40 protein-coding genes and 4 pseudogenes (1 of these 44 running past the window's edge) are annotated in these 48,176 nt (G+C 49.5%); 19 read left to right on the top strand and 25 right to left on the bottom strand.

Features of this window, described 5'->3' with window-relative positions; all coding sequences use genetic code 11:
- Window positions 1–127 precede the first annotated feature (127 nt).
- The 7 genes from fimA (at window position 128) to fimH (ending at window position 6,724) form a co-directional block, all read left to right on the top strand.
- Window positions 128–676: a type 1 fimbrial major subunit FimA gene (gene fimA / locus A7098_RS09520; protein ID WP_000695568.1), complete on the top strand. Its 549-nt coding sequence runs from the start codon at window positions 128–130 to the stop codon at window positions 674–676.
- A gap of 65 nt (window positions 677–741) precedes the next feature.
- The gene (locus A7098_RS09515; protein WP_105280712.1) at window positions 742–1,281 is read left to right on the top strand and encodes a fimbrial protein; all 540 of its coding nucleotides are present in this window, start codon (window positions 742–744) and stop codon (window positions 1,279–1,281) included.
- 36 nt (window positions 1,282–1,317) lie between these two features.
- Window positions 1,318–2,043, top strand: a complete 726-nt coding sequence (gene fimC, locus A7098_RS09510) for a type 1 fimbria chaperone FimC (RefSeq protein WP_105280709.1) — start codon at window positions 1,318–1,320, stop codon at window positions 2,041–2,043.
- Window positions 2,044–2,109: 66 nt separating this feature from the next.
- Window positions 2,110–4,746 (top strand): fimbrial usher FimD, encoded by a 2,637-nt coding sequence (gene fimD / locus A7098_RS09505; protein ID WP_105280708.1) that lies wholly within the window; start codon window positions 2,110–2,112, stop codon window positions 4,744–4,746.
- A 9-nt stretch (window positions 4,747–4,755) separates the two neighbouring features.
- Window positions 4,756–5,286, top strand: coding sequence for a type 1 fimbria minor subunit FimF (gene fimF / locus A7098_RS09500; protein ID WP_105280707.1), 531 nt, complete (start codon window positions 4,756–4,758; stop codon window positions 5,284–5,286).
- 72 nt (window positions 5,287–5,358) lie between these two features.
- Window positions 5,359–5,802 (top strand): fimbrial protein, encoded by a 444-nt coding sequence (locus tag A7098_RS09495; protein ID WP_309245664.1) that lies wholly within the window; start codon window positions 5,359–5,361, stop codon window positions 5,800–5,802.
- Between the two features lie 19 nt (window positions 5,803–5,821).
- Window positions 5,822–6,724 (top strand): type 1 fimbria D-mannose specific adhesin FimH, encoded by a 903-nt coding sequence (gene fimH, locus A7098_RS09490; RefSeq protein ID WP_085460274.1) that lies wholly within the window; start codon window positions 5,822–5,824, stop codon window positions 6,722–6,724.
- Between the two features lie 253 nt (window positions 6,725–6,977).
- Here fimH and gntP read toward each other — a convergent pair whose 3' ends face one another.
- Window positions 6,978–8,321, bottom strand: a complete 1,344-nt coding sequence (gene gntP / locus A7098_RS09480; RefSeq protein ID WP_000558243.1) for a gluconate permease GntP — start codon at window positions 8,319–8,321, stop codon at window positions 6,978–6,980.
- A 338-nt stretch (window positions 8,322–8,659) separates the two neighbouring features.
- Here gntP and uxuA point away from each other — a divergent pair, with 338 nt between their 5' ends.
- From uxuA to iraD, 4 genes are all read left to right on the top strand, one after another.
- Window positions 8,660–9,844, top strand: a complete 1,185-nt coding sequence (uxuA, locus tag A7098_RS09470; RefSeq protein ID WP_000438582.1) for a mannonate dehydratase — start codon at window positions 8,660–8,662, stop codon at window positions 9,842–9,844.
- An 80-nt stretch (window positions 9,845–9,924) separates the two neighbouring features.
- On the top strand, window positions 9,925–11,385 hold the full coding sequence (locus A7098_RS09465; protein WP_000208206.1) for a fructuronate reductase: 1,461 nt from the start codon (window positions 9,925–9,927) through the stop codon (window positions 11,383–11,385).
- Between the two features lie 269 nt (window positions 11,386–11,654).
- A complete protein-coding gene (gene uxuR, locus A7098_RS09460) occupies window positions 11,655–12,428 on the top strand; it encodes a Uxu operon transcriptional regulator (protein WP_000833697.1) in 774 nt (257 codons plus the stop codon).
- A 406-nt stretch (window positions 12,429–12,834) separates the two neighbouring features.
- Entirely contained in the window at window positions 12,835–13,227 is a 393-nt protein-coding gene (gene iraD / locus A7098_RS09455) for an anti-adapter protein IraD (protein WP_032227041.1), read from the top strand.
- A 74-nt stretch (window positions 13,228–13,301) separates the two neighbouring features.
- Here iraD and iadA read toward each other — a convergent pair whose 3' ends face one another.
- The 6 genes and pseudogenes from iadA to A7098_RS09430 all read right to left on the bottom strand — a co-directional run bounded on the left by iadA (window position 13,302) and on the right by A7098_RS09430 (window position 18,572).
- The gene (gene iadA, locus A7098_RS09450) at window positions 13,302–14,474 is read right to left on the bottom strand and encodes a beta-aspartyl-peptidase (RefSeq protein WP_085460278.1); all 1,173 of its coding nucleotides are present in this window, start codon (window positions 14,472–14,474) and stop codon (window positions 13,302–13,304) included.
- Window positions 14,475–14,486: 12 nt separating this feature from the next.
- A pseudogene (locus A7098_RS24205) lies at window positions 14,487–14,648 on the bottom strand (hypothetical protein); the annotation flags it as partial.
- 118 nt (window positions 14,649–14,766) lie between these two features.
- Window positions 14,767–15,945, bottom strand: a complete 1,179-nt coding sequence (locus tag A7098_RS09440; RefSeq protein ID WP_000075229.1) for an MFS transporter — start codon at window positions 15,943–15,945, stop codon at window positions 14,767–14,769.
- Between the two features lie 66 nt (window positions 15,946–16,011).
- Window positions 16,012–16,869 carry an SdiA-regulated domain-containing protein gene (locus tag A7098_RS09435; RefSeq protein ID WP_105280705.1) on the bottom strand — a complete coding sequence of 286 codons (858 nt, stop codon included), beginning with the start codon at window positions 16,867–16,869 and terminating at the stop codon, window positions 16,012–16,014.
- Window positions 16,870–17,038: 169 nt separating this feature from the next.
- Window positions 17,039–17,164: pseudogene (locus A7098_RS23930) on the bottom strand (2-hydroxyacyl-CoA dehydratase); the annotation flags it as partial.
- Window positions 17,165–17,291: 127 nt separating this feature from the next.
- Entirely contained in the window at window positions 17,292–18,572 is a 1,281-nt protein-coding gene (locus tag A7098_RS09430; protein WP_105280704.1) for a DUF445 domain-containing protein, read from the bottom strand.
- Window positions 18,573–18,756: 184 nt separating this feature from the next.
- Here A7098_RS09430 and A7098_RS09425 point away from each other — a divergent pair, with 184 nt between their 5' ends.
- Entirely contained in the window at window positions 18,757–19,722 is a 966-nt protein-coding gene (locus A7098_RS09425; protein WP_000181187.1) for an Rpn family recombination-promoting nuclease/putative transposase, read from the top strand.
- A 246-nt stretch (window positions 19,723–19,968) separates the two neighbouring features.
- Here the strand turns inward: A7098_RS09425 and A7098_RS09420 are convergent, their stop codons facing one another.
- Complete coding sequence (locus A7098_RS09420) at window positions 19,969–21,381, bottom strand: PLP-dependent aminotransferase family protein (protein ID WP_105280703.1); 1,413 nt, start codon at window positions 21,379–21,381, stop codon at window positions 19,969–19,971.
- Window positions 21,382–21,557: 176 nt separating this feature from the next.
- On the opposite strand from A7098_RS09420, the gene A7098_RS09415 reads away from it, so the two are divergent.
- Window positions 21,558–21,722: a DUF1127 domain-containing protein gene (locus A7098_RS09415; protein ID WP_085460283.1), complete on the top strand. Its 165-nt coding sequence runs from the start codon at window positions 21,558–21,560 to the stop codon at window positions 21,720–21,722.
- A gap of 42 nt (window positions 21,723–21,764) precedes the next feature.
- On the opposite strand, the gene symE is transcribed toward A7098_RS09415, so the two are convergent.
- The 5 genes and pseudogenes from symE to A7098_RS09390 all read right to left on the bottom strand — a co-directional run bounded on the left by symE (window position 21,765) and on the right by A7098_RS09390 (window position 29,818).
- Window positions 21,765–22,103, bottom strand: a complete 339-nt coding sequence (symE, locus tag A7098_RS09410; RefSeq protein WP_000132616.1) for an endoribonuclease SymE — start codon at window positions 22,101–22,103, stop codon at window positions 21,765–21,767.
- A gap of 214 nt (window positions 22,104–22,317) precedes the next feature.
- Window positions 22,318–25,581 carry an HsdR family type I site-specific deoxyribonuclease gene (locus A7098_RS09405; RefSeq protein ID WP_105280702.1) on the bottom strand — a complete coding sequence of 1,088 codons (3,264 nt, stop codon included), beginning with the start codon at window positions 25,579–25,581 and terminating at the stop codon, window positions 22,318–22,320.
- 94 nt (window positions 25,582–25,675) lie between these two features.
- Entirely contained in the window at window positions 25,676–26,980 is a 1,305-nt protein-coding gene (locus tag A7098_RS09400; RefSeq protein WP_105280701.1) for a restriction endonuclease subunit S, read from the bottom strand.
- A pseudogene (locus tag A7098_RS09395) lies at window positions 26,970–28,588 on the bottom strand (N-6 DNA methylase). The gene A7098_RS09400 and the pseudogene A7098_RS09395 overlap by 11 nt, the downstream one beginning before the upstream one ends.
- 63 nt (window positions 28,589–28,651) lie before the next feature.
- Window positions 28,652–29,818, bottom strand: a complete 1,167-nt coding sequence (locus tag A7098_RS09390) for a restriction endonuclease (protein WP_105280700.1) — start codon at window positions 29,816–29,818, stop codon at window positions 28,652–28,654.
- A gap of 196 nt (window positions 29,819–30,014) precedes the next feature.
- On the opposite strand from A7098_RS09390, the gene A7098_RS09385 reads away from it, so the two are divergent.
- Window positions 30,015–30,302, top strand: coding sequence for a BrnT family toxin (locus A7098_RS09385; protein WP_001295743.1), 288 nt, complete (start codon window positions 30,015–30,017; stop codon window positions 30,300–30,302).
- On the top strand, window positions 30,289–30,591 hold the full coding sequence (locus tag A7098_RS09380) for a BrnA antitoxin family protein (protein WP_000063150.1): 303 nt from the start codon (window positions 30,289–30,291) through the stop codon (window positions 30,589–30,591). Before A7098_RS09385 ends, A7098_RS09380 begins: the two co-directional genes overlap by 14 nt.
- A gap of 33 nt (window positions 30,592–30,624) precedes the next feature.
- Here the strand turns inward: A7098_RS09380 and yjiA are convergent, their stop codons facing one another.
- The 3 genes from yjiA to btsT all read right to left on the bottom strand — a co-directional run bounded on the left by yjiA (window position 30,625) and on the right by btsT (window position 34,200).
- Window positions 30,625–31,581 (bottom strand): GTPase, encoded by a 957-nt coding sequence (gene yjiA, locus A7098_RS09375; RefSeq protein ID WP_001297640.1) that lies wholly within the window; start codon window positions 31,579–31,581, stop codon window positions 30,625–30,627.
- 10 nt (window positions 31,582–31,591) lie between these two features.
- Window positions 31,592–31,795: a YbdD/YjiX family protein gene (locus A7098_RS09370; protein ID WP_000467859.1), complete on the bottom strand. Its 204-nt coding sequence runs from the start codon at window positions 31,793–31,795 to the stop codon at window positions 31,592–31,594.
- Between the two features lie 254 nt (window positions 31,796–32,049).
- Window positions 32,050–34,200 (bottom strand): pyruvate/proton symporter BtsT, encoded by a 2,151-nt coding sequence (gene btsT / locus A7098_RS09365; protein WP_105280699.1) that lies wholly within the window; start codon window positions 34,198–34,200, stop codon window positions 32,050–32,052.
- Window positions 34,201–34,745: 545 nt separating this feature from the next.
- On the opposite strand from btsT, the gene tsr reads away from it, so the two are divergent.
- Window positions 34,746–36,407, top strand: coding sequence for a methyl-accepting chemotaxis protein (gene tsr / locus A7098_RS09355; protein ID WP_105280698.1), 1,662 nt, complete (start codon window positions 34,746–34,748; stop codon window positions 36,405–36,407).
- Window positions 36,408–36,456: 49 nt separating this feature from the next.
- Here tsr and A7098_RS09350 read toward each other — a convergent pair whose 3' ends face one another.
- Window positions 36,457–37,818 carry an MFS transporter gene (locus tag A7098_RS09350; RefSeq protein ID WP_085460289.1) on the bottom strand — a complete coding sequence of 454 codons (1,362 nt, stop codon included), beginning with the start codon at window positions 37,816–37,818 and terminating at the stop codon, window positions 36,457–36,459.
- A 217-nt stretch (window positions 37,819–38,035) separates the two neighbouring features.
- Window positions 38,036–38,951: pseudogene (locus tag A7098_RS09345) on the bottom strand (FCD domain-containing protein).
- 138 nt (window positions 38,952–39,089) lie between these two features.
- Between A7098_RS09345 and A7098_RS09340 the strand changes: the two are divergent.
- Window positions 39,090–40,118 (top strand): zinc-binding alcohol dehydrogenase family protein, encoded by a 1,029-nt coding sequence (locus A7098_RS09340; protein WP_105280697.1) that lies wholly within the window; start codon window positions 39,090–39,092, stop codon window positions 40,116–40,118.
- 113 nt (window positions 40,119–40,231) lie between these two features.
- Here the strand turns inward: A7098_RS09340 and opgB are convergent, their stop codons facing one another.
- The 6 genes from opgB to A7098_RS09310 all read right to left on the bottom strand — a co-directional run bounded on the left by opgB (window position 40,232) and on the right by A7098_RS09310 (window position 45,941).
- The gene (opgB, locus tag A7098_RS09335; RefSeq protein WP_105280711.1) at window positions 40,232–42,523 is read right to left on the bottom strand and encodes a phosphatidylglycerol--membrane-oligosaccharide glycerophosphotransferase; all 2,292 of its coding nucleotides are present in this window, start codon (window positions 42,521–42,523) and stop codon (window positions 40,232–40,234) included.
- A gap of 254 nt (window positions 42,524–42,777) precedes the next feature.
- Window positions 42,778–43,272 (bottom strand): DUF2501 domain-containing protein YjjA, encoded by a 495-nt coding sequence (gene yjjA / locus A7098_RS09330; RefSeq protein ID WP_077629660.1) that lies wholly within the window; start codon window positions 43,270–43,272, stop codon window positions 42,778–42,780.
- A gap of 48 nt (window positions 43,273–43,320) precedes the next feature.
- Window positions 43,321–44,058, bottom strand: coding sequence for a DNA replication protein DnaC (gene dnaC, locus A7098_RS09325; RefSeq protein WP_000799918.1), 738 nt, complete (start codon window positions 44,056–44,058; stop codon window positions 43,321–43,323).
- A 2-nt stretch (window positions 44,059–44,060) separates the two neighbouring features.
- On the bottom strand, window positions 44,061–44,600 hold the full coding sequence (gene dnaT / locus A7098_RS09320; protein WP_010346632.1) for a primosomal protein DnaT: 540 nt from the start codon (window positions 44,598–44,600) through the stop codon (window positions 44,061–44,063).
- 106 nt (window positions 44,601–44,706) lie between these two features.
- Window positions 44,707–45,180, bottom strand: a complete 474-nt coding sequence (locus A7098_RS09315; RefSeq protein ID WP_105280696.1) for a threonine/serine exporter — start codon at window positions 45,178–45,180, stop codon at window positions 44,707–44,709.
- A complete protein-coding gene (locus tag A7098_RS09310) occupies window positions 45,171–45,941 on the bottom strand; it encodes a threonine/serine exporter ThrE family protein (protein ID WP_024212502.1) in 771 nt (256 codons plus the stop codon). Before A7098_RS09310 ends, A7098_RS09315 begins: the two co-directional genes overlap by 10 nt.
- A 617-nt stretch (window positions 45,942–46,558) precedes the next feature.
- On the opposite strand from A7098_RS09310, the gene A7098_RS09305 reads away from it, so the two are divergent.
- Complete coding sequence (locus tag A7098_RS09305) at window positions 46,559–47,284, top strand: response regulator transcription factor (protein WP_000936647.1); 726 nt, start codon at window positions 46,559–46,561, stop codon at window positions 47,282–47,284.
- Window positions 47,242–47,919 carry a DNA-binding transcriptional activator BglJ gene (gene bglJ, locus A7098_RS09300; RefSeq protein ID WP_105280695.1) on the top strand — a complete coding sequence of 226 codons (678 nt, stop codon included), beginning with the start codon at window positions 47,242–47,244 and terminating at the stop codon, window positions 47,917–47,919. The genes A7098_RS09305 and bglJ overlap by 43 nt, the downstream gene beginning before the upstream one ends.
- A 36-nt stretch (window positions 47,920–47,955) precedes the next feature.
- Here the strand turns inward: bglJ and fhuF are convergent, their stop codons facing one another.
- Window positions 47,956–48,176, bottom strand: the 3' portion of a protein-coding gene (fhuF, locus tag A7098_RS09295) for a siderophore-iron reductase FhuF (RefSeq protein ID WP_032227059.1). The gene runs 568 nt beyond the window's last position; 221 of the gene's 789 nt are visible here — the last part of the coding sequence; the start codon falls outside the window, past its right edge; it ends in the stop codon at window positions 47,956–47,958.

Below are 48,176 nucleotides of genomic sequence, written 5' to 3'. Positions count from 1 at the left end.
TGGCCCCAAATGTTTCATTTTTGGGGGGGAAACTGTGCAGTGTTGGCAGTCAAACTCGTTTCCAAAACAAAGTGTACAGAACGACTGCCCATATTGATTTATACGTAGATTTAAAAAGGAAAGCAGCATGAAAATTAAAACTCTGGCAATCGTTGTTCTGTCGGCTCTGTCCCTCAGTTCCACAGCGGCTTTGGCCGCTGCTACGACGGTAAATGGTGGGACAGTTCACTTTAAAGGGGAAGTTGTTAACGCCGCTTGTGCGGTTGATGCAGGCTCTGTTGATCAAACTGTTCAGTTAGGTCAAGTGCGTACCGCTTCGTTGGCACAAGAAGGTGCAACCAGTTCTGCTGTCGGTTTTAACATTCAGCTGAATGATTGCGATACCACTGTTGCAGACAAAGCAGCCATTGCCTTCCTTGGCACAGCAATTGATGGAAATCATACCAACGTACTGGCTCTGCAGAGTTCAGCTGCGGGCAGCGCAACAAATGTTGGTGTGCAGATCCTGGACAGAACGGGTACTGCGCTGGCGCTGGACGGTGCGACATTTAGCGCACAAACAACCCTGAACAACGGAACCAACATCATTCCGTTCCAGGCACGTTATTTTGCAACCGGTGCTGCAACCCCTGGTGCTGCTAATGCGGATGCGACCTTCAAGGTTCAGTATCAATAACCTACTCAGGTTTAGGGACGTCATTATGGGCAAGGATGCCCACTCCTTGTGCGATAAGAATAATGATGAAAAGGACGAGATTATTTCTAGTAGCGTTGTTGCTGCCGATGTTTGCTCTGGCCGGAAATAAATGGAACACCACGTTGCCCGGCGGAAATATGCAATTTCAGGGCGTCATTATTGCGGAAACTTGCCGGATTGAAGCCGGTGATAAACAAATGACGGTCAATATGGGGCAAATCAGCAGTAACCGGTTTCATGCGGTAGGGGAAGATAGCGCACCGGTGCCTTTTGTTATTCATTTACGGGAATGTAGCACGGTGGTGAGTGAACGTGTGGGCGTGGCTTTTCACGGTGTCGCGGATGGTAAAAATCCGGATGTGCTTTCTGTGGGAGAGGGGCCAGGGATAGCAACCAATATTGGTGTAGCGTTGTTTGATGATGAAGGAAACCTCGTACCGATTAATCGTCCTCCTGTGAACTGGAAGCGGCTTTACTCTGGCTCTACTTCGCTAAATTTCATCGCCAAATATCGTGCTACCGGGCGTCGGGTTACTGGCGGCATCGCCAATGCCCAGGCCTGGTTCTCTTTAACCTATCAGTAATTGTTCAGCAGACAATGTGATAACAGGAACAGGACAGTGAGTAATAAAAACGTCAATGTAAGGAAATCGCAGGAAATAACATTCTGCTTACTGGCAGGTATCCTGTTGATCATGGCAATGATGGTTGCCGGACGCGCTGAAGCGGGAGTGGCCTTAGGTGCGACACGCGTAATTTATCCTGCAGGGCAAAAACAAGTGCAACTTGCCGTGACAAATAATGATGAGAATAGCACCTATTTAATTCAATCATGGGTAGAAAATGCCGATGGTGTAAAGGATGGTCGTTTTATCGTGACGCCACCTCTGTTTGCGATGAAGGGAAAAAAAGAGAATACCTTGCGTATTCTTGATGCCACAAATAACCAATTGCCACAGGATCGGGAAAGTTTGTTCTGGATGAATGTCAAAGCGATTCCGTCAATGGATAAATCAAAATTGACCGAGAATACGCTACAGCTCGCGATTATCAGCCGCATTAAACTGTACTATCGCCCGGTTAAATTAGCATTGCCACCCGATCAGGCCGCAGAAAAATTAAGATTCCGTCGTAGCGCGAATTCTCTGATGCTGATTAACCCGACACCCTATTACCTGACGGTAACAGAGTTGAATGCCGGAACCCGGGTTCTTGAAAATGCATTGGTGCCTCCAATGGGCGAAAGCACGGTTAAATTGCCTTCTGATGCAGGAAGCAATATTACTTACCGAACAATAAATGATTATGGCGCACTTACCCCCAAAATGACGGGCGTAATGGAATAACGCAGGGGGAATTTTTCGCCTGAATAAAAAGAATTGACTGCCGGGTAATTTTAAACCGGAGGAATAATGTCATATCTGAATTTAAGACTTTACCAGCGAAACACACAATGCTTACATATTCGTAAGCCTCGTCTGGCTGGTTTTCTTGTCCGACTCTCTGTTGCCTGTGCTTTTGTCGCACAGGCACCTTTGTCATCTGCCGAACTCTATTTTAATCCGCGTTTTTTAGCGGATGATCCCCAGGCTGTGGCTGATTTATCGCGTTTTGAAAATGGGCAAGAATTACCGCCGGGGACGTATCGCGTCGATATCTATTTGAATAATGGTTATATGGCGACGCGTGACGTCACGTTTAATACGGGTGACAGTGAACAAGGGATTGTCCCTTGCCTGACTCGCGCTCAACTCGCCAGTATGGGGCTGAATACAGCTTCTGTCTCCGGTATGAATCTGCTGGCGGATGATGCCTGCGTGCCATTAACCACAATGATCCATGACGCTACTGCGCATTTAGATGTTGGTCAGCAGCGACTCAACCTGACGATCCCTCAGGCATTTATGAGTAATCGCGCGCGTGGTTATATTCCTCCTGAGTTATGGGATCCCGGTATTAATGCCGGATTGCTCAATTATAACTTCAGTGGAAATAGTGTGCAGAATCGGGTTGGGGGTAACAGCCATTATACATATTTAAACCTACAGAGTGGGTTAAATATTGGTGCATGGCGTTTACGCGACAATACCACCTGGAGTTATAACAGTAGCGACAGTTCATCAGGTAGCAAAAATAAATGGCAGCATATCAATACCTGGCTTGAGCGAGACATCATTCCGTTACGTTCCCGACTGACGCTGGGCGATGGTTATACCCAGGGCGATATTTTCGATGGTATTAACTTTCGCGGCGCACAATTGGCCTCAGATGACAATATGTTACCCGATAGCCAAAGAGGATTTGCCCCGGTGATCCACGGTATTGCGCGTGGTACTGCACAGGTCACTATTAAACAAAATGGGTATGACATTTATAATAGTACGGTGCCACCGGGGCCTTTTACCATCAACGATATCTATGCCGCAGGTAATAGTGGTGACTTGCAGGTAACGATTAAAGAGGCTGACGGTAGCACGCAGATCTTTACCGTACCCTATTCGTCAGTCCCGCTTTTGCAACGTGAAGGGCATACACGTTATTCCATTACGGCAGGAGAATACCGTAGTGGAAATGCGCAACAGGAAAAACCCCGCTTTTTCCAGAGTACATTACTCCACGGCCTTCCGGCTGGCTGGACAATATATGGTGGAACGCAACTGGCGGATCGTTATCGTGCTTTTAATTTCGGTATCGGGAAAAACATGGGGGCACTGGGCGCTCTGTCGGTGGATATGACGCAGGCTAATGCCACACTTCCCGATGACAGTCAGCATGACGGGCAATCGGTGCGTTTTCTTTATAACAAATCGCTCAATGAGTCAGGCACGAATATTCAGTTAGTAGGTTACCGTTATTCGACCAGCGGATATTTTAATTTCGCTGATACAACATACAGTCGAATGAATGGCTACAACATCGAAACACAGGATGGTGTTATTCAGGTTAAGCCGAAATTCACCGACTATTACAACCTCGCTTATAACAAACGCGGGAAATTACAGCTCACTGTTACTCAGCAACTCGGGCGCACATCAACACTGTATTTGAGTGGTAGCCATCAAACTTATTGGGGAACAAGTAATGTCGATGAGCAATTCCAGGCTGGATTAAATACTGCGTTCGAAGATATCAACTGGACGCTCAGCTATAGCCTGACGAAAAACGCCTGGCAAAAAGGACGGGATCAGATGTTAGCTCTTAACGTCAACATTCCTTTCAGCCACTGGCTGCGTTCTGACAGTAAATCTCAGTGGCGACATGCCAGTGCCAGCTACAGCATGTCGCACGATCTCAACGGTCGGATGACCAATCTGGCTGGTGTATACGGTACGTTGCTGGAAGACAACAACCTCAGCTATAGCGTGCAAACCGGCTATGCCGGGGGAGGCGATGGTAATAGCGGAAGTACAGGCTACGCCACGCTGAATTATCGCAGTGGCTACGGCAATGCCAACATCGGTTACAGCCATAACGATGATATTAAGCAGTTCTATTACGGAGTCAGCGGTGGGGTATTGGCTCATGCCAATGGCATAACGCTGGGGCAGCCGTTAAACGATACGGTGGTGCTTGTTAAAGCGCCTGGCGCAAAAGATGCAAAAGTCGAAAACCAGACGGGGGTGCGTACCGACTGGCGCGGTTATGCCGTGCTGCCTTATGCCACTGAATATCGCGAAAATAGAGTGGCGCTGGATACCAATACCCTGGCTGATAACGTCGATTTAGATAACGCGGTCGCTAACGTTGTTCCCACCCGTGGGGCAATTGTGCGAGCAGAGTTTAAAGCGCGCGTTGGAATAAAACTGCTCATGACGCTAACCCACAATAATAAGCCGCTGCCGTTTGGGGCGATGGTCACATCAGAGAGCAGCCAGAGTAGCGGCATTGTTGCGGATAATGGCCAGGTTTATCTCAGCGGAATGCCTTTAGCGGGAAAAGTTCAGGTGAAATGGGGAGAAGGGGAGAATGCTCACTGTGTCGCCAATTATCAACTGCCACCAGAGAGTCAGCAGCAGTTATTAACTCAGCTATCAGCTGAATGTCGTTAAGGGGGCGTGATGAAAAGCAAACCTTTTTATCTTCTCTGCGTTTTTTTGTGGCTGGTTGTCAGTCACGCCAGAGCCGCAGATAGCACGATTACTATTCGCGGCTATGTCAGGGATAACGGCTGTAGTGTGGCCGCTGAATCAACCAATTTTACCGTTGATCTGATGGAAAACGCGGCGAAGCAATTTAACAACATTGGGGCGACGACTCCGGTCGTTCCTTTTCGTATTTTGCTGTCACCCTGTGGTAATGCCGTTTCCGCCGTAAAGGTTGGGTTTACCGGTGTTTCAGATAGCCACAATGCCAACCTGCTTGCACTTGATAATACGGTGTCAGCGGCCGCAGGGCTGGGAATACAGCTTCTGAATGAGCAACAAAATCAGATACCCCTTAATGCCCCATCGTCCGCGATTTCGTGGACGACCCTGACGCCAGGTAAACCAAATACGCTGAATTTTTACGCCCGGCTAATGGCGACACAGGTGCCTGTCACTGCGGGGCATATCAATGCCACGGCAACCTTTACTCTTGAATATCAGTAACTGGAGATGCTCATGAAATGGCGCAAACGTGGGTATTTATTGGCGGCAATGTTGGCGTTCGCAAGTGCGACGATACAGGCAGCCGATGTCACCATCACGGTGAACGGTAAGGTCGTCGCCAAACCGTGCACAGTTTCCACCACCAATGCCACGGTAGATCTCGGCGATCTTTATTCTTTTAGCCTGATATCTGCCGGAGCGGCATCGGCCTGGCATGATGTTGCGCTTGAGTTGACTAATTGTCCGGTGGGAACGTCCAGGGTCACCGCCAGCTTCAGCGGGGCAGCCGACAGCACCGGATATTATAAAAACAAGGGAACCGCGCAAAATATCCAGTTAGAGCTACAGGATGACAGCGGCAACACATTGAACACTGGCGCAACCAAAACTGTTCATGTGGATGATTCCTCACAATCAGCGCACTTCCCGTTACAAGTCAGAGCATTGACGGTAAATGGCGGTGCCACTCAGGGAACCATTCAGGCAGTGATTAGCATCACCTATACCTACAGCTGAACCCGAAGAGATGATTGTAATGAAACGAGTTATTACCTTGTTTGCTGTACTGCTGATGGGCTGGTCGGTAAATGCCTGGTCATTCGCCTGTAAAACCGCCAATGGCACAGCTATCCCAATTGGCGGTGGCAGCGCCAATGTCTATGTCAGCCTTGCGCCCGCCGTGAATGTGGGGCAAAACCTGGTCGTGGATCTTTCGACGCAGATCTTTTGCCATAACGATTACCCGGAAACCATTACAGACTATGTCACACTGCAACGAGGTTCAGCTTATGGCGGTGTGTTATCTAATTTTTCCGGAACCGTAAAATATAATGGTAGTAGCTATCCTTTCCCGACCACCAGCGAAACGCCGCGCATTGTTTATAATTCGAGAACGGATAAGCCGTGGCCGGTGGCGCTTTATCTGACGCCGGTCAGCAGTGCGGGTGGCGTTGCGATTAAGGCAGGCTCATTAATTGCCGTGCTTATTTTGCGACAAACCAACAACTATAACAGCGATGATTTCCAGTTCGTCTGGAATATTTACGCCAATAATGATGTGGTGGTGCCCACTGGCGGCTGTGATGTTTCCGCTCGTGATGTCACCGTTACACTGCCGGACTATCCCGGTTCGGTGCCGATTCCTCTTACCGTTTATTGTGCGAAAAGCCAAAACCTGGGGTATTACCTTTCAGGCACAACCGCAGATGCGGGCAACTCGATTTTCACCAATACCGCGTCGTTTTCGCCAGCACAGGGAGTCGGCGTACAGTTGACGCGCAACGGAACGATTATTCCAGCGAATAGCACTGTGTCATTAGGGGCAGTAGGGACTTCGGCGGTAAGTCTGGGATTAACGGCAAATTACGCACGTACTGGAGGGCAGGTGACTGCAGGTAATGTGCAGTCGATTATTGGTGTTACTTTTGTTTATCAATAAAGAAATCACAGGGCTTGCTAATGCTGGTACGTAATATTACGTGATGCGCCAGGCTACCTACAAAACCTGCATGTTAGCCCTTTGTAGGCCAGATAAGACGCGCCAGCGTCGCATCTGGCATACACAAAGCGCACTTTGCTGGTCTGTTCCCCTCACCCTAACCCTCTCCCCGGAGGGGCGAGGGGACTGTCTGGGCACATTTTTAGACTTTGTCATCAGTCAGAGCCTGCCATTGGCAGGCTCTGGTGTTCCTTTACGCTACCATGCTGATAATCAACACAATAATCAGCCCAACCACGGAGTTGACCAGTTCCAGCAGACCCCAGGTTTTTAACGTGTCTTTTACCGACAGGTCAAAATAACCCTTAAACAACCAGAAAGATGCATCGTTAATGTGGGTGAGGGTGTTGGAACCTGCAGCCGTCGCCAGCACCAGCAGCGCCGGATTCACGCCAACCAGTTGACCGGTTGCCGGATCAAGGATTGCAGCACTGATAATCCCGGCGGCAGTCATCGCCGAAACCACACCCTGACCGGTCGCCAGACGAATCAGTACGGTGATCAGCCACGCCATGATGTAGGGCGAAATATTGCCATGCGACATCAACATGCCGATGGTGTCACCAATGCCGGTGTCGATGATGGTCTGCTTCAGTACGCCGCCAGCACCGATGATCAGAATCACCATCGCAATGCTTTTTACCGCGCTTTCAAAGGCGTTCATTACCCACTGCATATCGTGCCCGCGCGCGGTGCCAAAGAGTACGAATGCAACCACCATCGCAATAAACATTGCAATCGGCGAGGAACCGATAAAGTTAACCACTTCCCAGGCAGGGGTATCTTTTACCAGCCAGATATTGGCGATGGTGGTGGAGATCATAATGATCGCTGGGATCAGCGGCACCAGAATCGAAACGCCGAAAGAAGGCAGATTGTTCATATCTACCGGTTGATCTGCTTTCAGAAATGACGGCGTTGGGCGTTCCAGATTACCGAGGAACTTCGGCAGGATCAGGCCAGCGCAGATTACACTTGGGATCGTCACCAGTACGCCATAGATATAAACCATCCCCATATCCGCGCCATAAGCATTTACCAGCGCCACCGGGCCCGGCTGCGGCGGGAACAGTGAATGTGCGGTAGTGGCAGCTGCTACTGCCGGAATAGCCAGTTTCAGGAACGGGATTTTGGCTTCGGCTGCAATCACGATCACCAGCGGTGCCAACATGATAAAGGCCACTTCATAGAACATCGCCAGACCGAAAATCAGGCCGATGATAATCACCGATATCTGAACATAGCGCAGACCGAGACGCGCCAGCAGCGTGTGCGCTATCTGGTGAGCCGCGCCAGAGTCGACCATCAATTTACCGATGACCGCACCGAATACCACGATGATCGCCAGTTCCCCCAGCGTGTTGCCGAAGCCCGCTTTCATGGTGTGAAGCAGCGACATCAAATCCATGCCCGCCAGCATCCCGACGGACAGCGCCGCCACTAGCAAAGCCACCATTGAATTGATTTTGAACTTCAAATTCAGTACCAGCATCAGGCCAATGCCGAATACCACCCAGAGAATGTTAAGCACATGCATAACGTTTTACCTTACCTGGTTGAACCGTTGTTATTTTGGGCGACATGTTATGTAAATTGGTCAACCATTGTTGCGATGAATATCACATACCCTGATCAATAACCGTTGTTTACCCTTGCTGTAATTTGCAACAACCGGCAGGAGAGTAGATTTCTTGTGATGTGGTTAACCAATTTTAGAATCCGGGTTGACATGTCTTACCAAAAGGTAGAACTTATACGCCATCTCATCCGGTGCGACGCCACGGCTGTGGTCTGGTTGTTCATCCGGATACCTAAACAACTCCGGGGTTCCGCGTCTCTTCGCTGTGGAACCCACTATGTGAAAGAGGAAAAATCATGGAACAGACCTGGCGCTGGTACGGCCCAAACGATCCGGTTTCTTTAGCTGATGTCCGTCAGGCGGGCGCAACTGGCGTGGTTACCGCGCTGCACCATATCCCGAACGGCGAAGTATGGTCCGTAGAAGAGATCCTCAAACGCAAGGCTATCGTTGAAGATGCTGGCCTGGTGTGGTCTGTCGTAGAAAGCGTGCCAATTCACGAAGATATCAAAACCCATACCGGCAACTATGAGCAGTGGATCGCTAACTATCAGCAGACCCTGCGCAACCTTGCGCAGTGTGGTATTCGCACCGTGTGCTACAACTTCATGCCAGTGCTCGACTGGACCCGTACTGACCTCGAATACGTGCTGCCGGACGGCTCCAAAGCCCTGCGTTTCGACCAGATCGAATTTGCTGCGTTTGAAATGCACATCCTGAAGCGTCCAGGCGCGGAAGCGGATTACACCGAAGAAGAAATTGCTCAGGCTGCTGAACGCTTCGCCACTATGAGCGACGAAGACAAAGCGCGTCTGACTCGTAACATCATTGCTGGTCTGCCGGGCGCGGAAGAAGGCTACACCCTCGACCAGTTCCGTAAGCACCTGGAGCTGTACAAAGATATCGACAAAGCGAAGCTGCGCGAAAACTTTGCGGTCTTCCTGAAAGCCATTATTCCGGTTGCCGAAGAAGTTGGCGTGCGTATGGCTGTTCACCCGGACGATCCGCCGCGCCCGATCCTCGGCCTGCCGCGCATTGTTTCCACCATTGAAGATATGCAGTGGATGGTTGATACCGTAAACAGCATGGCGAACGGTTTCACCATGTGCACCGGTTCTTACGGCGTGCGTGCTGACAACGATCTGGTTGATATGATCAAGCAGTTCGGTCCGCGTATTTACTTCACCCATCTGCGTTCCACCATGCGTGAAGATAACCCGAAAACCTTCCACGAAGCGGCGCACCTGAACGGTGACGTTGATATGTACGAAGTGGTGAAAGCGATTGTTGAAGAAGAACACCGTCGTAAAGCGGAAGGCAAAGAAGACCTGATCCCGATGCGTCCGGACCACGGTCATCAGATGCTGGACGACCTGAAGAAGAAAACCAACCCAGGTTACTCCGCGATTGGTCGTCTGAAAGGCCTGGCCGAAGTTCGCGGTGTCGAACTGGCGATCCAGCGCGCTTTCTTTAGCCGTTAATATCCACCGGCATGGCTGCGCGCCGTGCCGGTTCCTTCTTCCTTGCCGTCACTCTCTGAAGACGGATTCTGGAGTTTACGATGACTACTATTGTTGACAGCAATCTGCCGGTTGCCCGCCCGTCATGGGATCATTCTCGTCTGGAATCACGCATTGTGCATCTCGGTTGCGGGGCGTTTCACCGCGCGCACCAGGCGCTGTACACCCATCATCTGCTGGAAAGCACCGACAGCGACTGGGGTATCTGCGAAGTTAACCTGATGCCAGGCAACGACCGCGTGCTGATCGAAAACCTGAAAAAACAGCAACTGCTGTACACCGTGGCGGAAAAAGGTGCAGAAAGCACCGAGCTGAAAATTATCGGTTCGATGAAAGAAGCTCTGCATCCGGAAATCGACGGTTGCGAAGGTATTCTCAACGCAATGGCGCGTCCGCAAACAGCGATTGTCTCCCTGACTGTCACGGAAAAAGGTTACTGCGCCGATGCGGCAAGCGGTCAGTTGGATCTCAATAACCCGCTGATCAAGCACGACCTGGAAAATCCGACCGCGCCGAAGTCCGCGATTGGTTACATCGTTGAAGCTCTGCGCCTGCGTCGTGAAAAAGGGCTGAAAGCGTTTACCGTAATGTCCTGCGACAACGTGCGTGAAAACGGTCATGTGGCGAAAGTTGCCGTTCTGGGGCTGGCTCAGGCGCGTGACCCGCAGCTGGCGGCATGGATTGAAGAGAACGTCACCTTTCCGTGCACCATGGTTGACCGCATTGTTCCGGCGGCGACGCCAGAAACCTTACAGGAAATTGCTGATCAACTGGGTGTTTACGATCCGTGCGCGATTGCCTGTGAACCGTTCCGTCAGTGGGTGATTGAAGATAACTTCGTTAATGGTCGCCCGGACTGGGATAAAGTGGGCGCACAGTTCGTTTCGGACGTTGTACCATTCGAAATGATGAAACTGCGTATGCTCAACGGCAGCCACTCTTTCCTTGCGTACCTTGGTTACCTCGGTGGCTATGAAACCATTGCTGATACCATGACTAACCCGGATTATCGCAAAGCCGCCTTTGCCCTGATGATGCAGGAACAAGCGCCAACGCTGTCGATGCCGGAAGGGACTGACCTGAACGCCTATGCGACGCTGCTGATCGAGCGTTTCAGCAACCCGTCTCTGCGTCACCGTACCTGGCAGATTGCGATGGACGGTAGCCAGAAGTTACCGCAGCGTCTGCTGGACCCGGTGCGTCTGCACCTGCAAAACGGCGGTAGCTGGCGTCACCTGGCGCTCGGCGTGGCGGGCTGGATGCGCTACACCCAGGGTGTGGATGAGCAAGGCAACGCCATTGACGTAGTTGATCCGATGCTGGCTGAATTCCAGAAGATCAACGCGCAATATCAGGGAGCAGAACGCGTAAAAGCCCTGTTGAGCCTGAGCGGTATTTTTGCAGATGATCTGCCGCAGAATGCCGACTTTGTTGGTGCAGTGACAGCGGCATATCAGCAACTGTGCGAGCGCGGCGCGCGCGAATGCGTGGCTGCACTGTAACTGACTGATTACCATACAGACTTACTGGTCAATCAAACCAATATTTGGTTGACCAGTTTTCGTTTTTTTGCCTACCTGTACGTGCCAACTTCCAGTGCTAATGGTATAGTTTGTCATTGACGATCAACGTAAGATCGCCCGATGCGCACGCTTATCGAGCCAGGGTATCAATCACAACTTATTAAATACGCACTCTTTGTCGGTCGGATAAGGTGTTCACGCCGCATCCGGCAATAATTTGATTAACCGCACCTAACGGACACAACATCATGAAATCTGCCACCTCTGCGCAAAGACCTTACCAGGAAGTCGGGGCGATGATCCGCGATCTGATCATCAAAACACCGTACAATCCTGGTGAACGACTGCCGCCGGAGCGTGAAATCGCAGAAATGCTCGAGGTCACGCGCACTGTGGTGCGTGAGGCGTTGATCATGCTGGAGATCAAAGGACTGGTAGAAGTGCGTCGGGGCGCCGGTATTTATGTTCTCGACAGTTCAACCAGCCACACTGCCGACAACGCAGATGCCAACGTCTGCAATGACGCCGGTCCTTTTGAGCTGTTACAGGCGCGTCAGTTACTGGAAAGTAACATCGCGGAATTTGCCGCTTTGCAGGCCACCCGCGAAGATATCGTCAAAATGCGCCAGGCATTGCAGCTTGAAGAACGCGAACTGGCCTCCAGCGCACCGGGCAGCAGTGAAAGCGGCGATATGCAGTTTCACCTTGCCATCGCGGAAGCGACGCATAACAGTATGCTGGTGGAGCTGTTCCGTCAGTCCTGGCAGTGGCGTGAAAACAATCCGATGTGGATCCAGTTGCACAGCCATCTGGATGACAGCTTGTACCGCAAAGAGTGGCTGGGCGATCACAAACAGATCCTCGCCGCGTTAATCAAAAAAGACGCCCGTGCGGCGAAGCTGGCAATGTGGCAGCATCTGGAAAATGTGAAACAGCGCCTGCTGGAATTTTCCAATGTTGATGATATCTATTTTGACGGCTATCTCTTCGACTCCTGGCCGTTGGATAAAGTTGACGCCTGATCCTTATTTCTGGTGCCAAGTTGAGCAGCTTTGCACCAGGCCTTTTAGCCACGTAATAACCGATATTATTAATAAACGATGAGTAATTTAATAATTACTTATTACATGTCTTTTATAAGCATTTTATATCTATTTAAATCTGAGTGATTATTCGGAATAATCAAAATATATTGATTTGTTTCTGTCTGGTTTAGTGACTTTTATCAAATTATATCTTTTTAAATAAAAAGTAAGTGGATCTTCATTTCGGTTCAGGGTCTTATACTTTGCGGGCGAGAATCAAGCCTGTTATCAGGCACGGATGCAATGAGCAAAAAGGAATGACTATGGAAAATGAGCATCAACCCAGTGGTGTCAAGCCGTCAGGGCAAGATATCGATGCCGCTAAACGTCAGGAGTGCGCAAAATGATGCGCCAATTACTTCAGACCGTATTACCTGAAAACACAGGCAGCAATACATCATCGCTGCGTGATTCCGTATGTCGGGATCTCTTTCAACTTTTCAATTCTCCTCATTCACCGCTACCTGCATTACTTATTTCAGGTATGCCAGAGTGGCAAGGGGATAATCAGAGCGACAAACATCTCCAGAGCTGGTATTGCCGCCAGCTGCGTTCCGCTCTTTTATTTCATGAACCACGTATTGCTGCATTGCAGGTGAGTCTGAAAGAAGCATATTGCCACGATCTGACGATCAGTCTGGAGATGATGCTGTACCACGACGATGAACCTCTGACGTTTGAGTTGGTCTGGCAGCATGGCGGTTGGTACAGTGCGACGGTGGGAAAAGTCAGCTAAATACCATCTTCTGCGTTTTACTTTGTCAGCCGTCCGAACGGGCTTCTACGTCCATTCGGGCGGCAGACAACCGCTTATGCAGTTTCAAACGTTCCTTTCACACACGCCTTGCCGTCTTTGACCATCAGTTTGCCGTGAGCGTACACCTGCTCAATGCGCAGTTCCGGTGTCATAACCAGCAAATCCGCGTCATTGCCGGGCAGAATTTCACCTTTCCCTGTCAGGTTGAGGAAACCGGCGACGCTGCTGGTGAGTGGACGCACGGCATCGCTGATACTGAAACCGAAGTCTTTGACCAGCACCTGTACGGTTTCCAGCAAAGTCTCAAAACCGGCAACGCCGATATGCGTTAAATTCCCCTCGTCGTCAAAGAACGGCTGGCTACCGTTGCCGTCGGAGCTGAGGGTGATGCGAGCCAGCGGAATACCCGCCTGAACGGCGCGGGCAATCCCTTCTGCAGGGGCAACCGGCTCGTCAATGCTGCTGGTGATGTCGATGGTGCCGCCTTTCAGGGCGAACTCCAGCGCCTGTTCAAACAAAGGAACGTTACGGTTAACGTGCGTCGGCAGTAACTTGCTGATTGGCACATCGCAGTTTTCCAGGAGGTCATAGATTGGCTGTAACGCCTTTTTGCTGTCGCCCATGTGGAACACGGTGACGCCAGGTTTACCGCCGAGCAAGCCACCAACGCGGGATTCCGCCGCCATATTGGCCAGATGATAAACATCCGGTGCGGCAGAGCGGTGATCAGAAATGGCACATTTCACACCAATCACCCGATCGATAATCGCCACATCTTTTTCCACGGAACCCGTAATGGTGCGGGAAGGTACATGATACGCACCGGTCAGCATCCAGGCGCTGATACCTTCTTCATTGAGCGCACGGGTCTTGGCAAGGAGGGATTCCGGGTGGCGAGAGATAGAGTCGGTGCCAAGCAGGCCAACCACTGATGTGACGCCCGCTTCCGTCAGGCGGCTTAACGCCACTTCCGGCGTGCGTGTCGTGGGACCAGCTTCGCCGCCGCCGCCAATCAAATGAACGTGTTGATCAATAAAGCCTGGGCAGAGGATCTGCCCACTGAGATCGACAACCGTGCAGTCCGGTACGATGTCAGAAGGGATATTGCTGGCAACGGCGATAATCTTGCCGTTAGCGACGAGGACATCGCAAACTCCCCGATCTTCCGGCGCATACAAATGCGCTCCCTGCAGCAGGATGAAACCGGCTGCGGAATAATCAATCATGTAAACTCCTTGTTAAACAATAAACTGCATAACCCAGATCGACAGAAAAGCGTTAATCACGCAGACCGTAATGATATGCAGATGGTATTTAGCATTCACTTCGGCTGTCTCCAGGCTGCGACCGACATTTTGCACCGTGCTGGCCATTAAATACATTGCGGGCAGTAAAACGGTGTTAATGGTCAGGCTGACAGCAACTGTTGCGGTTGAGTTTCTTGACTGGCAAGGGAAATGCCCCAAAGGAAAATACCAGGGCGCTCTTCTCTGGTATGGCGGGGAGAAAAATCCCCCCTTATGAAGTCGCCGTTTGCAGCTTAAATAATTGCACTGTGCTGATGAGCGCGGCAATAAACAGCGCCGCTGCGCCACAAAGCGTGGAGTTGGCGAGCGCCGACGTTCCGTTGCCGAGCATACTGGTCAGTGCCGGGCCGAGAATTTGCCCAATGCCATAAATAAGCGTCACAAAGCCTAACAGGTTGAGATTTCCCGGCACACTAAGCTGGCGGGCGATGGTCATCACCAGCGAGGTCGTGCCCATAAAGGTGCCGCCAAAGCCAATACTGCTGATGATGAGTAATAAAGGAGAACTGCTGGCGAGGGTTAACAGTACGCAGATAGCCTGTACCAGCAAATTCACCGTCAGGCAGGGTAACGCCCCCCAATGTTTTGCTGCCCACAACCAGCCAAAGCAGCCTGGCACAATCGACAAGCCGACCAGCGTCCAGAGATGGGCGGTCAGTAACGGCAGGCCGGCGTCTTTCGCCATGAGCGGCAGATAAGTGGCAACGATGATATAACCAAAACCCGCCAGACCGTACAGAATAGCCAGCAACCACCAGCTCATAGGTTGTTGATTGGTTTTTGCTAACGGCGCAGGCGTGATGGTGTTTTTTTTCGAGGGGATCAAAAGCGCCAGTACAATCAATATCATGCCAGAAAGCGCCCCGGCACCTTGCCATAGCGTTTGCGAGGAGAGGGCAAAATGCAGCCCAGCCAGCACATATTCATTGCCTAGTGCGATGCCAACACCAACGCCAGAAAACAGTGCCGCAAGTACAAAAGGATGGCGGGTATGTTGCATGATGAGCGTCGAGCCGAAAATCAACATCCCGGCGCTGGCGATACCCGCCAGAAAGCGAACCAACAACACCAGAATAAACGACGGCAACCACGCCATCGCGAGGATCAACAAGCCGGTTGCCAGGGCGCAAGCCAATAAAAACGGGCGCAGACGTGAGGGTAAATGAAATGCGCCGAATGAAAACAACAGGCTTCCAGCCAGATACCCAGCGTAGTTGCCGCTGGCAATCCACGATAGTTCGTTAAATGAAAACTGCCCCTCCGCCAGCATAACTGGCAGCATCGGCGTATAAAGAAAGCGACCTAACCCCATACCTAAGGTCAGAACCAGCATCCCGAAAAGCGCGGTGCTGAAGGAAAAGCGTTCTACGGGATGCGATGACGGGGACATGTTTTACCTTGCTTGTCTTTTTGTTGTTAACAAGTTAATAACAAAAAGATGAAACATGCCAGTCTGTTAATGTGATGATGTAGGGGGAAAGCGATAAAAACGATTCGGTTCGCCAACGATATAAATATTGCCAGAGGCATCCATCGCAATCCCTTCAGGCTGTTTGATGTTATGTGACAAACCCCGGCTGCCTTTGGTAAGCGACATCTCACCGATAACCTCGCCAGCCAGCGTTACTTCCTGCAGTACGCGTGACTCATGAGACAGTACCAGCAGCGTATTTTTTTGAGGGTTAAATTCTGCGCCAGACACATCGTCTAAAGTAAACTGGTTTTGTAATGTCTGGTCTTTGCTAATATGTAGCTCATCGCTGCGTAATAACCCGGTAACTTTGTAGACTTCGATAGGATCTTTCTCTTTAAAAAACCAGAAGGTATGATCCTGGCGAGAATAAGCCAGCCCTTCAAAACCACTATTGGTTGGCGTTTCCTGCAACGGAATTTTTATTTTTTTGAGGATTTTTACTTCTGACTTTTCATTAAGTGAAATCACATAAATGGCATAATCGCGTTCATCACTGATGACGAATTTATTATCACCAATATATTCGATAGTCTCGAGATCTTTCACAAAATCCAGAGGAATGGTGCGGAGCAGATCCCCATTCGTGGTCATTTCAACAATCGCCGCAGGTTTATTGATAGTGCTAAACAGGGTATTACTCTGCGCAGACCAGGTCAGTGAGGAGATATTATTCGTTACACCTGCAATCTCTTTGCCATCAATAGTCACGTGGTAATTTTGAAACCCTGCGGGATAACTGCTTTTGCGAGCGCAAGATTGCACGAAGAAAGCACACACTGCCACAATGGCAAAAAGAATAATAATGCTGATACGTTTACTTAACGAAAACCTTTTTGTCATGGCATATCCATCCAACAAAATCAATAAGATATCGATAAGTATACGTAGTGATCTTAATGAATCCTTAACGCGGAGCCAGATCGTAATGCGCAATGCATTTCCTGTCGCTGTCTTTCTTCCTGTTACTGACGAATGCAGGCAGATATCGCATTCAGCTCGTTGCGCAATGACAAAGATTGCGCAGGCTCTTTCTCTGCTTCTTCGAGAGTTTCAGTTGAGGTGGAGCAACCGCATCGCAGGCCGTTAGCATCTTCTGCGGCATAAACGTGCAGTAAGTGCCGACCAGCGGAATGCCGCATTTCGGAGAACTGCTCGAAAATGGCGACAAATGGAATGATTTTCCTTCCCCGTACACGGGAGACAATGAAAAAGGCCGCATTATTACCATGATTTGAGTTTGCTTTATTTGTTCTCTCTCGCGGTTAAAAATTGCCGAGGGGTAACAAAGTCGGGATTTGCGATAAAAGATACAGTATCAATCCAATACAACCACCAACCAGCGTACCGTTGACGCGGATAAACTGGAGATCTTTGCCAATATTTAACTCGATTTGCCGCGACATATCCCGCGCATCCCAGCTTTTCACCGTGTCAGTAATGTGGCGTGTCAGGAATGCCGAAAACTCTGGTGCGACGCGGTGCGCAGCCTGTTCGAGATGACCATTTAACGACGCCCGCAAGGCATCATCGGCAATTAACGTCTCGCCAAACCATTGACCCGCCCGCGCGATACGTTCCTTCACGCGAGAATCTTCGCTATTGATATCGGCCTTCAACCATTCCCGCAAATCCCCCCACAATTCACCGAGATAGCGGTTAAACGCTTCATCTTCTTTCAGATACGCTTTGATATTGTCGGCGCGCGCCGCCATTTCCGGATCGTTTTTCAGCTTATCGATCAGCGCAAAGGTAGCGCGATCAAACGCATGGCGGATCTGATGCGCGCGATCGCGGCTGATATCATCAAGCAAAGAATTAACTGCGTCAGAAACCAGTTCTGCACTGTGTTCACCCAGCCATTCAGTCGGCAAAATTTTCGCTTTCAGCGGATGCTCGCTCTCCAGCCAGCGGACGATCTGTTGGGCGATAAATTTGCGTGATTTATCGCGCTGGAGCAGGGCGATCAGTTGTGCGATCAGAGAATCCAGCAGCACCTGATGACGATCGTTTTTGGTCATGCTTTCCAGCATTAACGCACTGGTGCCGGAAAGATCCACTTTATCAATCGCCCGATGCACCGCGCGCTTAAGCAGACGCTGAATACGCGCATCATCAGTAAGTTCGAGAAAACCACTCATGATCTGCAAAAGATGCTGCCCAACGCGGCGGGCGTTTTCTGGCTGACTAAACCAGTTACCGATTAACAACGCCGGTTCATGACGACGAATTAACGCCACCAGGGATTGGGTATCGAGAAATTTTTCCTGTACGAACTGACCGAGATTTTCGCCAATCCGGTCTTTATTACGCGGGATAATCGCCGTATGGCGAGAAATAATCGGAATCGGCACGCGGCGAAACAGCGCCACCACCGCAAACCAGTCAGCCAGAGCGCCGACCATTGCCGCCTCCGCAATCGCCTTCACGCCGCTCACCCAAAAATTGGGGGGCAAAAAAAGCGTAACGATAAAAGTCGCGGCAGCAACGAGCAGTAAAGAGAGCGCCAGCATTTTGGCGCGTCGGAGTTCAATGATTTTATTCATATCGTAAGAATAGAGCCTGACGGCAGGTTCACGCAAAAATCGAGATGCCTTCCAGAAAAATGTATCGCTTGCAGGAGAACAAAAATAGCCTGGAAAGCGCCTCGGGGAATGAGATATTGCCGGGTGTGAGCGGAATTAGGAATCGCTAAAGTCGGACTATCTCTTCAACAGGTGACGGATCGCCATGACAAACTTCACGACCAGTACGCCGCATGACGCATTATTTAAATCCTTCCTCACGCATCCTGACACCGCGCGGGATTTTATGGAGATCCACTTACCAAAAGGTTTACGTGAACTGTGCGATCTCGACACCTTAAAACTGGAATCAGCCAGCTTTGTCGATGAAAAATTGCGGGCGCTGCACTCCGATATTTTATGGTCGGTAAAGACCCGCGAAGGCGATGGTTATATCTATGTGGTGATTGAACATCAGAGCCGCGAGGATATTCATATGGCCTTTCGCCTGATGCGATATTCCATGGCGGTGATGCAGCGTCATATAGAGCATGATAAACGCCGACCACTACCGCTGGTCATTCCGATGCTGTTTTATCACGGCAGTCGTAGTCCTTACCCCTGGTCTTTGTGCTGGCTGGACGAATTTGCCGACCCGATTACCGCTCGGAAACTTTATACCGCTGCGTTCCCGCTGGTGGATATCACTGTGGTGCCGGACGACGAGATTGTTCAGCATCGCAGAGTTGCCCTACTGGAGTTGATCCAAAAGCATATCCGCCAGCGCAATATGATGGGGCTGATTGATCAACTGGTAGCATTACTGGTTACAGAGTGCGCTAATGACAGCCAGATAACCGCGCTGTTAAATTACATTTTACTGGCTGGTGATGAAGCGAGTTTTAAGGAGTTTATCAGCGAACTTACCAGGCGAATGCCACAACACAGGGAGCGAATCATGACGATTGCAGAGCGAATTCATAATGCGGGATGGCTGTTGGGAAGGGAAGAAGGGAGGATCGAAGGCAAAGAAGAAGGTAAAGAAGAAGGGGAACAGCGCCTTCTCCGATTATTTTTGCAAAATGGTGCAGATCCTGAATGGATACAAAAGATTACCGGACATTCATCAGAGCAAATACAGGCATTAGGTCAGTCTTTGCCTGACAGTTACCGCGATTCAGGGATCGAATAATAATCAGAGACTGATGACAAACGCCAAACTTCCTGATGCGCTACGCTTATCAGGCTTACATAGCCCATGCAATATATTGAATTTGCAATATTCTGTATGCCGGATAAGGCGCTCGCGCTGCATCCGGCATGAACAAAACGCTTTTTGCCTAAGCCATGCTGGAACGTAGAGATGTTGCTATAGAGACAAAACGAGCCACAAGCTATTCGTCAGAGGAAATTCAGGCGCGTCGTCAAGATGCGGTATTTATTCCATTGCCCGATACACGGCCTCACCAATTTGCTTCAGTGCTTCGCGGTAGGTTTCGCTGAGCGGCAAAGCGCAGTTGATGCGCAGGCAATTACGGTATTTACCGGAAGCTGAGAAAATCGAGCCTGCCGCCACCTGGATTTTCATGCGGCATAATTGCCGCGCGACGCAGACCATATCGACCTGTTCAGGCAATTCTATCCACAGTAAAAATCCGCCTTTCGGGCGCGTAATACAGATTTCGCAGGGAAAATATTCCCGTATCCAGCAGGTATAAAGCGCCATATTGCGCTGATAGTTTTGCCGCATCCGCCGGATATGGCGATGATAGTGACCTTCCTGCACAAACGTCGCCGCCGCCATTTGCGTGGACGGTACATTAAAGCTGCTGGTGGCATATTTCATATGCAGCAGTTTATCGTGATATCGCCCCGGCGCGACCCAGCCTACGCGCAGGCCTGGCGCAATGCTTTTACTGAACGAACTGCACAGCAGCACCCGACCATCGATATCCCATGAATGAATAGTACGCGGGCGTGGATACTCCGTTGCCAGTTCGCCGTAGACATCATCTTCAAAAATCACAATATCATGACGCTGAGCGAGAGAGAGAACGGCTCGTTTGCGGGCGTCCGGCATAATAAATCCCAGCGGATTATTGCAGTTTGGCACCAGAATGATGCCTTTAATCGGCCACTGTTCCAGCGCCAGTTCCAGAGCTTCAACGCTGATACCGGTTTCTGGATCGGTTGGGATTTCAATCACTTTCACGCCCATACCGCGCAGCATCTGCATTGAACCGTAATAACACGGGGATTCGACCGCGACAATATCGCCCGGTTTACACACCGCCATTAACGCCAGCGACATCGAGTTATGGCAGCCGCTGGTGATGATGATGTCATCGGCGGTGATTACCGAACCGCTGTCGAGCATCATACGGGCAATCTGCTCGCGCAATACCCGCTGACCGGCTAATGAGTCATAACCGAGAACGGTTTGCAGATTATGCTGCACCACCCGGCTTAGCTCCCGCCAGAGCGGTTTCAGGCTGGGCGCTTCGACATCCGGCGTGCTTTTACTGAACGGAACAATGGAACTGTCGCTATGCGCTTCCAGCATATCCAGCACCTGATCCCACTGGGTAATCTCTACCGGGCGCTGCACCGGACGCGTCATTGGCGGCACTGGTGGCTGGGCTTTATGTTGCGCAACAAAATAACCCGAACGCGGCTGCGGAGTGATGAGCTTCATCGTTTCCAGCGTCTGATACGCCTGCTGCACGGTGCTGATACTGACGCCGTGCTCCTGACTTAAGCTGCGCACCGACGGCAATTTCTCCCCGTGACGATACAGCCCTTGCTCAATCCGTTCGGCAAGCAGAGTCGCCAGATGTTGATAACGCGTCATGCTGTATTCCTTATTTGGAGCATACAGAGAGAAAAACCGGTACAGATGAGGCTAAAAAACCGGATGCAGATGCTGTTTTAACCTGTCTGTATGTTAAATAAAAGTAATATTTGCATCTGTATTGTGAACTGCCAGAAGGCGGATGATTAAGCCTCTGAAAGATGAGGAGGCAGCAGATGGAATTTCACGAAAACAGAGCCAAAGCGCCGTTTACTGGCTTCGTACAACTCTGGCAGGCAGTGAGAAGCTGGTGGCTGAAAAAGCAGACCCGGCGGGTGTTACAGCAGATGAGTGATGAACGGTTGAGGGATATTGGGTTACGCAGGGAGGATGTGGAGTGAGGGGGAAAATTCCCCTTCCCGTGGGGGGAAGGGGAGAGAAACTTAGCGTGGCGTTTTGCTACTAATCACCCCAATAAACTCCTGCACCTGCTTTTGTTTACGCGCCGACAGCTTGCACACCTGTCGCAGCGACTGCATCAGTTCGCTCTCTTCGGCGGCGGGTGGTTGGGCGGTGAGGACAATACAGCCTTCCATCACTTTGACATCTACCGCTGTGCCAGTGGCAAAACCGGCGGCTTCCAGCCACTGACCTTTCAGGGTGATGGCGGGAATACGGCTGTAATCCGGGTAGCGGCTCGCATAACTCACGGTTAATTGACGGTTATTTGCCGGGGAGACTTCTGCTTCGAACGGTTGTGCAATAGAATGCGTGTCAGTCATAACTACTATTCTCCGATAATAGTGATTGTGATTAGCGGTGCGAGTGTGTTGGCGCACATCCGCACCGCGCTAAATACCTGGATATATCATCAGTAAATATGAGGAAAGTCCAGCTAAAAATAGAAAATAATAAAAGCGTTACTGGAAAGATCTGGAAGAGAAATTAACGTTAATTCAGAATGACCGGATAACAGCGTGTATCCGGCCTTCATAATTAATTTAAAGCACTCATATGATGTTCTTTAAAATTCTCTGCCTGTGCCAGTACACCCATATAAACATCATCATTCGCTACTGGCGGGAACTTATGCTTGTGTAGAAGCAGAATTAGTTCAACTTTCAGTTTCGCTTTAATATCATCGCGTTTACTCCAGTCAGGATATTTCGATGTATTGTCAACCACGCTTTTCATCTCTTTTGCCAGTGACAGCATTTTTTCATCGTCATAGGTGAACTGATATTTATCACGCATATGAGCAAGAATGTCGTAAAACGCTTTTTCTTCAATATCAATACCTAAATCGGCCCAGGTGCCCATTTCGGTTTTAATATCATAGATAATATCCGTCATTTCCTGACTGAATGTATCGAATTCTTCACCGTTGAGTACATCATCTTCTCGCCGCTCATTATAACGATCTATAATCGCCTGGAAGCGGCGGGTGAAGTTAATCCCTTGCAGCTGGTTCACTTTCTTGAAATCACTGATCGCTTTTTCCAGTAATTTTTGTAATAGCTGGATTTTCGTTGCCGGAAGTTTGATCTTGTTAATTCGTGCCAGATAATCTTCGTCAAAAATATCGATAGATTCCGCTTTTTTATCGCCAAGAAAATAAATTTCTTCTACGCCATCAGCTTTTAACGCTTCTGCAATCATTTCACGAACGCGTGCATTCATCTGGGTAACATCCGGTGCGTCGCCTTTCGTCAGTTTGAAAACAATTGAACGAACAGCAAGATAATAGTGAATATAGTCACGTTCTGTCTGTGATAATGCTTCGCTGCCGCAGCAGACATCGTAGGCGGCTTTCATGCGTTTAACCAGTCCCATAAAACGACGTTCAACTTTCTGGGTACGCAGAACAAATTCCGCCGCGCGGTTGAGGCAGGATAATTGCGCTTGTGGCTCACCACTAAAATAATCCCGACTGTCAAATTCGTAAAAGACTTGCCCCAACAAATCGAGATGGTTTTTAACTTCTATTACCGATTGCTGAATATCTTCAAAGTTGGTGGCATCAATGCGGGAATACATTGCCAGTGCCTGGTTCATCTGACTTTTAATGCCGATGTAGTCCACCACTAACCCTTTACTTTTGCCTTCCAGTTTACGGTTAACGCGAGAAATGGTCTGGATAAGATTATGTTTTTGTAAGGGTTTATCAATATAGATGGTATCCAGTTCCGGGACGTCGAAACCGGTCAGCCACATATCAACAACAATGGCAATTTTGAAATTCGATTTAGCGTTTTTGAACTGCTTATCCAGCTCTTTACGATATTCTTTTGTGCCCAGTAAATCATAAAGCGCCTCGTCGTCATCTTTACCGCGCGTCATGACCATCTTCACCATTTCAGAAGGCGGTAACTCTTTTTGTTCCTGTTCCGTCAGGACGACGCCATCGGGGGCTTGCTTCACTTCAAACCAGGCAGGGCGAATAGCTTTAAGCTGACGGTAGAAATCCCAGGCAATTTCACGGCTGGCACAAACAAACATGGCTTTGCCTTTTACGGTGGAACCTTCGGCTACGCGTTTTTCATAATGTTTGGCAAAGTCTTCCGCGAGGGCTTTTAACCGATCTTCATCACCCAGTACCGCATTCATGGTTGCGGTGGCTTTTTTGCTTTCGTCGATTTGCCACTCATTGGTGCCTGCGTTTGCGCACTCTTCGTAATACTTTTCGACTTCTTCCAGTTTGCTGGAGTCCAGGATCACTTTAGCCGCACGGCCTTCGTACACGATGCGTACAGTGATTTCATCCTGAACGGATTCGGTCATGGTGTAACTGTCGATCACCTCACCGAAGACATCGAGCGTCGCGTCAATCGGAGTTCCGGTAAAGCCAACATAGGTGGCGTTTGGCAGTGAATCGTGCAGGTATTTCGCAAAGCCATAAGTTTTGCGCACTTTTCCGCTTTCTTTATCGACGATGACTTTCTGGTCGAGGTTTACCTGGCTGCGATGTGCTTCGTCCGAGATGCAAATGATATTGCTGCGTTCAGAAAGGAGTTCAGTGTCTTCGGTGAATTTATGGATCGTCGTCAGGAATACACCGCCACTATTGCGTCCCGATAGCTGATTACGCAGATCTTCACGGCTGGTAACGGGAACGATAGTGTCGTCGCCAATGTAATTTTTGGCGTTGCACATTTGCGCAGAAAGCTGATCGTCCAGATCGGTGCGGTCGGTGATCAAAACAATGGTCGGGCTGGCAAACTCCACGCTCTTCATCAAAAGACGCGTTAAAAATTGCATGGTGTAACTTTTGCCACAGCCCGTTGCGCCAAAGTAGGTGCCGCCTTTACCGCTACCGAAAGGTTTACGCGCTTGCTTGATGCTGTAATAGAGTTTGCGGGCGGCATAGTACTGCGGATATCGGCAGCAAATTTTTACTTCGTGCTTGGCTTTATCTGGGAAGCAAATAAAGTTTTTAATCACATCCAGCAGACGTACCGGATGAAACAGCCCCTGAATCATTGAGTGCAATGATGGAATTCCGTCCTGTTCACGGTTTTCATTACCGGTGACTTTGCGCCATGAGTAAAAGTATTCATAGGGCGCAAACAGGTTGCCCATCCGGTTATTTACGCCATCGCTAATAATGCAGAGCGCGTTGTAGATAAACAGTTGCGGAATATCCCGGCGATAGCGTTTACAGAGCTGCTTCCAGGCATCGCCAATACTGGCTTCTTGCTCGCGCACCGCACTTTTAAATTCAAAGACGACCAGTGGCAGACCGTTGATATAGAGAATGCCGTCAGGAATACGAGTCTGATTATCTTTACCGGAGATTTTAAGCTGGTTAACAATCTTAATCCGGTTAAGCGGCGGATTAATATAGGAAGGCGGGAGTTCCGCCGCCTGTTGCAACGGGACATCGTCGGCGTCAAATATCTGGCGCAGTGCGGCGGGTAGATGCCGGGTGTCGAGCAATTCAATATAGAGATCTTTTTGTTGCCGATCGTCGCGTTTGAACAGAAAACCATTTGCCAGCCAGCGACAAAATGTTTTGTTGCTTTCATAAAGGTCGGAGGCCGGAAGCGTGGTGAACTGTTTGATCAGCCGTTGAATCTCTTCTTCAGTAATGCCATCAGGCTGGTAGCGTGCCGCTAAATAATGACGGAGATCGTCTTCGATGATGACCTGATCGAGACTTGAACGTGGGACATTATCGCCGATCAGGTGTTGATATCCCTGATCCTGCAGCAGTTCAATGATCGCTTGTTCTAATTTTGCTTCACTGAAAGAGAGACTCATATCGCGCTCCAACCCTGGCTAATTTCTGGTAAGCATTCCCGTATCAGTAGAAAACCTTACCAGAAAGCCCCTGATTTTACAGGGGCAAAATGCGTTATGCGGCTTCTGTATTGGTGCTGAGATCCGGAAGATCTTCCAGGAAGAGCTCGCCGGAGATGAGTTTTGGGAGCAAGGTGTCGCGGAGGGTCGTCAGGGATTTGTTTTCCAAATTACAGAAATGCATTTTATCAAAGTAACTACTGACTTTTCCTGAAAATAAGCTCATTACAGCAGGTGTTGGTATTGCAATATAAAAGCTATCAAAGCAGCTGTTCTGTACCCGTTGGCGGCCGGATGAACCGACCATGTTTTGTATTGCATGTAACCTGAAATTACTTTCTCGGGCTAAACAAGCTACATACAAATAATGTACTTGAGGAGTACCTCGCATCACTATAAATTCAGTAGAACCAAACGCAGTCTCTTTTTCATCTAAAAAATCAACAAATCCTGTTTTACCATTTTCTAGGCATGGAGTTATCCGAGCGAATAAAGTATCGTTATTTTGGAATTTCGCTCCCCCTGAATATGGCTTTTCTATAATATCTGATATTGAATATCCTTGAGTAGGCAAAGATTTCATATCAACATACTTTGCGATTTTATTTTTTGGTAATTTTATAGTAGGATTTATATTTATAGATTTTGCTACAGACTTCAGCGTCCAGCCCTTTGGCACCCAACCTAACTCCGTTTCTTCAAATTCACTTGGGAAAAGCGAGCGGATTTCCACCGGAAGCGGTTTAAAATCTGCACTATTACGTACTTTTTGACGTAATTCGGCGCGAGTTTGCAGGGCTTCCGGGATTGGGTTTCCTGCATCCAGAGCGTTATCAATCACTGGATCAAAATCCACAAACCAGGATTTGAAAATGGTTTGGGACATTTGTTCTAGGGTTTGGTTTAGTTTATTATTAAGGTTTATTCTTGTTTCTAGTTTATACAATTGTGTCGCAATTTTTTTTTGTGTATCTGGATGAACAGGGACCCTTATTTTAGCTTTATGTAGATGGTTTCTATTTATTCCAGGAACTGCTGCTTTATCTGTATAATCTGAATAGGATAATGTATGAAGAAGGTAGTAAACAAATAAAGGTTCATTTCCTTTAAAGTCAATAACATATAAAGTTGTATTTAAAGGCCAAAAATCATCCTCTATATAAAATACTTCTCCTATAGTACCATATCGACCTGTAATAACGCCTGGCCCTTTAACCATGGCTTCATTATGATAATCAGTAAGACCTGATGATGATATAATAGGAACAGTTCCTTTTATCCTGGAGTTTTTAGGTAGATCATAACCACGTTTGAGCTCAATAAATTCGCCAAGCTCACATATTTTCCACTTACTCCCCATAACCCAGCGCCTCCAGATTCTGGCGAATCGCACGATCCAGTTCTTCCGCCTGCTTCATCTGCTCAAACAACGTCTTCGACAACTCCCGCATTTTTGTCTCAAATGCCACGCCGTCCTCTTCCTGCTCGGCTGCACCCACATAGCGGCCCGGTGTCAGAACGTAGTCGTTATCTTTAATGTCTTGCAGGGTCGCAACTTTGCAAAAGCCTGCCTGGTCTTCATATTTTTCCCGCTTGCTGTCACCACGCGCAATCCGTGCAGCCAGTTCTTCCGGCGTGCTGCGCCAGGCATGGTAGGTATCGGCGATTGTGGCAATATCTTCCGTCGTTAACTCTTTAGTTGTGCGGCTAATCATGGTGCCGAGGTTACGCGCATCAATAAACAGCGTCTCGCCCTGACGATCACGATAACCTTTGGCCGGATCGGCAGCCTTCGATTTGGTCATAAACCATAAACACACTGGGATTTGCGTGGTGTAAAACAACTGACCTGGCAGAGCGATCATGCAGTCGATCAGATCATTTTCGATCATCTGCGCACGGATCTCGCCTTCACCGCTGGTGTTAGAACTCATAGAACCGTTTGCCAGCACAAAACCTGCTGTGCCGTTAGCCGACAGCTTGGAGAGCATATGCAAAATCCAGCCGTAGTTGGCGTTACCGGTTGGCGGCATACGATACCCAGCAAAACGTGGGTCTTTGGTTAATTCGGCTTCATTACGCCAGTCTTTCAGGTTGAAGGGCGGGTTCGCCAGAATGTAGTCGGCTTTCAGGTCCGGGTGCTGGTCGCTAAAGAAGGTGTCTGCCGGTCGTTCGCCGAGGTTAGCTGAAAGACCGCGAATGGCGAGGTTCATTTTTGCCAGTTTATACGTCGTGGCTGTCAGTTCCTGACCATACAGCGCGATATCACGGCTTTTACCCTGATGGCTTTCGACAAACTTCACCGACTGCACGAACATCCCTGCCGAGCCGCAGCACGGGTCATAAATTTTGCCCTGGAAGGGTTCGAGCATTTCAGTTAACAGCGTAACCACACATTTTGGCGTGTAGAACTCACCACCGCCTTTGCCTTCGGTTGCGGCAAACTTGCCGAGGAAGTATTCGTAAACGCGTCCCACCAGGTCTTCTTTCGATAACGTTTCAACGTCAGTTTCGTGTGCCAGCGTTTCGATGTTGTCGATGGTATCAATGAGTGACGCCAGTTTTTTTGTTTCCAGATTCTGACGGCTGAAGTAGTTGTCTGGCAGCGCGCCTTTCAGTGTTGGGTTACGTTTTTCAATGGTCGAGAGGGCGGTGTCAATTCGGACTGCAATATCGTCCTGTTTGGCATTTTGTTTGATAAACGACCAGCGCGCCTCTTCCGGCAGGTAGAAAATGTTGTCCTGCTGGTAGAAAACTTCCATCTCAAGGAAGTCAGCTTGCCATCGGCAATCATTTTTTTACGGCGTGCTTCAAACTTATCGCTGATGAATTTCAGGAACACGAGGCTCAACACCACGTGCTTGTATTCGGAGGACTCAACGCTACCGCGAAGCTGGTTTGCGGTATCCCATAACGTTTCTTCAAAGCCTTTCTTTGCTTTGGCTTTTTTAGTTGGTGCTTTGGCCATGATGAACTCTGTTCAGATAAATTGGGTCGCTATTGTAATGGTAGCGGCGGCAGATTTCGCCCTTTAATCCATCTCCAGCTCATCAAACAACTGCAAATCCACATCCAGCAATTCCACTGCATTGCTGCGGCGAATGCCGACGTTATTTTCGATTAACAGTTCCAGTAAGCGATCGCCGTCGATAAGCGTAATTGGCGCGGCACCCGGAAAGAGCGCCGCTTCTGCACATTTCGCCGCAAATTTCCCGGTGGTGATGAGCGTACCGCGAATGGCTTTGTGGTAAGGCAGCGCCCCGCGCAACTGGTCGATATACGGGCGAGTGATGGTGTTCTGCATTCTTTTGACCTGCACCACTTCGGTAATGGTGGTGATGCCGACCTGCACCTGACCAATCACGTCCACACCTTTATCGCCTGAGGCTTTGGTCACTTCGACCTGCTCGTAGCCCATTGCTTCCAGTAATTGACCGACCAGTTGCTCAAACTTGTACGGGTTCATCGTGCTGATTTGTTCGCGCAGCAGCTCTTTTTGCTGCTCGTTGTAGCGTTTCACCGCTTCCAGCAGCTCTTTACGTGGATCGCTTTTTCGTGCCGGCAACGCTTTTCCAAGCCAGGCGCGCCCGGTATCGGTGATGCGATAGCTCATACCTTCGCGAGTAACCATGTCACGGTCGATAAGATTATAGAGTCGGGAGTAGAGCGTGCTTTTCACCGAACTGGCAGACGCGAATTTTGAATGTTGATGCAAAAAGGCCTGCCATTCCGGCAATAAATCAGCGCGGCGCGACATTTCTCGGCCAGCCAGCAGCTCAAGCAGTTGCAGAATGCCTTCCTGATCGTCCAGTGAACGCAGCGTTTTTTCGTCATCTTGCAGGAATTTTTGCCCGCGCGAGGTGGGCTGCCAGGTATCATCTGGCGTACTTTCCATCAGCTCAAACTGGGGATAGTTGAGAAATAAGTAGCAGCCGTAGCTGTGGCGCGGGTTCAATATGTGATTATCGGTATCCCAAATACGACGGGCGATGTCGGCATCTTCACCCGTTAAGCGTTCGCTGATCCACAGGTCGGGTTCCGACCAGTCAACGGGTTTTTGCGGCGTACCGGTTTGATCGCGAATGGCGGTAATCATATTGCGCACCGCTTTCAGGGAATAGCCTGAGACGGCTTTCATCATAGCCTTAACTTGCGCATAGGTAGGAAAAAGCGGAGTAATAACTTTGTAGTTTTTCACGGTAATCCCTTAACGACAGCGAGGTGCTTAGTGTGCCATGTCAGGCGAGAAATTCTATTGGATGAATCAAGTCCAACTTACTCATTGTCAATTTCATGGTTGATTATCCAAAACGTGATGCTATTTCCAACATCAACGCTATAATTGAAGAATAATTGTAGATACATTTTTGTATATACAATTAGGGATGGCAACTATGCCAATGGAGTTTGAATGGGATGCAAACAAGGCCAAAAGTAATCGGGTGAAACATGGCATCCGCTTTGAAGATGCAGTGTTAGTGTTTGATGATCCACAACATTTGTCACAGCAAGATCGCATAGAAAACGGTGAGTATCGCTGGCAGACTATCGGCCTGGTTCACGGTATCGTGGTTATTCTGGTTGCGCACACCATCCGTTTCGAAAGCGGAAATGAAATTATTCGAATCATCAGTGCACGAAAAGCAGATCGTAAAGAGAGGAGTCGCTATGAGCATGGTTAAACATAAACGAGGGACACCCTCTACACTCGATGTGCAGCATGAGGCCGAACTGAAGGCGCTGGCGAATAAATCCGACGAAGATATTGATTACAGTGATATCCCGCCTTCCAGCGATGAGCAATGGTCTAACGCCGAACGCGGTAAGTTTTATCGGCCATTGAAAACCCAGGCTTCGGTGCGTATTGATGCTGATGTGATGGAATGGCTGAAGCGACCAGGTAAAGGCTATCAAACTCGCCTGAACGCAATTTTACGTGAAGCGATGCTGCGCGATCAGAACAAAAAATAATTCAGGCCGCCACGTGGCGGCCATCATCCAAAATTACTTCCTCAACCCCGCAAACGCCGCCCTTATCTCTTCCTCTGGCAACTGAATCCCGATAAACACCATCGTGCTATGCGGTTTTTCATCGCCCCACGGGCGGTCCCAGTCGGCGCTGTAGAGGCGCTGGACGCCCTGGAACAGCAGGCGGTTAGGTTCGCCGTCAATCCATAGCATCCCTTTGTAACGCAGTAGTTTATCTGCCGACTCCAGCAGCAGGTTTTCCATCACCCGTGAAACTTCGCTGATATCTACCGGGTAATCCAGTTCCACCACAATCGACGAAATATCGTTTTGTTTATCAGCGATAAAGTGGAAACGTGGTTTGGTGCTGACGACGTTCTCTTCCAGCATAAAACCGTTGGTGTTGAACAGCAGGCCCAGGTCGATGTCGCCGTGGGTGACGGTGTAGACCGGTGCACGGGCGTTGATGCGCGCCAGGCGTTCACGCAGTTTTTCTGCTTCGCCAGCGACGTCGGTTTTGGTCAGCAGAATACGGTCAGCGTAGCCAACCTGTGACTGGGCGATGGTGAACTGGTTCATCTGCTCATCGGCATGTACCGCATCCACCAGCGCAATCACGCCGTCCAGCAGGTAACGCTGGCATAAAATCTCATGGGAGAAAAAGGTCTGAATAATCGGGCCGGGATCGGCCATGCCGGTGCATTCAATCACCAGACGGTCGAACTGAATATTGCCCTTGTCGAGATTATCCAGCAGGTCGAGTAGCGCGTCTTCCAGCTCGTTGGAGCGCGAACAGCAGATGCAGCCGTTGGTCAGCGTTTTGATCTGCGTGGCGCGGTCGCCAATTAATTGATCGTCAACGGAGACTTCGCCGAATTCGTTTTCAATCACGGCAATCTTGTAGCCGTGTTGTTCGTTAAGAATATGGCGCAGCAGGGTGGTTTTGCCCGCGCCTAAAAAACCGGTGAGTAGGGTAACTGCAATCGGGTTCATGCTCTCTCCATTAACAACAGCGCATACCGCCTTTACCATCGCCGCCGTAGCGTGCGTTCTGGCGTTCGCGGAAGAATTCTTCATAGCTCATGTACGGCTTGTCGGGATGGTTGGTCTTCATATGCTCGACGTAGTTGTCGTAGTCTGGAATGCCAATCAACATCTTCGCCGCCTGGCCGAGATATTTTTTTGCCTGTCCTAAGTTACCAAACATAGTTCACTCTGATAAGAACAAAGCCCCGCCGAAGCGGGGCTGAGATTGCTGACAAACTCGCTTACAGGTCAATACGGTCACTGTTTGCCCCCTTTCCCTGGAAGGCGAGAGGGCCAGAGTAGAGTCTTTATATACACCGACGCTGGCCTGTTCCCCTCACCCTAACCCTCTCCCCGAAGGGGCGAGGGGACAATCCGTGCGCTTGCCTGGCTTTGTCATCAGCCTGAGCCCCGCCGAAGCGGGGCTAAACACGGTTAGTGGTGCGAAGAGATCTTCACGCCGCCTTCCGGGATTGGAACGTACGGCGTTTCTTTGTCAGTACGTTTGTCGCTGTTACGCACCTTCAGCCAAGTTTTGAAACCGTAGAAGATGATGCTGTACACCACAATCAGGAACAGAATACTCAGACCCGCGTTGGTGTAGTTGTTCACAACGATGTGGTTCATGTTGGCAATCTGCTGCGCCGTCAGGTCAGTACCGTTAGCAATCTTCTCTTTGTACTGGCTTGCCATGTAGAAGAAGCCTTCCATCTGCGGGTTGGTGCTGAACAGTTTCAGACCCAGCGCCCAGGTGGTGCAGATAAGCAGCCATACCGCCGGAACAACAGTTACCCAGATGTATTGGGTGCGCTTCATCTTAATCAGCACAACGGTGCCCAGAACCAGTGCCACGGCTGCCAGCATCTGGTTGGAGATACCGAACAGCGGCCACAGGCTCTTAACGCCGCCCAGCGGATCGACCACGCCCTGATACAGCAGGTAGCCCCACAGACCCACACAGCCCGCTGTACCGATGATACCGGCAACCAGAGAGTCGGTTTTTTTCAGGAACGGGATGAAGTTACCCATCAGGTCTTGCAGCATAAAGCGGCCAGAACGCGTACCGGCATCCAGTGCGGTCAGGATGAACAGTGCTTCGAACAGAATACCGAAGTGATACCAGAAGCCCATGTCAGCCATCGGCAGCACTTTGTGGAACACGTGAGCGATACCTACCGCCAGCGTCGGCGCACCACCTGCACGGTTCAGGACAGAAGGTTCACCAATGTCTTTCGCGGTTTGCAGGATCTGCTCTGGCGAAATCACGAAGCCCCAGGAGCTGACGGTTGCTGCCGCGTGTGCGGTAACGTCTTTCAGCTGCGCCATGATGATCGGCGCGTTCTCGCCCCCCATTTCATGCAGGTTAGGCATGGTGATGCCGAGACCCGCAGGCGGGGTATTCATCGCGAAGTAAAGACCCGGTTCGATGATGGACGCAGCAACCAGCGCCATAATCGCCACGAAGGACTCCATCAGCATTGCGCCGTAGCCAATGAAACGCGCGTCGGTTTCGTTAGCCAGCAGTTTCGGCGTCGTACCGGAAGAGATCAGTGCGTGGAAGCCAGATACCGCACCACAGGCGATGGTGATGAACAGGAACGGGAACAGAGCGCCTTTCCACAGCGGGCCAGTACCGTCAATGTACTGGGTCATCGCAGGCATTTTCAGTTCCGGGTTCAGTACCACGATACCCAGCGCCAGGCCGACGATAACGCCAATTTTCAGAAAGGTTGCCAGATAGTCGCGCGGTGCGAGGATCAGCCACACCGGCAGCAGTGCGGAAACAAACGCATAGCCTATCAGCGCGAAGGTAATGGTGGTGTCTTTAAAGGTCAGTGCCGGACCCCAGTACGGATCGTGAGCAATCACGCCACCGAAGTAGATAGAGGCAACCAGCAGCACGATACCAATGACAGAGACTTCACCCACACGCCCCGGACGGATAAAGCGCATGTAGATACCCATAAACAGCGCAATCGGTACGGTTGAGCAAACGGTGAAGACACCCCACGGACTTTCGGCCAGGGCTTTAACCACAATCAGCGCCAGGACGGCGAGGATGATGATCATGATTAAGAAACAGCCAAACAGCGCGATAGTCCCCGGTACTGACCCCATCTCTTCTTTGATCATCTCACCGAGAGATGCGCCGTTACGGCGAGAGGAGATAAACAGCACCATAAAGTCCTGAACCGCACCGGCCAGCACCACCCCCGCCAGCAGCCACAGCGTACCTGGCAGGTAGCCCATCTGCGCGGCGAGAACCGGACCAACCAGCGGACCGGCACCGGCGATAGCGGCGAAGTGGTGACCAAACAACACGTAACGGTTGGTCGGAACGTAGTTCAGACCGTCGTTGTTAATAACCGCAGGCGTCGCGCGCGTGGGGTCGAGTTTCATCACTTTCTGGGCGATGTATAGGCTGTAGTAGCGATAAGCCACCAGATACACCGACACAGAGGCGACCACGATCCATAGGGCGCTGACGTGCTCCCCCCGACGTAATGCAACTACCGCGAGGCAGAATGCACCGATGATTCCAAGAATCACCCAGGGTATGTGCTTGAATATCTTTTTAGTATCCATAGTAAAACCTGGCATGTATTGATTAATAGTTGGCCGAAGCCGTTCTAGGTTTGCGTTGCGTTTGAGGAGGTAAATTGACCGCTATCCTGCAGTGATGTTGCCAGAGTTACGCGCGCGTAAAGTAAGGTAAATAACTGAGTGGTTAAATTAGGGACGTAAGCGGTCAGTTTTGCGGTTGAGCGGTATTGAGCAAGGTTTATGAAGGCTATTTATGTGATATTGATCACAACCGAAGCGATTTTTAGCCCTCAGTTGTGTTACTCATATAAAAATTATATTCATGCTATATATATTAAAACCCCATTTCCTCACTGATAATATTATTTTGGCCAATAATATTAATCTATTGGCAAATATCCTCACGTTCAAAATAGATACAGCTAATGTGAAAAATAAGAAAGAAAAATATATCAATACGTGGTTATTGTATTTTTGAACAAAAATAAAAAAGTGAGGTAAATTTAATCAATTTCAGGTCGCTACCTATAAAGTTTTCTCATTCCAGGCCGAAAATTCTGCTATCGGTCAACAGGAAAAGAGAAACCATGTTAAAACGTATCAGGATCGTGACTAGCTTACTGCTGGTTTTGGCCGTTTTCGGCCTTTTGCAACTGACATCAGGCAGCCTGTTCTTTAACGCTTTAAAAAAGGACAAAGAAAATCTCTCCGTCTTACAAACCATTCGCCAGCAGCAATCTACGCTAAATGGCAGTTGGGTTGCGTTGTTGCAGACGCGTAACACCCTCAACCGTGCGGGTATCCGCTACATGATGGATCAGAACAATATTGGCAGCGGTTCAACCGTCGCCGAGCTGATGCAGAGTGCCACTATTTCGTTGAAACACGCGGAAAAAGACTGGGCAGATTACGAAGCACTACCGCGTAACTTGCATCAGGGCACAGCGGCTGCTACGGAGATCAAACGTAATTACGATATCTATCACAATGCACTGGCGGAGCTGATCCAGTTGTTAGGGGCGGGCAAAATCAACGAGTTTTTTGACCAACCTACTCAGGGATATCAGGACGGTTTCGAGAAGCAGTATATGGCGTACATGCAGCAAAACGATCGTCTCTATGACATCGCCGTCGCTGATAATAATGCTGCCTTTAACCAGGCAATGTGGGTGCTGGCGGGTGTTCTGATCGTCGTACTGGCGGTCATCTTCGTCGTCTGGTTTGGTATTAAAACATCGCTGGTAGCGCCGATGAATCGCCTGATCGACAACATTCGTCATATTGCTGGCGGCGATCTGGTGAAACCGATCGAGGTAGATGGCTCCAATGAAGTGGGGCAACTGGCAGAGAGTTTGCGCCATATGCAAAGTGAACTGGTACGTACCGTGGGTGATGTGCGTAATGGTGCAAATGCCATCTATAGCGGAGCCAGCGAAATCGCTACCGGTAATAACGATCTCTCTTCACGCACCGAGCAGCAAGCCGCTTCGTTAGAAGAGACGGCAGCCAGCATGGAGCAATTGACTGCGACAGTGAAACAGAATGCCGAGAACGCGCGACAGGCAAGCCATCTGGCGTTAAGTGCTTCCGAAACGGCACAACGTGGCGGTAATGTGGTCGATAGCGTGGTACAAACTATGCGCGATATATCTACCAGTTCGCAGAAAATCGCCGATATTATCAGCGTCATCGACGGCATTGCTTTCCAGACTAATATTCTGGCCTTGAATGCGGCGGTCGAAGCAGCGCGTGCGGGTGAACAAGGGCGTGGTTTTGCGGTGGTCGCGGGAGAAGTGCGTAATCTGGCTCAGCGTAGCGCCCAGGCGGCGCGTGAAATTAAAAGTCTGATTGAAGATTCGGTTGGCAAAGTGGATGTCGGATCGACACTCGTCGAAAGCGCCGGGGAAACTATGGCGGAGATTGTCAGCGCCGTGACCCGCGTGACCGATATCATGGGCGAAATTGCCTCCGCTTCTGATGAGCAGAGTCGCGGTATCGATCAGGTTGGTTTAGCGGTTGTTGAGATGGACCGGGTAACGCAACAGAACGCTGCGCTGGTGGAAGAGTCAGCCGCTGCTGCTGCCGCGCTGGAAGAGCAGGCCAGCCGCCTGACTGAAGCTGTGGCTGTATTTCGTATTCAGCAAGAGCAACAGCGTCAGCGCGAAGCGTTGGCGGTAAAAACGGTGACGCCGGTTGTGCCGCGTAAAGCGGTAGTGGCTGATGGCGGGGATAACTGGGAAACGTTTTAATTGCCACAAAAAATGCCCGATAAGCGATGACTTATCGGGCAAGGGGAGATTACTCTTTATGCGGATCGCTAATGGGTTGATGTACCATGAAGATGTACGCCAGCGCGCCTGCTGCGGTGACGCAACCGCAGATGAGCAGCGCCAGACGGAATGAGTGAGTGGTATCGACAATAAAACCGGTAATAATCGGTGCTAATGAGGCACACATGAAGCTGGCAAAGTTCTGGATACTGCCCACTGACGCAGCCATGCGAGAAGCGACCGCTACGTGAACCAGCCCCCAGCAGGAGGTTCCAGCAAAGTGAAGGCAGAACAGCGCCATGCCAATCAGCAGAACCGCACTCATGGGGGTTGTCGCTTGTGGTACTACCAGAGTAAAGGCGGCTGAAATGAACATCCCGGTAACAATACAGAGCTTACGGTTCTTAATCGGCTTCATCCCGCCTTTGACCAGCCAGTCGGTCACATATCCGTTGAGTAGCATCCCGATCCCACCAAACAGGAAAGGTATTGCTGCCATCAAGCCCGTGCTTTTTAAATCCAGGTGATAGACTGTTTGCAGGTAACCTGGCAACCAGGCAATGTACAACCACCCCGCATAGTTCATACCACTGAAACCGAGCATCATTCCCCACATTGTGCGGTTACGAAACAGGCTGCGCCATTCGGCAAAAGTGAGTGGGTCGCGGCGGGTATTGACGCTACCGGCGTTGAGATAGGTTTGTTCAGCGGCGGTCAGCACCACCTGCTCGCGGTTGCGATAGAACATAAACCAGGCGATGGCGAGAAAAATGCCCAGTAAGCCGATGGTTATAAACATCCCACGCCAGCCGATGGCCAGCATTATCGCCGCCAGAATCGGCGGGCTTATGGCAATACCAATGACGGAGGCCGCGTTGAAAAAGCCCATCGGGCGTCCACGTTCTTTGATGTTGTACCAGTCGTTAATCACTTTAACACCGCACGGGTTCATGGGAGCCTCACCGATCCCCATACCTATGCGCATCAGCACGAACTGCGCCAGGCTGTGCACCATGCCAGACATTGCCTGAAACAGCGACCAGACGATCATCCCTAGCCCCAGCATCAGGCGTGGGCCTTTGCGGTCCAGCAGTATGCCTGCGGGCAATTGCGCAATCCCGTAAGAGAGCGAGAACACGGAGAGTAAAGCGCCCATCTCGGTGGCGTTTAACCCCAGCTCTCCACGAATAGTTACATTTGCTACCGACAGCGAACTGCGATCGAGAAAATTTATTACCGCAGCAATAAATAATAACAACATGGCGGTGGTTTGAATGTGTTTAATTCGGGGACTGCGTTGAATTAATCCATTTGGTGGCACGGGGATATCTACCGACGACGATGAGCGAAAGGACGAATGCGGATCGAGGGTAATATTTTCTTTTTCCACGCCGAACTCCTGTATTTATAATATTTTAATTATTGCGTAATTATGTATTGCGCAGGGTTAATATTAATGGCAGATGAAATTTTTAGGATTTCACTACCGCTCACAAAAAAACATTTATAGTCGACTGGTTGCGAGCATAGGTAAGCCGGAAATTTCGGGCGTTTATATTTTGATAAAACCGTGCACAATCTAATAGTTTGCTGTTTTTAATCTGTATTTAATAAACGTACCGCTTGTTCTTCTTGATGGAACGAATCATCGCTTGTTTAGCTGAATTCAAATGGTTACGTAGTGCAAGCGTTGCATCCACATAGCTGCGGCAAACCAAAGCACTGAGAATAGTCATATGCTCATCTATGGCAATAATATTGCGCTGCCTGCGATCGTTTTCGTCCCATTGATAGTGGAAGTGGAAGATGACGGAGATAATATCAATGGATTGATTGAAAAAGATATTGTCAGTGGCTGAAAGCAATAAGGAATGGAACTCTCTGTCCAGTTGCGAGAAGGTGTGAAAATTACTGCCGATGTTGTCACGCAGCATTCGGTGGCGTTCGAGCATGGTTTTCACCTGAAACCAGCGCGGATCATTATCAGGCAGAGTGAGAAAACGCTGGATTGAGCGCGTTTCCAACATTTCGCGCAGTTCAAAAAGCTGCTCGGCGTAGGATTGATCGAAATGCTTTATCCTCCACTGACCGCGTTTTTCGCTTTGGGTGAGGTTGTAGCACCATAATTTTAAAAGATATTTTCTTGCCGTAATCGAGCTGACACCTGCCGCTCGCGCCAGTTTGTAGCTCAGAAAAAGTTTCACCAGGCAACAACTGACGCTGATTTATCATCGTGAAAAAAAACTGCTCAAATACTTTATCCTGCTCACTTATCGAAGCTGCGGGACAGGCAAAACCATCGTTGTGATCAGGTTTACGCGTGATGACGTGGTCATTTCCGACCTGCGTCAGGACACCGCATTCGCGTAAGTGGCTGAGAACATGACGCACCGTGGTGCGACTGACGTTGTACATTTCCGCTAGTGAGCTTTGCGATGGGAGTGGGGAAGGGATATGACCACATACCATCTCATCAATAAACTGGTTAACTACATTATGGCGTAAATTTTGTGAGCGACTCATATTTTTCTCCTTGTCGCGCTATTAAAACCCGATTTAAAACATTTTTATGCGTGTATTTTCACAAAATAGATTTTCTATTTCACTGGCATTTTTCATTTTCATTGATATCTAAGATAACAAAAAATGGAGAGCAGAATTATGCCTAAGATAAATACATTAATTTGCCAGAAACCGAAAGAATTAGTCTGGAAACAATATGAAATGCCTATTCCCGGTGGCGATGAAGTATTGATAAAGATTAAGTCTGTCGGAATTTGTGGTACTGATATTCATGCCTGGGGTGGGAATCAACCATTTTTTAGTTATCCACGTGTGTTAGGCCATGAAATATGTGGCGAGATTGTTGAATTAGGTAAAGATATTGCTGATCTCAAAAATGGTCAGCAAGTTGCCGTGATCCCTTATATTGCCTGCCAGAAATGCCCGGCGTGTAAAAGTGGTCGCACCAACTGCTGTGAAAGCATTTCGGTCATTGGCGTTCATCAGGATGGCGGTTTTAGTGAGTATTTAAGCGTGCCAGAGGCGAACATTTTGCCCGCAGATGGCATTGACCCGCAGGCGGCAGCGTTGATTGAACCCTTCGCCATTAGTGCTCATGCGGTACGTCGCGCGGCAGTTGCGCCTGGTGAGCAAGTGCTGGTGGTCGGGGCGGGGCCAATCGGTTTGGGAGCTGCGGCAATCGCTAAAGTTGATGGCGCACATGTGGTGGTGGTGGATACCAGTCCGGCGCGGCGTGAGCATGTGATAAGGCGTCTGGATCTGCCCGTGCTTGATCCGTTCGCAGAAGATTTTGATGACCAACTACGTGCGCAATTTGGCGGCTCTCTGGCGCAGAAAGTGATCGACGCGACAGGTAATCAACATGCGATGAATAACACTGTTAATCTGATTCGCCACGGTGGCACGGTAGTCTTTGTCGGCCTGTTTAAAGGCGATTTGCAAATCTCTGATCCAGAATTCCACAAAAAAGAAACCACAATAATGGGTAGCCGTAACGCTACGCCGGAAGATTTTGCGAAAGTCTGGCGGCTGATGGCGGAAGGGAAAATCACTGCTGACATGATGTTAACCCATCGCTATCCGTTCGCCACGCTGGCAGAAACCTATGAGCGCGATGTGATTAACAATCGTGAGTTGATTAAGGGCGTGGTTACTTTCAGAGAATGAGTGACTGGTAAAGTGGCTATGCAGTGTTGGACACTATTTTTATTTATCAATAATGTTTTGTTGGTCGGATAAGACGTTTACGCGTCTTATCCGACCTGTAAATCCGTCAGTGTTTACCCTTCACGCGCCACCACTTTAATTTCCACCATCCCGATACCGAGTTTACGCGGCGAGTGACCGAGAATATTCCCCTCGTTGGTTGCGACAGGTTCCGGCGGCACAATCACCAGTGTGTCGGCATCGGTTGGGTTATCGAAATACAGCGTAGTGGTGGTTACTTCGTTGCCCAGCACGATGGTTTGTTCTTCATTGCCAACGCGTACCGGAATGGGGCGGCTGGCGTTATTACCGTAGGCTTTGGCGGTAATCACCAAATCAAATTTCTTCGGCAGCGGATGCTTGTACTCGATTTTCACTTCATCGCCAAGCTGTGCGTTGGACCAGCGTCCCCACGACTCCGGACGGGAAATCCCGCTAAACTGTTTCACCTCTTCCGGCGCACCCGCGACGTTAAAGATGAAACTGTCTGCTTTGTAGCGAATATCGTTATCGACAATCTTCAGTGTATCGACATTGCCTTTGTAGCGTTCCATGTCGATGACCGTGTCCTTAAATGCCGTTTTACCTTTCCATTCTGGCTTATCGACATGCTGCACTGTTTGTTGCCCGCCAAGTTGCCCCTGTGAAACACACCAGTCGGTAGAAAGCGCCAGTTCCGGCGCCCACAACTGCCCCATTTTGTAGCAGCGGTCAACCCAGATGAAATTATCACGTGGGGCGAAATCGGCCAGTTGGAAACGCAGTGGCGCGGAGTATTCACTTTCTGGCAGTGGTTCCACTCGTTTGTCTGAAACCCGCAACAGCAGCGGCAAACGGAAATGACTACCTGAGAAGGCGATCATATTTTTATTCTGATTGATGGTAAATTCTTTTATCTCGGTGGGGAATTTCCACAGACGAATGATATCCGGTTTCCACGCCAGTACTTTCTCTTTCATGTTGAGGAACACTTCTGACATTGACTGACCAGAAAGGCTACTGCGTCCGAGGCCGATAAAATTATCACCACCAAGGATATCCAGTACCGTAGCGCCGTTATCCATCGTGTTGCGTTTCACCGCCAGCGTCTCTTGCTGCGGTTTGTCGCCACGGATGACAAAAAACAGGTTATTGCGATCCTGCTTATTGAGGTATTTCCACGCCGTGTTGTTCATCGCCAGATGGTCGGAAGAGACCACAATGACGGTATCTTTAAACCACGGAGAGGCTTTGATTTTATTGATAAACGCCGCAATGTTCTCCTGGCTGCAACTTACCGCGCTGAATGACTGGTTCGGTTTACCGTCAAAATCATATTTTTTGCGATTACAGGTACGAGAGATAAAACCATCCGGGTGATGGGTATCGACCGTCAGGGTAAACAGTGAGAACCGTTGACCGGAGCGAGACAGCTCCTCAAATTTTTTCCATGCTTCATCCAGCACGGTATCGTCGTAGAATCCCCAGTCGTTGCGATAATGTGGGTCTGCGACCACGCTTTTCAGCTCTTCCGAGCCGTACAAATGGTCGAAACCGTGTGATTTCAGGAACACATCTTTACCAGCAAAACGCAGATTGGCTCCCTGTACGAAATAGTTCTGATAACCCGAGTTTTTCAGAATATCGCCCAGACAGATGTTCTGCGGGAAGAAGCTGGAAACGGATGCAGAAGCGTTGCCTTCAAATGGAGCAAACAGCGGAATACCGCACTGGGAAGCCACCATGCCCGCAATCGTGTAGTCCGTTCCCGGCAACTGCTGCGTGTGGCTGAAATCCAGACTTTCATTTTTCAGCGCGCCCAATTCAGGCGTGAGATCCGGGAAAGCATCGTTGTCAAAATAGGTGCGCTCGAGGCTTTCTCCGTAGATATAAACCAGGTTGAGTTTCGGGTCAGGAATGGTTTTCGACGGTTCTTTATAATAAGCCGCAAAGTCCGGATCGCCGTCGCGTGACTGTGATTTCACCAGTTCCGTTATCTGACGAAACGCCGGGCTGGCATCGACAGAACCCAGTGCCAGCAAGAGCGCCAAAAGGCTGTAACCAAAATGGTGCGGATGATGACGGCGGCGGCGCAGGATCCAGCCCAGTGCACCGAAAACGACTGCCAGTGCCAGTACAATGCCAATACCTGGCAGGATATATTTGCTGACGCCTGCACCGGTCAGGCTGTTGGTTAAGGTATAGAGAACCGCGTCGTTAATGCCATCGCCAGTAAAGTAGTCACTGGCAAAAAGGGTGATATTTAAAACGACAAATAGCCCCAGCACCGTTAATGTGGCGGCAAACCACCAGGTGTTACGTCCCGCTTTCCATGCGTAGATCAGCACAGAGGCGAGAAACAAGGCAAATGAGAGTAGTTCTGACAACGGGCGATCCTCACTAAACCAGGCTGTGTAGCCGATGCTTAAGATTTTTTGAGAAACACAATGTAATGGCGCTGCCATATTGCTGCAATTCTAGTGTCAAAAAAATGCGATGTTGTTAGGAATTAGTTTATAAACAGACTTTTTTGATCGGGGTTGTTTCCCGCATAGCAGGGGATGAAAGCGTCAGAAGCGGGAAAAAGAGAAGGGGATTGCCGCGCCAGCCGATTAACAGCTAAAACGCGGCGTTATGCGGATCAAGAGATAAAGTTCAGACCTTGCTTTAATACCAGATCGCAGGCTTTGGTTTTCACTTTCTCCGCCAGCGGAGTCGTACCGATGTTATCCAGATTAAGCTGCTGGCCATCTTTGGTTTTCAGCAAACCCTGAATACCGTCCAGATAGTTGGTGTCTTCTTTCTGCTCTTCGCTGTTCAGACCTAACTTTTCCAGCACCTGGTTTTTGATGTTTTCCGCATCGGTCACCGAAGCTAGCTTTTGCTTCGCGCAGTATTGCAGAATGCCTGCGGCATTGTTCATGTTATCTGCGCTTAATGCCTGGTTGCCGCTACTAAGCAGGTTAGTTAATGAAGCGAGCGACCAGCCGCCTTCCTGTGTAGTGCTGTTTTGATTGCTTAACTCGCTGGCGGCACTGGAGAGCGCATCTTTCCAGGAAGCGGCATTTACCCCGGTGGAAATTAATGCGCTGGCGGTAATTGCACAGCACAGAAGGTGTTTAACAGTTTTCATCATCATTACTCAAGGTGGAATTGTGTCGCAGTATAACGCCGGGAATGGGGATTAATACTCTTTACCCGTTACCCGACTACGATAACTGTCCCAGTTGAAGATCACCCACAGACTGTTACCCAGGCGCATACGATCCATAACACGCTCGCCCAGCAACTTCGTCATTTCTTCCATATTGCTGTTCGTCAGCATTCCGGTTGGGCGCTTGGAAGAAGAACGACGATCGACGATCTGATTGATGATCACTTTTTCGTATTTAGATTCGGTCTGCACGCCGATCTCGTCGATCACCAGTAGATCAACGTTGCTCAGATCGTTGAGCAGTTGTTCTTCACTGACGCCGCTATTTCTGAAGGTATCTTTCATCGCCGACATAATATCGGCAACAGTAATAATCAATACCGATTTGCCGCGCAGCAGTAGTTCGTTGCAGATTGCCGCCGCCAGATGGTTTTTACCGGTGCCCGGCTTGCCAGAAAAGATAAAGCTGGCGATGTTGCCGTCGAACTCTTCGACATATTGACGCGCTTTGCTCAACGCATTCATCTGCCCTTCGCATTCAACACGATAGTTCTCAAAGGAACAGTTCTGATGCAGCGGACGAATGCCGGAGCGGTTAAAGGTGCGCTGCATTTTCATGGCTCGATTCTCGCGCTCCAGAGCGGCGGAGCGGAGCGCCCCTTGTTCTTTCTGCCACGCCAGAAGTTCTTCACCCGTTTTGAAGGCGGGTTTGATATGGGCAGGCATCATTTTTTGCAGGCGTTGCATCAGGTCGCCAACGTTTTTCATCGTTACCCTCTGAATCCTGGTGGAATTTGGCTGTCAGGTTCGCTGACCGTGTTCACATCTCGTTTGGCTAGTCCGCCGTTGCTGGCGCGGCCAATTTGCAGACTGCGCGCCAGTTTTTGCTGCCACTGCACATGGTGAAAAACTTTACCTTCCGCCTGCCAGTAGGCAATGAATGAGGCCAGTTCTTCGGCGGTAGCGGGTTCTCTTAGTGCCACGCCCCATAACGCGGCCTGGCGGGTAAAGTCGGCATCGGGTCGCCAGTCTGGGTACATGGCAAATTTCCCCATCGGTACGGCAACGGGGGCAGTTTGCGGTTCCTGATAGAGTTGATCGTCCAGAGCGATATCGCTTCCCGGACGTGCCAGCTTTTCTTCCAGCGCCAGCAGTTCAGCAAGACGCGCGGGCGTGACGGCATAAAACGCCGGAGCGTTGTTAGCAAATACGGCAACCATTCCGCCTTCAGCTTTTGCCAGAACGGTCTGGTGATCGTGTACCAGGGCGTCAATACCAACGACGTCCGGGGTCAAAACTCTGGAAGACATACTGTTTCTCAATATGGAACGATGAACGAGAAGGGAGATTACTTTTATAGTAACACACGGATGAAAGGAGGCTGTCTCTCATCCGTGTGCTTTAAGCGAGGCAATTTTATACGCGAGGGCGCTTGCGGTACAACCATAATCCAGGAATGGAAAGGCCGATGGATAATGCTCCAACAATTGATGACGCCGTAAGAAAGTTGGTTAACAGGGTAATCATCAACGGCTCGCTGTAACCTAACTGACTGATTTTTACAGCTGAAATCATTGCTGTATAAGCAGAGATGCCAGGGAACATAGGGATAACGGCCGCCACGGTAAAGACTTTTGGATGCGCCAGATACCAGCGCGACCATTGAATTCCAATGGTGCCGACCAGCATAGAGGCCATAAAGGTTGACCACTCAATATTCAGCCCGGTAGTCATTAAGATCATTCGTGAACCATGACCAATCGCGCCAAGCAGCGCACACCAGCGTAACGCTCGAACCGGAACGTTGAATACCATCGCAAATCCGACGGCAGGAATTGCCGCGAGGATCATATCCTGCACCAACGCTATGAGAAATTCGATTATACCCATCCACGTAGCCCCCAAATCGTGAGTGCCATCACCACGCCAACGCAGGTAGCCAACGTCAACAGGCTGGCAATCGCCCAGCGTGCCAGCCCGGTATTGATGTGGCCTTTAAACATATCGGCGACGGCATTAATCAACGGAAAGCCCGGCACCAGCAATAGAACGCTGGCCGCCATCGCGATGGTAGGCGTATGACTGAATGTCGGAAGTTGTAAAAGGAGGCCGGAAATCGTGGTGGCGGCAAATGCGGTGAGGCAAAAGTTTATCTGTGGGTGAAGATGGCGTTGTGCCAGCAGTTGGCGGATATACATGGCGATCATGCTGGCGAAGAACGTAATTAGCGCGCCGTCCCAGCCACCGTTATTCAGTTTGCAGAAACAGGCGCAAGAAAGTCCTACCATCAAGGCTACCAGCCAACGCGGATAGCGCAGAGGATGTATTTGGCTAAAACGCTTCTCCACACCTTTGTAATCCAGCAATTTATGTTCCGCCAGAATCACAATGTGTTGTACTTCAGTAACCACATGCATATTAATGCCGCGATCCTGATTTTTACGTGTCGAGGTTAAACATTGACCATCTTTAATGGTGGTTAGCACAATTGCGTTGGAAGAGATGGAGCTTTCAACGCAGTCCATCCCCAGCGCGCGCCCAAGTCGTGAAGAAAGCTCATCCACCAGCGCACTTTCCGCCCCGTGCTGCAAAAGAAATAATCCGCACTGGATACATAACCGTGTTACGGCTCGCTGTTGCTCAGTTTGCATAACTCGCCCTTTGTCATAGACGTGCTGCGTATTGTTCAAATAATGAGGCCCCATTTGTATCATGAAGCGCGGTTGTTTTGGGGTTGGTTAAGATCAAAATTGTGCTGATTAATTCTGGTTATGGCGACAGGAAGCGATCTGCGTCAGAGGTCAAATAAATATCCTCATGAATATTATCACTGAAATGAATTTATAGTTTTGTTTTTACTCGTTTGGCTAATAGCAGGGAAAATCAATTTTTCGAATCTGGATAAGAAATATCTTTCAGTTTTTATTGGTTTTTTTGTTGCTCTTTCGGTCTAAAGGCCTTGTGTTTCGCCTTTGACCATTATTTTGAATGATATCGTAAACTGATTGGATTTGTGGTTTTTGATTAAGTATTTCTAACAACATAATTTAGATATTTTAAATGTGTCAGAGGTATTTTACCAGGTTATTATTTGATGCTAGCCTCCTGAAACATACAAAGGATTTTTGGTGTGTCAGGGGTAAACTGATATGGAAGTGAATGCTAAGGATAATTTATTCGCTAGAACTATTAATTTGTTGGATTAATTTAGAGGGTGAATATCCTGAATTAACCATCATGATTTATAGAGAGTGGATATGGAGGATATATGTTGCCAGGATGCTGCAAAAATGGAATTGTTATCAGTAAAATACCCGTTATGCAGGCAGGATTAAAAGAGGTCATGAGGACCCATCTACCTGAATATGAAATAACGAGTAGCGCCTCTGCGGAGGAGTTAACCTTATTACAATTACGTCGTGCTGGGTTAGTGGTTGCCGATTTATCCGGCGAAACGGAAGACCCGCGTTCCGTTTGTGAACATTACTATTCATTGATCTCACAATACCGGGAAATACATTGGGTTTTCATGGTTTCGCGTGCCTGGTACTCCCCGGCAGTAGAACTGCTAATGTGTCCAACAGCGACGTTACTGTCGGATATTGAACCCATTGAGAATCTGGTTAAAACCGTTCGTTCCGGTAATGCGTATGCGGATCGTATCAGCGCGATGCTGACCTCTCCGACAATGGCTGAAACTCAGGATTTTAGCTATCGCACCGTCGTTCTGACGCTTTCAGAGCGTAAGGTACTGCGGCTGTTAGGCAAAGGATGGGGCATCAACCAGATAGCTTCATTGCTCAAGAAAAGTAATAAAACTATCAGCGCACAAAAAAACAGTGCGATGCGTCGGCTGGCAATTCACAGCAATGCTGAGATGTATGCATGGATAAATAGCGCACAGGGTGCAAGAGAACTTAACTTGCCTTCTGTTTATGGAGATGCCGCAGAATGGAACACAGCCGAATTAAGAAGAGAAATGTCGCACTCGTAGAAAAATGCGTCATGAGCAGTATCGGTATTGAGAGTTTATTCAGAAAGTTTGCGGGTAACCCTTATAAGCTCCACACCTATACCAGTCAGGAGTCGTTTCAGAATGCAATGTCGCGGATCTCGTTCGCGGCGGTCATTTTTTCTTTTTCTGCCATGAGAAGTGAGCGCAGAGAAGGATTATCTTGCCTGACTGAACTGGCGATTAAATTTCCGCGTACCCGACGTTTGGTTATTGCAGATGATGATATTGAAGCACGGTTGATCGGTTCATTATCTCCATCTCCGCTGGACGGAGTATTAAGTAAAGCATCGACGCTGGAAGTTTTTCATCAGGAGTTGTTTCTGTCATTAAATGGTGTGCGTCAGGCGACCGCTCGGCTGAATAATCAGTGGTATATTAACCAAAGCCGGACGTTAAGCCCAACGGAGAGAGAAATATTGCGTTTTATGTCGCGTGGCTACTCAATGACACAAATTGCCGAGCAGCTTAAACGCAATATTAAAACGATCCGGGCGCATAAATTTAATGTGATGTCGAAACTGGGCGTCAGTTCTGATGCGGGGTTGTTGGAGGCCGCAGATATTCTGTTATGTATGCGGCATTGCGAAACAAGTAACGTGTTGCATCCCTTTTAATATGCTTAATGCCGGGTTATCGTCCCGGCAAAGTTTTTATTTCAGCGTACAGTCACCACATTGCTGCACATCCGGTAGGCGATAACGCTGGCAGCAGGTACGGCGTACCAGCAGACCATCGCGTAGCACTACTGTACGCCAGAGTGGATTATCTTCACCTGTAGTGAGCGTTTTCTCAAAAAACAGGGCATGACGCAGCGATTCAACCGCTGCCTCGCCGAGCAACTGCTTCATCTCTGTCAGATACCAGTTGATCA

Origin of the sequence: Escherichia sp. MOD1-EC7011, assembly GCF_002965005.1 — a bacterium.
In the GTDB taxonomy this organism is placed as follows: domain Bacteria; phylum Pseudomonadota; class Gammaproteobacteria; order Enterobacterales; family Enterobacteriaceae; genus Escherichia; species Escherichia ruysiae.
This window is presented reverse-complemented; position numbering and strand designations above follow the sequence as displayed.

What these genes read in the sequence shown, in the direction of transcription:
- A7098_RS09405 (WP_105280702.1), bottom strand. Translation starts at nt 25,581, where the DNA reads ATGAGTCTCTCTTTCAGTGAAGCAAAATTAGAACAAGCGATCATTGAA.
- A7098_RS09415 (WP_085460283.1), top strand. Translation starts at nt 21,558, where the DNA reads ATGGAATTTCACGAAAACAGAGCCAAAGCGCCGTTTACTGGCTTCGTA.
- symE (WP_000132616.1), bottom strand. Translation starts at nt 22,103, where the DNA reads ATGACTGACACGCATTCTATTGCACAACCGTTCGAAGCAGAAGTCTCC.
- A7098_RS09425 (WP_000181187.1), top strand. Translation starts at nt 18,757, where the DNA reads ATGACAAACTTCACGACCAGTACGCCGCATGACGCATTATTTAAATCC.
- A7098_RS09385 (WP_001295743.1), top strand. Translation starts at nt 30,015, where the DNA reads ATGCCAATGGAGTTTGAATGGGATGCAAACAAGGCCAAAAGTAATCGG.
- fimA (WP_000695568.1), top strand. Translation starts at nt 128, where the DNA reads ATGAAAATTAAAACTCTGGCAATCGTTGTTCTGTCGGCTCTGTCCCTC.
- A7098_RS09400 (WP_105280701.1), bottom strand. Translation starts at nt 26,980, where the DNA reads ATGGGGAGTAAGTGGAAAATATGTGAGCTTGGCGAATTTATTGAGCTC.
- fimF (WP_105280707.1), top strand. Translation starts at nt 4,756, where the DNA reads ATGAAAAGCAAACCTTTTTATCTTCTCTGCGTTTTTTTGTGGCTGGTT.
- uxuR (WP_000833697.1), top strand. Translation starts at nt 11,655, where the DNA reads ATGAAATCTGCCACCTCTGCGCAAAGACCTTACCAGGAAGTCGGGGCG.
- A7098_RS09310 (WP_024212502.1), bottom strand. Translation starts at nt 45,941, where the DNA reads ATGCAAACTGAGCAACAGCGAGCCGTAACACGGTTATGTATCCAGTGC.
- A7098_RS09465 (WP_000208206.1), top strand. Translation starts at nt 9,925, where the DNA reads ATGACTACTATTGTTGACAGCAATCTGCCGGTTGCCCGCCCGTCATGG.
- fimD (WP_105280708.1), top strand. Translation starts at nt 2,110, where the DNA reads ATGTCATATCTGAATTTAAGACTTTACCAGCGAAACACACAATGCTTA.
- tsr (WP_105280698.1), top strand. Translation starts at nt 34,746, where the DNA reads ATGTTAAAACGTATCAGGATCGTGACTAGCTTACTGCTGGTTTTGGCC.
- yjiA (WP_001297640.1), bottom strand. Translation starts at nt 31,581, where the DNA reads ATGAACCCGATTGCAGTTACCCTACTCACCGGTTTTTTAGGCGCGGGC.
- A7098_RS09305 (WP_000936647.1), top strand. Translation starts at nt 46,559, where the DNA reads ATGTTGCCAGGATGCTGCAAAAATGGAATTGTTATCAGTAAAATACCC.
- dnaT (WP_010346632.1), bottom strand. Translation starts at nt 44,600, where the DNA reads ATGTCTTCCAGAGTTTTGACCCCGGACGTCGTTGGTATTGACGCCCTG.
- btsT (WP_105280699.1), bottom strand. Translation starts at nt 34,200, where the DNA reads ATGGATACTAAAAAGATATTCAAGCACATACCCTGGGTGATTCTTGGA.
- yjjA (WP_077629660.1), bottom strand. Translation starts at nt 43,272, where the DNA reads ATGATGAAAACTGTTAAACACCTTCTGTGCTGTGCAATTACCGCCAGC.
- A7098_RS09340 (WP_105280697.1), top strand. Translation starts at nt 39,090, where the DNA reads ATGCCTAAGATAAATACATTAATTTGCCAGAAACCGAAAGAATTAGTC.
- A7098_RS09430 (WP_105280704.1), bottom strand. Translation starts at nt 18,572, where the DNA reads ATGAATAAAATCATTGAACTCCGACGCGCCAAAATGCTGGCGCTCTCT.
- iadA (WP_085460278.1), bottom strand. Translation starts at nt 14,474, where the DNA reads ATGATTGATTATTCCGCAGCCGGTTTCATCCTGCTGCAGGGAGCGCAT.
- A7098_RS09515 (WP_105280712.1), top strand. Translation starts at nt 742, where the DNA reads ATGAAAAGGACGAGATTATTTCTAGTAGCGTTGTTGCTGCCGATGTTT.
- iraD (WP_032227041.1), top strand. Translation starts at nt 12,835, where the DNA reads ATGATGCGCCAATTACTTCAGACCGTATTACCTGAAAACACAGGCAGC.
- A7098_RS09435 (WP_105280705.1), bottom strand. Translation starts at nt 16,869, where the DNA reads ATGACAAAAAGGTTTTCGTTAAGTAAACGTATCAGCATTATTATTCTT.
- A7098_RS09380 (WP_000063150.1), top strand. Translation starts at nt 30,289, where the DNA reads ATGAGCATGGTTAAACATAAACGAGGGACACCCTCTACACTCGATGTG.
- A7098_RS09440 (WP_000075229.1), bottom strand. Translation starts at nt 15,945, where the DNA reads ATGTCCCCGTCATCGCATCCCGTAGAACGCTTTTCCTTCAGCACCGCG.
- dnaC (WP_000799918.1), bottom strand. Translation starts at nt 44,058, where the DNA reads ATGAAAAACGTTGGCGACCTGATGCAACGCCTGCAAAAAATGATGCCT.
- bglJ (WP_105280695.1), top strand. Translation starts at nt 47,242, where the DNA reads ATGGAACACAGCCGAATTAAGAAGAGAAATGTCGCACTCGTAGAAAAA.
- A7098_RS09420 (WP_105280703.1), bottom strand. Translation starts at nt 21,381, where the DNA reads ATGACGCGTTATCAACATCTGGCGACTCTGCTTGCCGAACGGATTGAG.
- fimH (WP_085460274.1), top strand. Translation starts at nt 5,822, where the DNA reads ATGAAACGAGTTATTACCTTGTTTGCTGTACTGCTGATGGGCTGGTCG.
- gntP (WP_000558243.1), bottom strand. Translation starts at nt 8,321, where the DNA reads ATGCATGTGCTTAACATTCTCTGGGTGGTATTCGGCATTGGCCTGATG.
- uxuA (WP_000438582.1), top strand. Translation starts at nt 8,660, where the DNA reads ATGGAACAGACCTGGCGCTGGTACGGCCCAAACGATCCGGTTTCTTTA.
- A7098_RS09315 (WP_105280696.1), bottom strand. Translation starts at nt 45,180, where the DNA reads ATGGGTATAATCGAATTTCTCATAGCGTTGGTGCAGGATATGATCCTC.
- A7098_RS09370 (WP_000467859.1), bottom strand. Translation starts at nt 31,795, where the DNA reads ATGTTTGGTAACTTAGGACAGGCAAAAAAATATCTCGGCCAGGCGGCG.